Annotated in this window: 64 protein-coding genes and 9 pseudogenes (2 of these 73 only partly in view); 21 read left to right on the top strand and 52 right to left on the bottom strand. The window is 38.1% G+C overall.

Translation table 11 applies throughout. The features are described from left to right. Positions 1-103, bottom strand: a pseudogene (locus tag M1D94_RS08395) (phage holin family protein) (its annotated part extends 134 nt beyond the left edge of the window); the annotation flags it as partial. On the opposite strand from M1D94_RS08395, the gene M1D94_RS08390 reads away from it, so the two are divergent. Further along, positions 57-419: a hypothetical protein gene (locus M1D94_RS08390; RefSeq protein WP_185183706.1), complete on the top strand. Its 363-nt coding sequence runs from the start codon at positions 57-59 to the stop codon at positions 417-419. The pseudogene M1D94_RS08395 and the gene M1D94_RS08390 overlap by 47 nt on opposite strands. Before the next feature lie 45 nt (positions 420-464). Here the strand turns inward: M1D94_RS08390 and M1D94_RS08385 are convergent, their stop codons facing one another. Next, positions 465-953, bottom strand: coding sequence for a GNAT family N-acetyltransferase (locus tag M1D94_RS08385; RefSeq protein WP_185183884.1), 489 nt, complete (start codon positions 951-953; stop codon positions 465-467). A gap of 170 nt (positions 954-1,123) precedes the next feature. On the opposite strand from M1D94_RS08385, the gene M1D94_RS08380 reads away from it, so the two are divergent. From M1D94_RS08380 to M1D94_RS08370, 3 genes and pseudogenes are all read left to right on the top strand, one after another. Next, positions 1,124-1,642, top strand: coding sequence for an ImmA/IrrE family metallo-endopeptidase (locus M1D94_RS08380; protein ID WP_015714342.1), 519 nt, complete (start codon positions 1,124-1,126; stop codon positions 1,640-1,642). Beyond that, positions 1,642-2,040, top strand: a pseudogene (locus tag M1D94_RS08375) (sigma-70 family RNA polymerase sigma factor); the annotation flags it as partial. The gene M1D94_RS08380 and the pseudogene M1D94_RS08375, both read left to right, overlap by 1 nt. Then, positions 2,040-2,156, top strand: a complete 117-nt coding sequence (locus M1D94_RS08370) for a hypothetical protein (protein WP_041850087.1) — start codon at positions 2,040-2,042, stop codon at positions 2,154-2,156. The pseudogene M1D94_RS08375 and the gene M1D94_RS08370, both read left to right, overlap by 1 nt. Here M1D94_RS08370 and M1D94_RS08365 read toward each other — a convergent pair. The 5 genes and pseudogenes from M1D94_RS08365 to yrkP all read right to left on the bottom strand — a co-directional run. Then, positions 2,122-2,319: pseudogene (locus M1D94_RS08365) on the bottom strand (recombinase family protein); the annotation flags it as partial. The gene M1D94_RS08370 and the pseudogene M1D94_RS08365 sit on opposite strands and share 35 nt — an antisense overlap. Next, positions 2,277-2,455: pseudogene (locus tag M1D94_RS08360) on the bottom strand (hypothetical protein). The pseudogenes M1D94_RS08360 and M1D94_RS08365, both read right to left, overlap by 43 nt. Before the next feature lie 544 nt (positions 2,456-2,999). Further along, complete coding sequence (gene psiE, locus M1D94_RS08355) at positions 3,000-3,416, bottom strand: phosphate-starvation-inducible protein PsiE (protein ID WP_003246154.1); 417 nt, start codon at positions 3,414-3,416, stop codon at positions 3,000-3,002. Positions 3,417-3,461: 45 nt separating this feature from the next. Further along, on the bottom strand, positions 3,462-4,760 hold the full coding sequence (gene yrkQ, locus M1D94_RS08350) for a two-component system sensor histidine kinase YrkQ (protein ID WP_019712554.1): 1,299 nt from the start codon (positions 4,758-4,760) through the stop codon (positions 3,462-3,464). After that, the gene (gene yrkP / locus M1D94_RS08345) at positions 4,747-5,442 is read right to left on the bottom strand and encodes a two-component response regulator YrkP (RefSeq protein WP_021480140.1); all 696 of its coding nucleotides are present in this window, start codon (positions 5,440-5,442) and stop codon (positions 4,747-4,749) included. The genes yrkQ and yrkP overlap by 14 nt, the downstream gene beginning before the upstream one ends. 267 nt (positions 5,443-5,709) lie before the next feature. Here yrkP and M1D94_RS08340 point away from each other — a divergent pair, with 267 nt between their 5' ends. The 3 genes from M1D94_RS08340 to M1D94_RS08330 all read left to right on the top strand — a co-directional run bounded on the left by M1D94_RS08340 (position 5,710) and on the right by M1D94_RS08330 (position 7,996). Then, positions 5,710-6,927 (top strand): DUF418 domain-containing protein, encoded by a 1,218-nt coding sequence (locus M1D94_RS08340; RefSeq protein WP_326353631.1) that lies wholly within the window; start codon positions 5,710-5,712, stop codon positions 6,925-6,927. Beyond that, entirely contained in the window at positions 6,846-7,094 is a 249-nt protein-coding gene (locus M1D94_RS08335) for a hypothetical protein (protein WP_119123070.1), read from the top strand. The genes M1D94_RS08340 and M1D94_RS08335 overlap by 82 nt, the downstream gene beginning before the upstream one ends. 344 nt (positions 7,095-7,438) lie before the next feature. Next, positions 7,439-7,996: a GNAT family N-acetyltransferase gene (locus tag M1D94_RS08330; RefSeq protein ID WP_456270504.1), complete on the top strand. Its 558-nt coding sequence runs from the start codon at positions 7,439-7,441 to the stop codon at positions 7,994-7,996. 489 nt (positions 7,997-8,485) lie between these two features. Here the strand turns inward: M1D94_RS08330 and M1D94_RS08325 are convergent, their stop codons facing one another. The 14 genes and pseudogenes from M1D94_RS08325 to bltR form a co-directional block, all read right to left on the bottom strand. After that, positions 8,486-9,010 (bottom strand): NAD(P)H-dependent oxidoreductase, encoded by a 525-nt coding sequence (locus tag M1D94_RS08325; protein WP_456270503.1) that lies wholly within the window; start codon positions 9,008-9,010, stop codon positions 8,486-8,488. 246 nt (positions 9,011-9,256) lie between these two features. Next, positions 9,257-9,733, bottom strand: coding sequence for an HXXEE domain-containing protein (locus M1D94_RS08320; protein WP_213419128.1), 477 nt, complete (start codon positions 9,731-9,733; stop codon positions 9,257-9,259). 582 nt (positions 9,734-10,315) lie between these two features. Then, positions 10,316-11,101: a sulfite exporter TauE/SafE family protein gene (locus M1D94_RS08315; protein WP_456270502.1), complete on the bottom strand. Its 786-nt coding sequence runs from the start codon at positions 11,099-11,101 to the stop codon at positions 10,316-10,318. Between the two features lie 59 nt (positions 11,102-11,160). Then, positions 11,161-11,388 carry a sulfurtransferase TusA family protein gene (locus M1D94_RS08310; RefSeq protein ID WP_003156135.1) on the bottom strand — a complete coding sequence of 76 codons (228 nt, stop codon included), beginning with the start codon at positions 11,386-11,388 and terminating at the stop codon, positions 11,161-11,163. Between the two features lie 33 nt (positions 11,389-11,421). Further along, positions 11,422-12,556: pseudogene (locus tag M1D94_RS08305) on the bottom strand (MBL fold metallo-hydrolase). 29 nt (positions 12,557-12,585) lie between these two features. After that, positions 12,586-12,871, bottom strand: a pseudogene (locus M1D94_RS08300) (DsrE/DsrF/DrsH-like family protein). A 20-nt stretch (positions 12,872-12,891) separates the two neighbouring features. Continuing rightward, the gene (locus M1D94_RS08295) at positions 12,892-13,449 is read right to left on the bottom strand and encodes a sulfurtransferase TusA family protein (protein WP_077671568.1); all 558 of its coding nucleotides are present in this window, start codon (positions 13,447-13,449) and stop codon (positions 12,892-12,894) included. A gap of 184 nt (positions 13,450-13,633) precedes the next feature. Then, the gene (locus M1D94_RS08290; RefSeq protein ID WP_120028414.1) at positions 13,634-14,116 is read right to left on the bottom strand and encodes a DsrE/DsrF/DrsH-like family protein; all 483 of its coding nucleotides are present in this window, start codon (positions 14,114-14,116) and stop codon (positions 13,634-13,636) included. Positions 14,117-14,262: 146 nt separating this feature from the next. Then, a complete protein-coding gene (locus M1D94_RS08285; RefSeq protein ID WP_003237170.1) occupies positions 14,263-14,523 on the bottom strand; it encodes a metal-sensitive transcriptional regulator in 261 nt (86 codons plus the stop codon). A gap of 21 nt (positions 14,524-14,544) precedes the next feature. Next, the gene (locus M1D94_RS08280) at positions 14,545-14,862 is read right to left on the bottom strand and encodes a sulfurtransferase (protein WP_080286220.1); all 318 of its coding nucleotides are present in this window, start codon (positions 14,860-14,862) and stop codon (positions 14,545-14,547) included. Positions 14,863-15,259: 397 nt separating this feature from the next. Next, positions 15,260-15,820, bottom strand: coding sequence for a cupin domain-containing protein (locus tag M1D94_RS08275; protein WP_456270501.1), 561 nt, complete (start codon positions 15,818-15,820; stop codon positions 15,260-15,262). Positions 15,821-16,045: 225 nt separating this feature from the next. Beyond that, positions 16,046-16,192, bottom strand: coding sequence for a hypothetical protein (locus M1D94_RS08270; protein WP_032726231.1), 147 nt, complete (start codon positions 16,190-16,192; stop codon positions 16,046-16,048). Further along, positions 16,170-16,280 (bottom strand): annotated as a pseudogene (locus tag M1D94_RS08265) (N-acetylmuramoyl-L-alanine amidase); the annotation flags it as partial. The pseudogene M1D94_RS08265 and the gene M1D94_RS08270, both read right to left, overlap by 23 nt. A 62-nt stretch (positions 16,281-16,342) precedes the next feature. Beyond that, positions 16,343-17,164, bottom strand: a complete 822-nt coding sequence (gene bltR, locus M1D94_RS08260; RefSeq protein WP_014480349.1) for a multidrug efflux transcriptional regulator BltR — start codon at positions 17,162-17,164, stop codon at positions 16,343-16,345. A gap of 117 nt (positions 17,165-17,281) precedes the next feature. Here bltR and blt point away from each other — a divergent pair, with 117 nt between their 5' ends. Continuing rightward, positions 17,282-18,484 (top strand): multidrug efflux MFS transporter Blt, encoded by a 1,203-nt coding sequence (gene blt / locus M1D94_RS08255; RefSeq protein ID WP_253136811.1) that lies wholly within the window; start codon positions 17,282-17,284, stop codon positions 18,482-18,484. 199 nt (positions 18,485-18,683) lie between these two features. Next, positions 18,684-19,142, top strand: coding sequence for a spermine/spermidine acetyltransferase (gene bltD / locus M1D94_RS08250; protein WP_041850101.1), 459 nt, complete (start codon positions 18,684-18,686; stop codon positions 19,140-19,142). A gap of 156 nt (positions 19,143-19,298) precedes the next feature. On the opposite strand, the gene M1D94_RS08245 is transcribed toward bltD, so the two are convergent. The 3 genes from M1D94_RS08245 to M1D94_RS08235 form a co-directional block, all read right to left on the bottom strand. Beyond that, positions 19,299-20,603 (bottom strand): hemolysin family protein, encoded by a 1,305-nt coding sequence (locus tag M1D94_RS08245; RefSeq protein WP_249850927.1) that lies wholly within the window; start codon positions 20,601-20,603, stop codon positions 19,299-19,301. A 281-nt stretch (positions 20,604-20,884) separates the two neighbouring features. Further along, positions 20,885-21,028, bottom strand: coding sequence for a YrzO family protein (locus M1D94_RS08240; RefSeq protein WP_014477437.1), 144 nt, complete (start codon positions 21,026-21,028; stop codon positions 20,885-20,887). 17 nt (positions 21,029-21,045) lie between these two features. Beyond that, complete coding sequence (locus tag M1D94_RS08235; RefSeq protein ID WP_038829688.1) at positions 21,046-22,011, bottom strand: DMT family transporter; 966 nt, start codon at positions 22,009-22,011, stop codon at positions 21,046-21,048. A 125-nt stretch (positions 22,012-22,136) separates the two neighbouring features. Between M1D94_RS08235 and czcR the strand changes: the two genes are divergently transcribed. Then, positions 22,137-23,003 carry a LysR family transcriptional regulator CzcR gene (gene czcR, locus M1D94_RS08230; protein WP_014480355.1) on the top strand — a complete coding sequence of 289 codons (867 nt, stop codon included), beginning with the start codon at positions 22,137-22,139 and terminating at the stop codon, positions 23,001-23,003. A gap of 119 nt (positions 23,004-23,122) precedes the next feature. Here czcR and M1D94_RS08225 read toward each other — a convergent pair whose 3' ends face one another. The 12 genes and pseudogenes from M1D94_RS08225 to M1D94_RS08170 all read right to left on the bottom strand — a co-directional run bounded on the left by M1D94_RS08225 (position 23,123) and on the right by M1D94_RS08170 (position 32,865). Then, positions 23,123-24,160, bottom strand: a complete 1,038-nt coding sequence (locus tag M1D94_RS08225; protein ID WP_029318140.1) for a flavin-containing monooxygenase — start codon at positions 24,158-24,160, stop codon at positions 23,123-23,125. Between the two features lie 87 nt (positions 24,161-24,247). After that, a complete protein-coding gene (gene czcD, locus M1D94_RS08220; protein ID WP_021480165.1) occupies positions 24,248-25,195 on the bottom strand; it encodes a CDF family zinc transporter CzcD in 948 nt (315 codons plus the stop codon). Between the two features lie 275 nt (positions 25,196-25,470). Beyond that, positions 25,471-25,665 (bottom strand): annotated as a pseudogene (locus M1D94_RS08215) (tautomerase family protein); the annotation flags it as partial. 196 nt (positions 25,666-25,861) lie between these two features. Beyond that, entirely contained in the window at positions 25,862-27,184 is a 1,323-nt protein-coding gene (gene brnQ, locus M1D94_RS08210) for a branched-chain amino acid transport system II carrier protein (RefSeq protein WP_077671561.1), read from the bottom strand. Positions 27,185-27,348: 164 nt separating this feature from the next. Next, complete coding sequence (gene azlD / locus M1D94_RS08205) at positions 27,349-27,681, bottom strand: branched-chain amino acid transporter AzlD (RefSeq protein WP_003245988.1); 333 nt, start codon at positions 27,679-27,681, stop codon at positions 27,349-27,351. After that, positions 27,678-28,442 (bottom strand): azaleucine resistance protein AzlC, encoded by a 765-nt coding sequence (azlC, locus tag M1D94_RS08200; RefSeq protein WP_456270500.1) that lies wholly within the window; start codon positions 28,440-28,442, stop codon positions 27,678-27,680. Before azlC ends, azlD begins: the two co-directional genes overlap by 4 nt. Positions 28,443-28,454: 12 nt before the next feature. Then, positions 28,455-28,928 carry an azlBCD operon transcriptional regulator AzlB gene (azlB, locus tag M1D94_RS08195; RefSeq protein ID WP_021480168.1) on the bottom strand — a complete coding sequence of 158 codons (474 nt, stop codon included), beginning with the start codon at positions 28,926-28,928 and terminating at the stop codon, positions 28,455-28,457. A gap of 323 nt (positions 28,929-29,251) precedes the next feature. After that, the gene (locus M1D94_RS08190) at positions 29,252-29,527 is read right to left on the bottom strand and encodes a barstar family protein (protein ID WP_017697606.1); all 276 of its coding nucleotides are present in this window, start codon (positions 29,525-29,527) and stop codon (positions 29,252-29,254) included. 269 nt (positions 29,528-29,796) lie between these two features. Next, entirely contained in the window at positions 29,797-31,029 is a 1,233-nt protein-coding gene (locus M1D94_RS08185) for a cytochrome P450 family protein (RefSeq protein WP_456270499.1), read from the bottom strand. A 255-nt stretch (positions 31,030-31,284) separates the two neighbouring features. After that, the gene (locus tag M1D94_RS08180) at positions 31,285-31,566 is read right to left on the bottom strand and encodes a hypothetical protein (RefSeq protein WP_214284199.1); all 282 of its coding nucleotides are present in this window, start codon (positions 31,564-31,566) and stop codon (positions 31,285-31,287) included. Positions 31,567-31,696: 130 nt separating this feature from the next. Beyond that, positions 31,697-32,263 carry a cysteine hydrolase family protein gene (locus M1D94_RS08175; RefSeq protein ID WP_019712537.1) on the bottom strand — a complete coding sequence of 189 codons (567 nt, stop codon included), beginning with the start codon at positions 32,261-32,263 and terminating at the stop codon, positions 31,697-31,699. Between the two features lie 230 nt (positions 32,264-32,493). Further along, positions 32,494-32,865, bottom strand: a complete 372-nt coding sequence (locus tag M1D94_RS08170) for a YrdB family protein (protein ID WP_072174161.1) — start codon at positions 32,863-32,865, stop codon at positions 32,494-32,496. A 475-nt stretch (positions 32,866-33,340) separates the two neighbouring features. On the opposite strand from M1D94_RS08170, the pseudogene M1D94_RS08165 reads away from it, so the two are divergent. Beyond that, positions 33,341-33,466 (top strand): annotated as a pseudogene (locus M1D94_RS08165) (TetR-like C-terminal domain-containing protein); the annotation flags it as partial. A 232-nt stretch (positions 33,467-33,698) separates the two neighbouring features. Here the strand turns inward: M1D94_RS08165 and M1D94_RS08160 are convergent. Next, a complete protein-coding gene (locus M1D94_RS08160; protein ID WP_153256939.1) occupies positions 33,699-34,202 on the bottom strand; it encodes a DinB family protein in 504 nt (167 codons plus the stop codon). A gap of 227 nt (positions 34,203-34,429) precedes the next feature. Next, entirely contained in the window at positions 34,430-35,284 is an 855-nt protein-coding gene (aadK, locus tag M1D94_RS08155; protein WP_046381214.1) for an aminoglycoside 6-adenylyltransferase AadK, read from the bottom strand. A 395-nt stretch (positions 35,285-35,679) separates the two neighbouring features. Here aadK and M1D94_RS08150 point away from each other — a divergent pair, with 395 nt between their 5' ends. From M1D94_RS08150 to M1D94_RS08135, 4 genes are all read left to right on the top strand, one after another. Further along, positions 35,680-36,723: a nitronate monooxygenase gene (locus M1D94_RS08150; RefSeq protein WP_277708848.1), complete on the top strand. Its 1,044-nt coding sequence runs from the start codon at positions 35,680-35,682 to the stop codon at positions 36,721-36,723. Positions 36,724-37,072: 349 nt separating this feature from the next. Continuing rightward, on the top strand, positions 37,073-37,870 hold the full coding sequence (gene murI / locus M1D94_RS08145; RefSeq protein WP_277715454.1) for a glutamate racemase: 798 nt from the start codon (positions 37,073-37,075) through the stop codon (positions 37,868-37,870). A gap of 380 nt (positions 37,871-38,250) precedes the next feature. After that, positions 38,251-38,958 (top strand): YrpD family protein, encoded by a 708-nt coding sequence (locus M1D94_RS08140; RefSeq protein WP_032726255.1) that lies wholly within the window; start codon positions 38,251-38,253, stop codon positions 38,956-38,958. A gap of 512 nt (positions 38,959-39,470) precedes the next feature. Then, complete coding sequence (locus M1D94_RS08135) at positions 39,471-40,172, top strand: FadR/GntR family transcriptional regulator (protein WP_038829685.1); 702 nt, start codon at positions 39,471-39,473, stop codon at positions 40,170-40,172. Between the two features lie 86 nt (positions 40,173-40,258). Here M1D94_RS08135 and M1D94_RS08130 read toward each other — a convergent pair whose 3' ends face one another. The 9 genes from M1D94_RS08130 to sigZ all read right to left on the bottom strand — a co-directional run bounded on the left by M1D94_RS08130 (position 40,259) and on the right by sigZ (position 49,013). Continuing rightward, entirely contained in the window at positions 40,259-40,408 is a 150-nt protein-coding gene (locus M1D94_RS08130) for a GapA-binding peptide SR1P (protein ID WP_106610757.1), read from the bottom strand. A 239-nt stretch (positions 40,409-40,647) separates the two neighbouring features. Further along, the gene (locus M1D94_RS08125) at positions 40,648-41,988 is read right to left on the bottom strand and encodes an MFS transporter (RefSeq protein ID WP_277708849.1); all 1,341 of its coding nucleotides are present in this window, start codon (positions 41,986-41,988) and stop codon (positions 40,648-40,650) included. 172 nt (positions 41,989-42,160) lie between these two features. After that, a complete protein-coding gene (locus tag M1D94_RS08120; RefSeq protein WP_277708850.1) occupies positions 42,161-42,919 on the bottom strand; it encodes an SDR family NAD(P)-dependent oxidoreductase in 759 nt (252 codons plus the stop codon). 22 nt (positions 42,920-42,941) lie between these two features. Beyond that, positions 42,942-43,895: a transketolase family protein gene (locus M1D94_RS08115; RefSeq protein WP_038829676.1), complete on the bottom strand. Its 954-nt coding sequence runs from the start codon at positions 43,893-43,895 to the stop codon at positions 42,942-42,944. Next, on the bottom strand, positions 43,892-44,728 hold the full coding sequence (locus M1D94_RS08110) for a transketolase (protein ID WP_014664745.1): 837 nt from the start codon (positions 44,726-44,728) through the stop codon (positions 43,892-43,894). Before M1D94_RS08110 ends, M1D94_RS08115 begins: the two co-directional genes overlap by 4 nt. Before the next feature lie 521 nt (positions 44,729-45,249). After that, positions 45,250-46,659 (bottom strand): MDR family MFS transporter, encoded by a 1,410-nt coding sequence (locus tag M1D94_RS08105; protein WP_049141101.1) that lies wholly within the window; start codon positions 46,657-46,659, stop codon positions 45,250-45,252. Positions 46,660-46,810: 151 nt separating this feature from the next. Continuing rightward, entirely contained in the window at positions 46,811-47,278 is a 468-nt protein-coding gene (locus tag M1D94_RS08100; protein ID WP_038829673.1) for a MarR family winged helix-turn-helix transcriptional regulator, read from the bottom strand. 315 nt (positions 47,279-47,593) lie between these two features. Next, a complete protein-coding gene (locus M1D94_RS08095) occupies positions 47,594-48,349 on the bottom strand; it encodes a metal-binding protein ZinT (protein WP_041850114.1) in 756 nt (251 codons plus the stop codon). A gap of 133 nt (positions 48,350-48,482) precedes the next feature. Beyond that, the gene (gene sigZ / locus M1D94_RS08090) at positions 48,483-49,013 is read right to left on the bottom strand and encodes an RNA polymerase sigma factor SigZ (protein ID WP_041850115.1); all 531 of its coding nucleotides are present in this window, start codon (positions 49,011-49,013) and stop codon (positions 48,483-48,485) included. A 135-nt stretch (positions 49,014-49,148) separates the two neighbouring features. On the opposite strand from sigZ, the gene M1D94_RS08085 reads away from it, so the two are divergent. Beyond that, positions 49,149-50,129, top strand: a complete 981-nt coding sequence (locus M1D94_RS08085) for an aldo/keto reductase (protein ID WP_041850116.1) — start codon at positions 49,149-49,151, stop codon at positions 50,127-50,129. A gap of 158 nt (positions 50,130-50,287) precedes the next feature. On the opposite strand, the gene csn is transcribed toward M1D94_RS08085, so the two are convergent. Continuing rightward, positions 50,288-51,103, bottom strand: coding sequence for a chitosanase (csn, locus tag M1D94_RS08080; RefSeq protein WP_282627270.1), 816 nt, complete (start codon positions 51,101-51,103; stop codon positions 50,288-50,290). A gap of 442 nt (positions 51,104-51,545) precedes the next feature. Between csn and M1D94_RS08075 the strand changes: the two genes are divergently transcribed. Both M1D94_RS08075 and M1D94_RS08070 read left to right on the top strand, forming a co-directional pair. Continuing rightward, entirely contained in the window at positions 51,546-51,809 is a 264-nt protein-coding gene (locus M1D94_RS08075) for a CD3324 family protein (RefSeq protein WP_021480187.1), read from the top strand. A 136-nt stretch (positions 51,810-51,945) separates the two neighbouring features. Continuing rightward, the gene (locus M1D94_RS08070; RefSeq protein WP_282627271.1) at positions 51,946-52,761 is read left to right on the top strand and encodes an alpha/beta hydrolase; all 816 of its coding nucleotides are present in this window, start codon (positions 51,946-51,948) and stop codon (positions 52,759-52,761) included. Between the two features lie 406 nt (positions 52,762-53,167). Here the strand turns inward: M1D94_RS08070 and M1D94_RS08065 are convergent, their stop codons facing one another. The 4 genes from M1D94_RS08065 to M1D94_RS08050 form a co-directional block, all read right to left on the bottom strand. Next, a complete protein-coding gene (locus M1D94_RS08065; RefSeq protein ID WP_004398671.1) occupies positions 53,168-53,524 on the bottom strand; it encodes an SH3 domain-containing protein in 357 nt (118 codons plus the stop codon). A 52-nt stretch (positions 53,525-53,576) separates the two neighbouring features. Further along, positions 53,577-53,936 carry an SH3 domain-containing protein gene (locus M1D94_RS08060; protein WP_004399021.1) on the bottom strand — a complete coding sequence of 120 codons (360 nt, stop codon included), beginning with the start codon at positions 53,934-53,936 and terminating at the stop codon, positions 53,577-53,579. A gap of 271 nt (positions 53,937-54,207) precedes the next feature. Further along, entirely contained in the window at positions 54,208-54,309 is a 102-nt protein-coding gene (locus tag M1D94_RS08055) for a hypothetical protein (RefSeq protein ID WP_119123071.1), read from the bottom strand. A 142-nt stretch (positions 54,310-54,451) separates the two neighbouring features. After that, the gene (locus tag M1D94_RS08050) at positions 54,452-54,838 is read right to left on the bottom strand and encodes a VOC family protein (RefSeq protein WP_004398984.1); all 387 of its coding nucleotides are present in this window, start codon (positions 54,836-54,838) and stop codon (positions 54,452-54,454) included. 262 nt (positions 54,839-55,100) lie between these two features. Here M1D94_RS08050 and M1D94_RS08045 point away from each other — a divergent pair, with 262 nt between their 5' ends. The 3 genes in view from M1D94_RS08045 to M1D94_RS08035 are tightly spaced (at most 18 nt apart) and all read left to right on the top strand, a layout consistent with a single transcriptional unit that may run on beyond the window. Next, positions 55,101-55,346 (top strand): spore coat protein F-like protein YraG, encoded by a 246-nt coding sequence (locus M1D94_RS08045; RefSeq protein WP_003229845.1) that lies wholly within the window; start codon positions 55,101-55,103, stop codon positions 55,344-55,346. Positions 55,347-55,363: 17 nt separating this feature from the next. Then, a complete protein-coding gene (locus tag M1D94_RS08040) occupies positions 55,364-55,732 on the top strand; it encodes a spore coat protein (protein ID WP_009967868.1) in 369 nt (122 codons plus the stop codon). 18 nt (positions 55,733-55,750) lie between these two features. Further along, a protein-coding gene (locus M1D94_RS08035; protein ID WP_014477471.1) for a zinc-dependent alcohol dehydrogenase crosses the window boundary here: on the top strand, positions 55,751-56,453 show its 5' portion. Its footprint extends 434 nt past the window's final position; the window shows 703 of its 1,137 coding nt (coding positions 1-703); its start codon is at positions 55,751-55,753; its stop codon lies off the right edge, out of view.

The following is a 56,453-nucleotide window of genomic DNA, read 5'->3' as shown; positions in this document are numbered from 1 at the left end:
TATCGATATAAAAAAGAACGGTATGAAGTGGCCTGATTACATAAGGAGCGTTTATTGTGAAGAGAACCATTGAGTTTGTTTTAAGTATAGTAGGGAGCCTATTGGGTGTTGTAGCATCTATTCTAGCTCTAGGTATCGCCTATTTAGATTTATTTTTTCATTTGATCAGATACTTTGATATGACAAGCGACCTTCTTGTTGGAGCATGGGGGTCTTTGATCTTTTCATGTATTGGGTTTACCGCTTCAATTGTTGTCTTATTCAAACCAAAGTTGAGCAGTGTTCTACTTTTTGTCTCAGGGATTGGAGGACTTATATGTATTGATTGGTTCTTCTTAATACCAGCAATACTTATGATCATTCCTGGAATCATGGTGTTCATTAGAAAAGATAAAATAAATTCAAGAAGAGCCTTCTAAGGGACTCTTCTTTTTATAATTTTATGAGGCTTCAATTGACTTCGTTTATATTTGCCTTTTATACCTTAAAGAGATATATCCATCTGCATTCTCCTCATATTGTAACGTGAAACCTTTTGCTTCATAAAAAGGTATCCCTTTTTGATTTCCTTTCTGTACAGAAATCCATTGTTCAGTAGCATGAAATTCTTTTTGCTGTTTGGTTATCGCATCGAGCAATAGACTGCCAATTCCCTCATTCCTCCTGTCGGGACTTAAATATAAAACATATATTTCTCCGGATGTATCACTAATCATTCCACCCGCTCCTGCTCCAATAACTGTGTCATTTTCCAAAGCAACAAAATAACCGCCCCATCCTTTGGTTGAACTCGACACTTCTTTTAATATTCTATCTGGATTATAAAACTCTCTTATAATTGATTCTAAGTAATCTTTTGGATAGATATCTCGATATGTTGCCCAATTGGCATCCGAGCAAACTTTTGAAATCCCTTGCACATGAGTGAAATTCGCCTTGCAAATATGTATCATCATAAGCCCTCCTTACAAGTATTAAATACAATCTCGTTCATAAACATTCCTTTTTCCTTGTAAAGTCAATTCCGTTTAGATGCATTTTCCTATGAAAAAAATCTTAGTTTCCCCTATAATATTTAACGAATCCAATTTTTAGATTGTCGTCTTTAAGGAGGTTTTTCATCTTGAGGTATACAAACAGTCATTTAGAGGATTGGATTGAAAACTTATACAAGAAGATTGATATTACAGAGCCTGAACAAATTAATTTTGAAAGGATTGCCGAGGCTTTAGATATCAGGCTTTCATTTAAACCTGTTACAAGCTTCGCACTTAAACACAGCGGAATTTATAATATATGCTTGGATAGCCGAAAGAGCCGAACTGAACAATGGTATGATTTCGCTCATGAATTTTGCCATATATATAGACATGAAGGTGATAAAAAAACAATGCCTGCAACTTGGACAGATTATTTAGAGTGGCAGTCCAATTATTTTACATACCACTTTTGCATTCCAACTTTCATGTTACGTAATATTAATCTTTCGTACATACAATCACATGCAATTGAAAATATAGCTTGGTTATTTAAGGTATCCCCTTCGTTTGCGAAGAAACGTTTGAGCATTTATTACAGGAAGCTGACTCAACCTTTATTTAATCAAACTGTTACGGGAAATCTGTGCACCCCCCTTTTGTAATTAATAATGAAATCCTCATGCATTTGCGCGCATTGAAAAAAACAAAAAAAGACGTCTCCCTTCACGATCCGATCGGGCAGGATAAGGAAGGGAATGAAATAAGCCTGATTGACGTTTTGAAATCAGAAAACGAAGACGTGATAGATACGATCCAGCTCAATATGGAGCTTGAAAAAGTGAAACAATACATTGACATTTTAGATGACCGTGAGAAGGAAGTGATTGTCGGTCGGTTTGGACTTGATTTGAAGAAGGAAAAAACGCAGCGAGAGATTGCCAAAGAACTGGGTATCTCACGCAGCTATGTATCGCGGATTGAAAAGCGGGCGTTGATGAAGATGTTTCATGAGTTTTATCGGGCAGAGAAGGAAAAGCGGAAGAAGGCGAAGGGGAAATAATGCAGAAGAGGCCGGATCTCATATTCCGGCTTTCTCTATTTGAAAGAGTTATGAAAATCATTTTTTTCATAGCTGATAAGCTCTCCGAGAAAGACGGTCAGGATCATAACAAATAACTTGACTTATAAGTCCTTTGCTTGCGTCCTCCCTCAAGCGATTCAAAGTCGGACGTTCTAAAAGCTCCCCAGAAAATCCTTCATCATCATACTTCAGCACATCCTTAGTCCCTGCTTTCTTTATAGAGGCCTCGATCTGGCTGTCGCTGCTCGATCCCTTGATCGCTTGTTCCTCGGTCGATACCCTTACATATATTGCTATGACCCTGGATCTCCTTCCTATAAAGTTTTATTAAATAATGATAGCAATCGTTCATGCATTTGTCAGCTTGCGGTCCCTCGATGATTATCACCTTCATAAAATGCATCACCTCTTGGGTAATGCTATGTAATACCTGTTTGTCCTAATGAGGTGATTTTCAATGAGTATGAAAACAAATAAAAAAACCGATGGTTTGAACCATCGATCTGTTTTCTATATCACTGGGCCCTCAATATAGTAAATCTAGCTCATTGGTTATGAAAGCTTATTTTCATTACACACTCTATATTCATTTGTTATCATTTCTATACGTTTATATCAATTATGGTAAAAAATGGTGACAAAAAAACCAATAAACGTCCATCCTAACTTTTTCATCTTATTTATTAAGAATTTTAACCTCTTCCTTGTAAAATAAAGAGCGATTTTCATCTCCAGACAGTTAATGCTATTTCATCGGGACATGTCTGTTAAAGTAGCCAATAAATACATTCAGATATCCACTTACAACCACGATTCAATTTGATCCACTACAGATTTCTGAGCTGACATTAAACAGATAGACTTATAAAAATCTGTACCAGTTCCCTTTCACAATTAGGACATTTCGGCGGCGTATCGGCATAATGCGAACTAATTTATTAATGTTCAACAACAGAATTTCGTCTATTGGCAATAAAGAATCCACAAATCATTGCAAGAATGGCCATCGCCCACCAGAACGTTGAGATCGCCTGATCATGATCGATGATAATCAAACGAATGACAGCTGTGATGCCAATATAAATGAAGTAGCGAAGCGGAAAATGAAAGTCTGATTTGAAGTATTTGATAATCAAAGCAATGAACTCAAAGTACATGAAGAAGATAAGCAGTTCTCCAAGCATCTCATAATAGCTGTCCACTTTGTTGAACAGTGACTTGTATACGAATAGCACAATGTACCAAGTCTCGCTGATCAGAAGTGCGCTTAAGGCTAACGCCAGAAAGAACAGACAGACGTTGAGAAGCGCTTGTAACAGGTAAGGCACCTTTTTGAATTTGTTAGAAAATCTCATCATGTTGTCTCCTATTTCAATATATTCGTGGTTTTTTATCTCAGCCTACATCTTGGTGTTCCAAAATCGTAGCACAATGTAGTACTTAGAATTCTTTTGTATACTGTGAAACTGTCCCTGCATGCGGGACATCATTCGCGCAATGCTTCTTTCACCGAGTCCGTTGCTTTCCGGTGTTATATCTGCAAGTTTAATCGTATTGCTAACATGGATCTCAAATATCTCTTGATCCGATACAAACGTGATGCTGATTTTTTCTTCCGGATCTGCGTATTTCAATAAGTTTGACATCACATTATCAAATACACGACCAAGCTCCTCCAAATTCACGTTAATATAGGTTTCCGGCAGCTCGCCTGAAATATGGACCCGAAAATGCTCCTGATGAAGGATAGCAATCTGATCTGATATTAGATCGTAGATCACTTCTTTCACTGCAACGGTCTCCAGATCGGCCTCATATTCCTTGTCCAGCAGGAAATACGCAAACAGATTGTCAGACAAGCTTTTTAATTGCAGTGCTTTACCATAAGCATTGGCTACATACCGATCTTTGCTGGCACCCGCTTCGCCTCCCTCTTTTTTGGCAAACTCCAGATTCATGATCAGCGACGTCAGCGGTGTGCGCATATCGTGCGACATTTCGGTAACCAGGCTGCGGCTCTCAGCTTGCAATTCCTCGATAGCTTTAAGTTTATCCAGGAAAGCTTTCCGCAGATCCTCAATGCTCTTTGCAATCATCGCTAATTCATCATGCCCTTTTATCGTCATCTCGTAGTCCAGTTCGCCCCCTTCAAGAATATGAATCTCTTGATGAATCGTTTTAAGGTAGCGAAGACTTTGGCGAATTCCGAAGAGAACAATGATTAAAAAGATGAGGGTTGCCCCGAGCAAATCCAATGCAAAGGCCAGATCATAATATCGGGAAGAGTAGAAACCGTCGATAATGACTCGTCCTTCACCATCGCTAAACTTGACAGGATGTGAATGATTTTGAGCGTACTGAGTCAGCTTTTCCTTTCCATAATCCGATTCGGAATAAATAGAATCATATTGCAGCTCCTGATCCTTGAATATGGTGAGGTTAATGTAATTTTCTTTTTTGACCCACTCGCCAAACGCTTTTCTATCTGATGTAGACAACTCATTTTCTGAAACGTACTTGCTGAATTTTTGAATGTATCTTGCTGACTCCTCGTGATAATACTCTTCCGAACTCAGATATCCCTCGATCAGATCATCTGTGATCTTTTGCAACGTCAGAAAGATCACACCACTCACAATCGCAGCAACCATTATCAGCAAAGCCAGTTTTTTGGTTAGCGTAAATTTAAGATGCGCCAAATCGATATCCTCTTCCCCATTCAGTTTTTATATAAACCGGACGTGCCGGATCATCCTCAATTTTGGAGCGCAGCTTCCGTATATGCACCATCACCGTATTGTTGGAACAGTAAAAGTAAGGCTGTCCCCACACACTCTCATATATATTTTGGGCAGAAAATATTTTGTTGCGTTTGCTCATCAGAAGTTTCAGGATACGATACTCCAGATCTGACAACTTGATTTGCTTCTCCTCTTTCCACACCTCATTAAATTCTTCGCTCACTCTTAGTTTGCCCCCGATAAGAAATGTTTCTTCCTGTTCCTTCTTTTCCTGATAGATAGTATATCTGCGTAATTGAGCAATCACTCTAGCGTGAAGTTCCTCTTCCGAGAATGGTTTAGTCATATAATCATCGCCGCCGGCGAGTAATCCCTCAGTTTTATCGAGTGTACTCGATCTGGCCGTCAGAAACAGAATCGGGACGTTAGAGGATTTCCTGATGTGCTGACATGTTTCAATTCCCGAAATGCCTGGCATCATAATATCCAAAATAACCAAATCAAGCGAGTCATTCACAAGTTGCAATGCTCGCTTTCCATCCTTGGCTCTTAGCACCTCGTAACCTGCACGTGTAAGGGATTCCTCCAAAAGATCACCAATATCCTCATCATCCTCTACGACTAATATTCGATAGGCCATGTCTCTCTCACCTCATGATTCTTGTTGTTATTTCTCGTGTGTCCTTACTATATATCGTTCATAGTAATAAGTACGTTATAAGATACTACGTAAATCTTAACAATTTATGAAAGCTGATGCTCGCCACAAATTTGTCACATTTTCTAAAAAAAATGATGACTCTTCATAAATTGTTAAGATTCGGTCTTTATATTTATCCATTGTAAGGCTCAAGTTTTTCAGATCCGCACTACACATTGCCGTGATAAATGGGAAAGGAGTATTGATATGATTGTACAAAAAGAAGGACGCGGGCAACCGGTGAGTCTGCGGGAACGGGTTCATTTTCTGGACATCGTACGAGGATTTGCCTTGCTTGGCATTATTATTGTCAATTATTTTCTGATCGTAGATTCAGTAAAGGGATTCGAAATGGCCTCCGATGACGTACTGCATAAGCTGGTTTCCTGGTTTGCCGAAGGGAAATTCGTTACGTTATTCTCCTTCCTGTTCGGAGTCGGGTTTATGATCTTTATGGATCGAGCCGCGCAGAAGGTAGAGAGTCCCAACAAGCTGTTTGCCCGCAGGTTATCTATCCTGTTGGGATTTGGCATTTTGCACATCACATTTGTTTGGGTCGGTGACATATTGGCCTTTTACGCCGTAAGTGGCTTCCTGTTACTCGCCTTCTATAAACGCACGGCCAAAACGGTGCTTAGATGGATTATCGCACTTATCGTGTTTCAATTCCTGACTCCTGTTTTCACAATGTTGTACAATGTCATCAATACTGCAGGGTCAAAAAACCTAAATTTTTCAGAGTTTACTTTGTTTAGCCACAGCAGCCTTACCTACATGGAATCCATCAGCACTCGGTGGACAGATATGGTCACGATGGCTGCCGGCTCTTTCTCTATGATCTATTCCATGTTTCTCATGTTTCTGCTGGGCGTGTACTTTGTTAAGATGGAATTTTTCAAAGACATGGAAGCGAAAAAGCCTATATGGAAGCGTATCTGGATCATTAGCACAATCGCTTTTCTAATAACACAAAGCAGTATATTACTAGACATGTTTAATCTTTCTGAGAATATGCTGTGGAAGGACATTTCCTCTGTCTTGGGTCAAAATGGCGGCATAACCGGAAGTATGTTTTATATGAGCACTTTTGCAATGCTGTTTCTATACGTTCCTCAGCTGCGAGGCCCTATGATGATATTCACCAAAGTCGGACGGATGTCATTGACCTGTTATCTGCTTCACTCTATCATTGGAACAGTTCTGTTCCTCAGGTACGGATTCGGGCTTGCGGATCATATTCAATCCGCCGGCACGTTCATGTTCAGTTTGGCCGTGTACTTCGTTCTTATGAGCTTTAGTACATTGTGGTTGAAACGGTTTAGGTACGGTCCGATGGAATTAGTATGGCGCAAGCTGACGTACGGCAAAGTAAACGGGAGTCCCAAAGCAACTCCGCTGCATTCGGAAAAATCTATTCAGAAATAACCCCCTTGCACAGATTGCATGACTTCAAATTAGTGTTGTTGAATGAAGCGGGCATTAAACGGACAGATTTGATATATGGACTAGTTATTTTTATATCATTTAGGCTTCTTTGGGCTAATAAATCCACCAGAGTTTACTCAATGTGCATTGCTCATGATCGAATCTAAATTGAATCTTTTACGCATGTTCATAGTCAAAGGCGCCTCATTCGACTATTTTTGTAACTTTTCGCAGGAAAAATTCGAGAATGATGACAAATCCCGCATACGACACTTAATACGGTAGTGAACAATAGTAAATTAGGGTTACATGCAGCTTGTTTTCCAATGAAACAAAGAAAAAGAATCATACAAAAAGACAGGAGAAAGCTTTTGAAGTATTTTAACGCCAAATTTACCGCGGAAGAAAGAGCGATGGAATCACTTTTTTGTGAAAAGGCCTCGCAGAGCAGCTCGAATGTTTTACTGAACGACTGAACTCTATATTTTAGCAACTGAGGGAGTGAACAATCATGAAAACTAAAAATGAACCAAAAGTTATTCTGGAACTAGCAAAGGAATCTGATCTGCCAGAATTCCAAAAAAAATTACAAGAAGCCTTTGCGATCGCCGTGATTGAAACGTTCGGTGATTGCGAAGATGGGCCGATTCCATCGGACAATGATGTTCAGGAGTCTTTCAATGCTCCCGGAGCAGTGGTATATCATATTCTTCAGGATGGTAAGAATGTCGGTGGTGCAGTAGTACATATCAACAGCCAAACAAATCATAATTCGCTAGATTTATTCTATGTATCTCCAGAATATCACAGCCAAGGGATTGGTCTTTCTGCTTGGAAAGCCATTGAAGCACAGTATCCGGATACTGTGCTTTGGGAAACCGTGACACCTTATTTCGAAAAGCGAAATATCAACTTCTATGTGAATAAGTGTGGATTTCATATCGTAGAGTTCTACAATGAACATCACTCTGATCCGCATATGCATCGCAATGGACGCGAAGATGACAAGCCCCTGCCGGATGATGATGACTTTTTCAGATTTGTAAAGATTATGAAAAAAAAGGACTAAACAATTGAACACGGCGAGATGCCGCAGAGAGTTGCTGGTAACTTTTTTATATTTCATTATCAGAGGAAGGTAATAATGATGTTTAAAAGGTGTTTTGATCCCTGTCTCATAAACAGGGGTCAAAACACCTTTGAATCATCGGTTTCTTTTCTGACATATACCACGCCCACTAGTCCCTCAACATAGTAAAAACATATCATGAGTTACAAAAGCTTTTATTCAAAGCATATGTTTACTTTATTTATACTTATTTTCATCATTTTTCAGAATTCTGGACACTAATCGGGTACCTATTAGAGACCAAGGAACTCTACATTTCATTAAGAAATACGTACTCATTGCCCTGCTTTAATTAATTTTAAGCCCTCGCACTATGCCCCCCTGAATTAAGTATTCGATGTAACTTTGAAATTAAGTTTATGAAAATCTGTCACAAACCCTTATTTTCATAACACATCATTTGTTTCAGCTTCCCTCGCGAATACCGGATTAATGCTCGGCTTTAAGATAGTCAACCAATCTCTCCGCACTGTTCTTAACATCTTCTTTTGAAAGATGAAGTGTCCCATATTGTGTAAACGCAGGAAGAAAACGCATTCCTATATAGTTAGCAGTGACTTGAAACGGTCTGATAAGCTCGCTGATCGTGATATTATATTCTCCGCCTGCTTGATAATCAGATTCCTGTGCGCCTAAGGAGATAGCTAAGAGTAGTTCTTTTCCATGCAATTTAGTTCCTTCAGTTCCATAAGCCCAGCCATGTGTTAACACATCATCTTCCCATTGTTTGAGTAACGCGGGACTGCTGTACCAATACATTGGGAACTGAAAAACGATACGCTCATGATCTAACAGGAGCTGCTGCTCTTTTTCTACATCAATGATAAAATTAGGGTATTCACCGTACAGGTCATGAACCGTAATGTCTTTCTCTTGCTTTAAACGATTCATCCAGGTTTTGTTGACAACAGACGTTTCCAAATTAGGATGTATAACGATAACTAATGTTTTCATTAGACCGATTATCCTTTCTTTTCCAATTAGTTATTATTGCTTTTACGATAATGAATTGATTCTAATTTTAAAATAGCAACTTTATTTACACCTATTTTATCCTTTTTCATGAATTCAGGGCAACTAATTGGGCACCAAAATCAATGATGAATTAAGACATTGTTTTGTATAAATCCGATATAACAGAATAATCCCTTATTTAGAAAATTTCCACCTTTCCCCTCAATCCTTACCAATTCAAACTCATTAAGGAGATACTTTATCACCAACTTTAAATAATAATGGAATAAGTGCTAATAAAATAATTCCTACAACCAACGTAGATATTATTAACTCCTTCCATACAATCAAATTCTTTAAAAACATTTGATAAATAACTAATGAGTTTACTGGAATGTTAAGCAATAAGCTCGTAAGAAGTCCAGGTGCATACTTTTTCATTACAACAGTTGCGATAAGATGTGGAAAAATAGCGTTGATAACCATAGAACCTAGAAAGCCAATGAAAATCCATTTTGCAATATCTGATTCTGGCATATATAAAAAACCAAATGCAGATAAATAAGCCAACATAGTTATAACAATGACAGCAAAATGAAATTCATTTGAAGTTACTGGCTTTTGAAACTTTGAAGATTGTTGTGACCACTCAGGTAACCAAATAGCTTCCTCAATATTATGAAGTGTAATAGCAAAACAAAAAAATGCTACGAAATAAACCACCTATCATTTCCTCCTCGGTGCCACAACCAATATGGTTTGGCAACATTATATTACATTTGAGGCTGATTGGATATGGTGTTAAAAGAGAGAAGAATCTGCCTTAGTAGTTGCTTCTTAATTATATGTGCAATAACGTGTTGTTACGTGGCATGTCATATTCAAATATAATAACTCTAAAGCAAACAAAGATACCTATATAGTTTGGCATCCTCTTTTTTAGTTCGAGTCCCTCTATTTATTTTGGGCACAAAATAGACCTAATTTATATTGACTCATTACACCCATCACCTACCATACCTATAAAACCAATCAGGATTAAAATGTTTTAAAAAAGGTAATCAAAGGTGACGTTATGGTCTTTTTTATTTTCTTAACGCTGCCCTAATGCAAAACAACACTGGACACCACTAAGTCAAATGCATTTCATGGTACTATAGTCAAGACTTGTCCAAGTCACCATTATCAAAATGAATTTCATCAAACACTTGAAACATTTATTGAACGCGGCCAAGTGTCATAACATTAATAAGAAACCAACGAGTGATGAATCTTTTAATCTTTCATTTTACCCGCTGACTCATATCAAAGGAGCTCTAACCAAATTTTAATAGCTGTCGCACTTATTAATAGCGCTAAAATCCATTGCAGGAATTTTGTATTTACTTTTTGCCCAACTGATGCGCCAATAGGAGAAGCTATTAAACTAGTAATCATAAGAACCAGAGCTGGTACAAAAAGAACCTGGCCCGTGATTACTTTTCCAACTGTTGCGCCAATGGATGAAAGAAATGTAATCGCAAGAGATGAAGCGACTGTGACTCTAACAGGAATATTTAAAATCGATAACATAATGGGGACTAGGATAAAGGCGCCGCCAGCTCCTAAAATACCTGATACGCCACCAATGATAAACGCTAAGGAAGAAGCCAACCATTTATTAAATATCACTTCCTTATCTTCGCTATGTTCTTGTCCTTTTTTTCCTTTTTTAGGTATAAACATTAAAATAACTGCTATAATAGCCAGAATTCCGTATATAAAGTTAATTCCTTTTTCAGATATATAATGAGAAAAGTAACTCCCCAATACACTCCCTAAAAGGATGCTGCTTCCCATGTAAATAATTAATGCTTTATTTAGAAGACCACTCTTACGATAAGCCCAAACACCGCCGAGTGTCGCAAAAAAAACTTGAATAGCCCCTATCCCTGAAACTTCATGGGCAGTTAATGACATCACTCCCACTAAAGAAGGAATGTACAATAGCATTGGATAATTAATAACTGCTCCGCCAATACCAATCATTCCGGAAATAAAGGCACCAATAAACCCTATAATGAAAAGAGTTGTGATAAAGGCAATATCCACTTTGGTTTCCTCCTTTCAAAGGAAAAGGGTATCTTTTTATTCGATACCCTTTCACATTATTAGCCTTTTTTAATCCAGAATTTCAATACATCACCTTCATCAGTTTGCTCTAAAAGGTCATGTCCGCCTGATTTAGACCAGGCTGCAAGATCATTTTTAGCTCCCTTATCTGTTGCATGCACTTCTAATATTTGACCTGATTCCAGTTCATTCATCGCTTTCTTTGTTCTGACAATTGGCATTGGGCATGCCAAGCCTTTTGCGTCTAATACTTTATCTGATTTCATGTTCTTCTCTCCTCTTTTTAGCAGAAACTTGTGTTACCGTATTGCACAGCGGTTTGGGCCAATCTCCATTTCACGCTGTTTTTCTTCATCTGGGCTGATTTTCCCCATGTTTGTTTCTCGAATCTCTTGGTATGCATTTGGTTGCGGAGGCAAATGATCTGTTACTAGGTGTCTAAATTCTGTTTCATCCGCAATGTTCAAACCATGGTTCTCGCTAAATAATGTACTTAGTTTTTTACCAACACTTCCATTCTCATTTAGCTCGTCAATGATCATAAAGTGTGCCGGTAATACAATTAAATCCTTTGATAACGCTTTGTAACGGCTATAAAGCGTTTTTCTTAAATCTCCTACCCAATCTTCTGCCATACCGGCTAAGTCTGGTCTGCCGATTGAATCAATAAACAAAATATCACCTGAAAGAAGATACAGATCATCGACAATGAAAGAAGTGGAGCCAATCGTGTGCCCCGGAGAATAAATCGGTTGAATTTTAATCGTTGTATTTCCAATAATAATGTCATTTCCTTCTTCCAACGGCTGATAATCGAATTCCACTTCTTCAGCATCTTTAGGCGGTAACCAGTAGGTTGCTTTTGTTTTTTCAGCAATGACTCTGCCGCCTGAAATATGGTCCGCGTGAAGATGTGTATCAAATACGTGAGTAATCGTTGCACCCTTCCCCTTCGCAAAATCTATAAAGAAATTCACCATACGTGTCGCATCAATAATTGCTGCTTCACCATTGGAAATGACCATGTATGACAAGCAGCCTTTACCGATTCGAACAAACTGATACATCTCACCTCCATCTTTTAAATCCCCGACTTTTACCGGCTCTAAATGTTCGCTCCATGCTTTCATTCCACCCTTAAGGTAGGATACAGAATGACCTGCTTCAGAAAGCATTTCGGATACCATGACGGATGAACCTTCTTTTGCGCAAACGACCAGCACTTCTTTATCAGAAGGAATTTTCTCCAAGATATCTTCTACGCCATCTAAAAGATCAAAATAAGGAACATTCAAATGGTCAAAGTCATGCCCTTCTATCTTCCAATCGTTAAAATCATTTTCATTACGCACATCCAAAATAAATAAAGGTTCTTTGTTAAAGATTTTTTTTGTCGCTTCTTTTGGGGTCATTGCCTTTACGGTCATGTTTCAATACCTCCTATATCAAATCTTTTAGCGGGACTAAAACGTTAAGGATACATCAGCATCTTTCGCAAAACCAAAAAAGGTAACAGCCCCGCCTACTTCGATTCCTTCCATAAAATCATCTTTTGTTAAACCCATAACGTCCATCGTTATTTGACAACCAAATCATGCAACTCCCATTTCAATCAGTTTAGGAATAGAAGGCACATTTGCGTTCCTACAACCTTCTGCGACATGCTCTTTTCCTTGTCGCAATATTACAGACTTTATAAGCATCAAACAGACCGCCATTTGCCGCAATAATCGCTACTCTTGTACTCATCTGTTCATCATGCTTTTTATTTATTCGGTTTTACCTGTCCAATCCCGCATACCGGGGACAACATTAATAACCTTTTTAAAACCTTGTTTCTTCATGGTGCGGGCCGCCATTTCACTCCTTCTTCCCGAATGGCAGATAATATAAATTTCATCATTTTTGTTTAATTCGTCAGAGCGCTTTTCCACTTCACCAAGAGGGATATGCACAACTCCAGGGATATGAGCTTTTTCATATTCCTCTATCTCTCGAACATCTAAAATGTTAAGAGACTCGTCACTATCTACTTTCTGTTTGAAAGCTTCTAATGAAATCTCAGGAATTGAAGATGCATTTTCTGATGAATGCTCTCCTCCTTTTCGAAGAAAATGACGAAGTATTTCTCCCTCTGCTTCAGTACCTAGATATTCATGGCCTGTACTTTTTGCCCATGCTTCCAGATCTGCTGTAGAACCTTTATCTGTCGCATGAATTTCCAATACTTCACCAGCTTTTAAATCCTTCATTCTCTTCTTCGTTTTTACGATAGGCATTGGACACGCCAAACCTTTAGCGTCTAGTACAATATTTGCTTTCATCATTTTTTCCTCCTTTTCTCATATAGGGGTGGGGGTATATAAATATACAAAAAGTTTCTCCCTAGAAGTTAATACCATGTATTCATGCCCCTTTTATATTTGTGATCTTTTTAAATCCTTGTTTCTTCAATATTTTTACTTCCCTTTAAACTTCTCCTTCCGCTTAGCAATGAGTAAATGAGTAACATTAGATAAATAAGTTGACACTGCCTTCCTCAGCATCTGCCAAATAAGCTGCTACACCAGCATAGTCAATATCATCTAATAGTTCTTTTTCCTGTAAACCAAGAAGATCCATTGTCATCGTACAAGCTACGAGCTTTACCCCCTGTTCTTGAGCCATCTCAATCAACTGAGGCAAAGGAAGTGCATTATGCTTTTTCATCACATTTTTAATCATTTTAGGGCCCATACCTGCAAAGTTCATTTTAGATAAACCCATCTTATCAGCACCACGAGGCATCATCTTTCCAAACATTTTTTCAAGAAATCCTTTTTTCACTGGAATCAGCTCTTCTTTACGTAAAGCGTTTAATCCCCAAAAAGTATGGAAGATCGTCACTTCATGATCGTAGGCAGCTGCACCATTTGCAATAATATAGGCTGCCATTGCTTTATCATAATCCCCGCTAAATAAAACAATTGTTGTAAGTTTTGTTTGTTCTGTCATGTTTATTCTCCTAACTAATTACCCCCGCGGGTATATTAAAGTCAAAAAATTTTTTCGAAAGATCTGCTATTATTCAACTCTTTAAATACCGGTAGGGGTATAATATGACGCATATAAAAATTCGTCAACCTTAGGTTGATGAATTTTTATCGGCTCTTTACCAATAAGTCAACTGCTTCTTTTACTAAATTTTGTGTGTCTTCGCCTTTTTCTAAACTTTCACGAACACAATGTTCAAGGTTTGTGCTCACAATTAAACCCATCGCTCGATCGATCGCATTACGGGAAGCTGCTAATTGGGTCACAACCTCTCTACAATCTTTTCCTTGTTCCATCATAGTCAATACACCTTTAATTTGTCCTTCAATCCGTCGTAAGCGGTTTTTAATCTTTTGATCATACTCCATATATCAATGAAATCCTTTCTTTCATTTATTTTTACATTTACATGTTGCCAGTTCATAACTGTTTACATGGATACCTTTGCGCTTTAGAAAACGCACTCCTAAATTTAATTCCACCCGATCACGAGCTATTATGTGTATTTTATCACGTGGAATCTCTAAATAAAAACGTTTTAGATACGCATATGGGATGTTTAAAATAATATTATCCGAAAAATTGGGTACATCGTTATAATGGCGAATATCTAATATTGTCATGTCTATAGCCTTTAATTTATCTTTATGGATACAAGAGATTCCGGTTATAGGATAATAACGTCTATACGTTGCAATGATAATCACAAAAATAAGCAGGAATGCAATAACTAAATAATTGATACTACTTACACCACCTTATTAACTCTTTGTTATTCACAAAACTATAATATACCCCCTCAGGTATATAGTCAAGTGTGAAAGTTACTTACTTTGAGCTGATAGATTCATTCCAATATCCGCGGATTGAAAAAATACTTACATTTCGATAATGCCAATTCTGCTAAAAAAGTAACTCGAATAAAGAAATAAGCCGATTTTATTTTAAATCGACTTTATTTTATCAATTACTTTTTAAATTAGCACAAGACTGCTTGGATATTACATTGGGTTTCATTTGCATAAAAACAATTCTTAGGTACTGGTTCCCCATGTTTCATGCTGGATGTGACTCCAATTACTCAGAAATCTGCGAATAACTATGCTAATCTTCCGCAGCCACTGCATCTGCTTTGGTTTTATGAACTGTACCAAATGGATGGTTAGGAGGAGCATAAATGGAGTAAAGTTTTAATGGCGTATTACCTGTATTAATCACGTTATGCCAAGTGCTGGCAGGTACAACAATGGCAGAATCATCATAAACATTTCTTTGAAAGTTCAAATGACCTTTGCTCTTTCCCATTTTGACGATCCCACGCCCCTGCTCAATCCGTAAGAACTGGTCAACGTTAGGATGGATTTCCAAACCAATGTTTTCTCCAATACCAAGACTCATCAAAGTAACTTGAAAATGCTTTCCTGTCCATAAAGCAGTACGGAACGTATTGTTTTGTTTTGTGGCTCTATTGATATTTACAACAAATGGTTTTGGTCCATAATCCTTCAAAAGAAGGTTTCTATCTTCATATGAAGAGCGCAAATCGGCACCTCTGTGTACGTTCCCCATCTCATTTGGAATAGTCCAATAAACAGATCTTCCATCATTATACATCGGTACAGTCACATAATAATAACATTGAGGCGAAAAAGGGTTATAGTACATTTTTTGATCCCCACAATTATAAATTTTTGTGATAGTATCCTATGCATTTATTAAGGGAGTGTGCTAAATCAAGAAAACTCATATTAAACACAAAAATGAATCTTCGATCACCGTTTGATTCACGGATGAATAATTTATCACCGACCTTGTAATCGTTTTCTGGATATTGAATTTCACTAGCCTTTGTTAACAAGACATCGAATGACACTTTTATATGATGGATTATCAAAAGTCGACGATCCTAAATGGCTTTTGAACATTTACATAGCACAACAACAGAGTATACGGAATTATGTTGTTTGTCCCCCCTATCCCAGCTCTTTTAGATTTATCCCTTTGGATGCGCCTTGATGGCCAGCTTTTCAGCAGCATAGTATTTAGCGCCTCCTGAAGCGTTATAGCATATTTCAACGCCGATAGACTTGCGGTTCCCAGTGCCGTTTGTACCGTCACCTGTATGTGGGCTCGTTTTTAGTTGGGCACACAATAGAAGCAATTTTTCCATATGAAAATCTCGTAATCTTACACCTCCTTAACTTGAAGGAGGATTTTGGCATATGTATTTTCATACCCGTCAACTACCATCTCATCTAGCATATATTCCTCATATGCATTTTCCCCTATTTGCATTCCATTTCTTTCAATGAACTCAATGATTCTCCGGTACGCCTCTTCAGTATTTCCGCCTATTTCATATCCAACTGCATACAGGCCTTTTGGCCGTACATGATAATTTATATTCTCTGCCCCATCTTTTACTTTTATATAAAAGTAACTGTAATTGTAGAAGTCTTTTTCTAAGATTTGTTCCCGTGCAAAGATTCCGCCTATCGGATATCCTTCATCTAATTCATATTGCTGAACTTCATGAATGAGTTCTGAAATGGCTGCCACATATTTTCGTTCCGGTAAGTTTAATGTTTTTCGGCTTAACATGAATGTTTCTTCATTTAAATATTCAAAAGAAATTGAGGAAAAGTCAGTCTCAAGTGCTTGTTCTGTAAGCGTCACTTTTGTTTGTAAGATCGTTTGCAACTGCTTAAGCTCATTTATTTTTTTATCAATCTCAATAGACTTTTCTTTTAGAACATGCAGGATCTTGTCTGGTGTTTTTCCTTTTATTAGACACTTTATTTCTTTTAATGGAACCCCAAGCTCTTTAAATAGACTGATGACTTGAAAAATCTCAAATTGATGATAGGAATAATATCTATACCCATTTTCTTTTTTTATTTCCGGCGAGAAAAGACCAATCTCATCATAATGAAATAAGGTTTGTTTTTTTACACGGCAGAGCTTCGAAAACTCCCCTGTTGTGAAATACTTCTTAACATCTTCGCTCATAAAAACCTCCTTGACTATACGGTAACCATATACCTTATGATTATTGTACTTGAAAAGAGCTTCATTCTACAAAGAATAGTAGTAAAAAAGGCTTCAATTTAGTAAAGGGGAATTCAGATGAAAAAATCAATAAATGAGCAAAAAACCATATTCATTATACTATTAAGCAACATCTTCGTAGCATTTCTTGGTATCGGTTTAATCATTCCAGTTATGCCTTCTTTTATGAAAATCATGCATTTATCCGGCAGCACAATGGGTTATCTTGTTGCGGCTTTTGCCATTTCTCAGTTAATTACTTCACCTTTTGCAGGTAGGTGGGTTGACCGTTTTGGGAGAAAAAAAATGATTATTCTCGGGTTGCTTATATTCAGTTTATCTGAGTTGATTTTCGGATTAGGGACCCATGTTTCAATATTTTATTTCTCGAGGATATTGGGTGGTATAAGTGCGGCTTTTATCATGCCCGCGGTAACAGCATATGTAGCTGATATGACAACCCTAAAGGAAAGGTCAAAGGCTATGGGGTATGTTTCTGCTGCAATTAGCACCGGCTTTATTATTGGGCCTGGTGCGGGAGGATTTATTGCCGGCTTTGGTATCCGCATGCCGTTTTTCTTCGCCTCCGCCATCGCGTTAATAGCAGCTGTCACTTCCGTTTTTATACTAAAAGAGTCATTGTCGACAGAAGAACGCCATCAACTCTCATCTCATACAAAGGAATCAAATTTTATTAAAGACTTGAAGAGATCCATTCATCCTGTCTATTTCATTGCATTTATTATCGTCTTTGTAATGGCTTTTGGTTTATCAGCTTATGAAACTGTATTCAGCTTGTTTTCTGATCATAAATTTGGCTTCACACCAAAAGATATTGCAGCCATTATTACGATTAGTTCCATTGTTGCGGTAGTTATTCAAGTTTTACTATTCGGGAAATTGGTCAACAAACTTGGAGAGAAAAGAATGATTCAGCTGTGCTTAATAACCGGTGCGATCTTGGCTTTCGTGTCTACTGTTATGTCAGGATTTTTAACTGTTTTGCTTGTAACTTGTTTTATTTTTCTAGCGTTCGATTTGCTACGTCCCGCCTTAACCGCTCATTTATCCAATATGGCCGGTAACCAGCAGGGTTTCGTAGCAGGCATGAACTCCACATACACCAGCCTGGGAAATATATTTGGACCTGCTTTAGGCGGTATACTATTTGATCTTAACATTCATTATCCTTTCCTTTTTGCAGGTTTCGTTATGATTGTCGGCCTTGGTCTTACAATGGTTTGGAAAGAAAAAAAGAATGATGCTGCAGCTTTGAATTAATTCATTTTCTATAAAGTCAAGTCATTTGGATGCAGGGAATGCCCCTGGTTAGGCACAATAAGAAAAGGTACTTAATATGATAGGCTACATGTTGCTTGACGTGAAAATAGTTTATGCTGAGTTTTAGCAATATCAGGATTTCATCTGCCATCACCTTAAGCCGCAGCCTAACCGGGATAAGAAAAAAGGAGAATGTAGTATGAGTATAAACATAAAAGCAGTAACTGATGATAATCGTGCTGCAATTCTTGATCTGCATGTCAGCCAGAATCAATTATCATATATTGAATCTACAAAAGTATGTTTAGAGGATGCAAAAGAATGTCACTATTATAAACCTGTCGGGCTTTACTATGATGGAGATCTAGTCGGTTTTGCAATGTATGGATTGTTTCCCGAGTATGATGAAGATAATAAAAACGGACGAGTCTGGCTTGACCGATTTTTTATTGACGAACGCTATCAGGGAAAAGGATTAGGGAAGAAAATGCTTAAAGCCCTCATTCAGCACCTTGCTGAGCTATATAAATGCAAGAGAATTTATTTAAGTATATTTGAAAATAATATTCATGCTATACGCCTTTATCAAAGGTTTGGTTTTCGATTTAATGGTGAACTCGACTTTAATGGTGAGAAGGTAATGGTAAAAGAGCTATAGATATCCAAGCCTCCTTGTTTGCTGAGAAACGTTTGAACTTCGATATTGATTACCTACTTAAACTGCAAGATCATTGTTTAAAAAAGCCTGGATGAAAATTTCATCTCAGGCTTTAAGCATCTTATTAGTCAAAATCTCATGTGCTTTATCTAGATGTTATTCTTTTTTCCGGACAATTTCTAAATAATTAATATGCCGGCCAACTGTTTTGTGCACTTTAAAAATATACCCATCGGCTTCTATAACGGATCCAACTGCAGCGTCTATTTGTTGAGTCATAAACCAGCCGCCTATCGTATCCACTTCGTCACTTGCTAACGTCGTTCCCAATAAATCATTTACATCCTCAATGAGCACTTTCGAATCTAAGATAAAGTGATTATCATTTACTTTTCTAATATCAGGCACTTCATCTTCATCAAATTCATCTCTGATTTCCCCAACAATTTCTTCAAGAATATCTTCAACAGTGACTAAACCTGAAGTGCCGCCATATTCATCCACAAGAATAGCGATATGTGTTCGCTCTTTTTGCATTTTTACCAATAAATCATGAATTGGAACGGATTCAATAACATGGATAACAGGGTTGATATGATTTTCTAACTTGAAATCCTCTTTTATCTTCTGGTCTGTGTCAATATAAGCTGACAAGAATTCTTTAGCATTGATAAAACCAATGATTGAATCTTTATCTCCATTTAGGACTGGGTACCTTGTATAACTCTCTGTCTTAATGGTCTTAACAATAGTTTCATAAGAATCCTCACTAGAAATCGCTACGATCTCTCTTCTCGGAATCATAATTTCTTTGGCAATTCTTTCATCAAATTCAAAAATATTATTTACATATTTCAACTCATTTTTATTGATTTCACCGCTCTTATAGCTTTCAGACAGTAAGATGCGCAGTTCTTCTTCAGAATGAGCAAGTTCATGTTCTGATGCAGGTTTCAAACCGAAGAGTCCTACTATAAACCGGGCTGAACCATTTAAAAACCATATAAAAGGGAACAGGATGCGGTAAAACCAAATAATTGGCTTTGCAGTCAAAAGAGTGATGGTTTCCGCTTTTTGGATAGCGAGTGTTTTAGGAGCAAGTTCTCCAACTACAACGTGCAAAAAAGTCGCCATCACAAAAGCAATCACTAAGATCAATACATGTGAGACTGTTTCACTTACATGAAAATGAGCAAATAAGGGGTGCAAAATCACTTCAAAAGTCGATTCTCCAACCCAGCCAATTCCCAACGCTGTAACCGTGATCCCTAATTGACAAGCTGACAAATACTCGTCCAAATGAGTAATGACCTTTTTGGCTGATACGGCACCTTTTTTTCCCTCTAATATGAGTTGGTCAATTTTTGATGACCTGATCTTTACTATCGCAAATTCAGTCGCAACAAAAAATGCTGTTAAGACAATTAAAATAGTAAAGATTATAAGGTTAATGGTTGTCAATGATTTGCCTTACTTAGTAAGGCGTACACCTCCGATATAAATATTTATTTTTCTAACCCGTTTTTTCTGAATAAACAAAAAACAGTATATATAACATTATAAGTTCAAAAGAACCTAAAATCAACTCTGAATGATGTAAATAATCATCTTTTTCCGTATGAAGAATGGTTCCCATAGTATTTAACTAGCGATTGGTGACGTTTTAAGACTTAAAATAGAAAGCAAAATAAAAACACACCTGAATTTTCTGGTGTGTTTCAATAATATCCAACCGTCTTGATTTATTTAATGTCTTTATTAAGGTTTTCTTTTAAAATTTGAATCAATTCCGCCTGTTGCTTTATATTTTTGCGGCCATTTCTATTAATTGCAGCAAGTTCACAGACAATTCCAGCTGAAATGAAAAACAATAAACCTTCAAACATTTTAAATCCCCCACCGTCTAAGTGATAGTCAAATGTGTTTTTTCTTTTTGCAATACCTGCTTATAATCTTCCTTACGCTGATATATGTTATTTAAAATGAGTCCAATAATGACAAACAGTGTTCCTACTATATCAAAAGCAGTTATGTTATATCCTTTGATCACCATGATTAACAATGTAGTGATGGGGACAAAGTTAATAAATAAAATCCCGTTAATGGATGATAGGATTTTAATGCCATAGTTCCAACTAAGGAGGGCTATGATACCTGGTAAAGTAATCATAAATAAAAAATCATACTTAATTGCTGCAACTACTTTAATACTCGGTACCGACACGTAACCTTGCGCGGTAAGTATAGCTGTCATGATTCCTGTTATAGCTGTGCCGAATAAACATGTCAATGTTGAATAACGAAGTGTGGACCACTCTTGGAATAACTGTCCCCCCATTGTGTAGACAACCCATCCTAAAACACCAATGAATATAAAGAGTAGCGAGAATAGATGATCCCCTAATGAAAAAAAGAAACTTATATTACCTTTGGTTATGACCATCGAAGCCCCCAAAAAGGCAATCAATATACTGATCATTGTGTATTTTTTAGGTTTCACATGTTTATATCCCCATAAAATAACAATTGAAAGCATCGGCATGAGTGCCTCGGCAATGGACGCTGTCATAATTCCAGACTTCCCCATCAACCTTTGACCTAAAAAAATAAGAACATTGTATACAGTAAACGCCATCACCCCAAATAAAATGATCCATTTTGCTTTACCCTCTAAATGAAATGATTTTTTTCCTTCTCTCACTAATAATAAAATCACTAACATAATTGTTACCACACCGTAGCGAATAAATGAAAAATAAAACGGATCAATAAATTCTAATGCATGATCTGCAACTGGAAACATCGCGCCCCAAGACATACTTGCCACTAAACATGTAAGGGCACCAATGAATAATTGACTTTTTTTCATTGAATTCCCCTCCTTTTCTTTAAAATTACAATGAGAATTATAAAAAGAAGTAAGCATCAAGTAAAATGAACAAAAGTGATGAAAAACATCATTGATAATGATACTTTAATGAAGGGGGGATCTTCATGGAACTGCGAGACTTACAAATTTTCAAATGCGTAGCCCATCACAAGAGTATTACCGGTGCTGCAAAAGAGTTAAATTATGTACAATCTAATGTAACTGCGCGGATTAAGCAATTAGAGAATGAGCTCAAAACACCTCTTTTCAATCGCCATAAAAAAGGGGTTTCACTAAGCCCAGAGGGCCGAAAAATGATTGAATACGTTAACAAAATTTTGAAAGATGTTGAAGAACTGGAGCAGGTCTTTCTAGATACTGAAATACCATCTGGAATATTAAAAATCGGTACAGTGGAAACAGTGAGGATACTACCGACCATCATAGCTTCCTATTATAAAAAGTATCCTAATGTGGATTTATCATTGCAGGCTGGTCTAACAGAGGAACTTATTAAAAAGGTCATGAATCACGAATTAGACGGAGCTTTTATTTCAGGCCCTTTGAAACATTCTATTCTGGAACAGTATGATGTTTATACTGAAAAACTTACTCTAGTAACCAGTAACAAAACGTTTAATATAGAGGATTTTTCAACGACTCCGATTCTTGTTTTTAATCAGGGGTGCGGGTATCGGTCTAGGCTTGAACAATGGCTCAAAGATGAAGGTGTGCTCCCAAACAGAATGATGGAATTTAATATCCTAGAGACAATCTTAAATAGTGTTGCACTTGGACTCGGTATAACAGTGGTACCGGAATCTGCAGTTATGCATCTAGCTGCACAAGGTAAGGTTTATTGCCACCCATTGCCTGAGAAAGATAGCTGTATCTCAACAATCTTTATACGCCATAAAGATGCGTACCTGACAAATTCAATGCGCAGCCTCCTTAAGACCATTGTTGAACATAAAAATATGAGTATGTCTTAAAGTGCTTTTTCTCTTTCTATGTTAACTTCTTAAATAAAAGAGAAGGCGCATCTCCACTTCGCTACCCTTATTCACAATAAAATAGAGCAGTAAACATGTGAGTTACTGCTCTGCTTCGTTTATCCACCGTTCATTTGTTTTACAATGTATTCAGCATCATTTCCTACGCCTTGAAGCAACGCTGAACCTCGCTTATGCTGCCAAGGCAACCCTATAAAGTACAATCCTTCTACAGGTGAAACACCTCTATGATGTATGATTCGACCTTCTTGATCCAAAACACCTTTTATATTTATCCAACATAAGGGATTCCTGAAACCAGTAGCCCAAATAATATTGTTTACTTCTAATGTAGATGAATCTTTAAAAATGATTTCATTTTGCTTTGCGGCAATGACTCTTTTTTTTAAGATGATCTCCTTCTGTTTTATTGCATGTTTTAATTCATGCCCAAATACTGGATCACCTTTCTTTTGAATGAATTTGCCTACTATTGATGTATGACTTGCATGTAAAACTCCTAATTTATCAAACCACCAAAAGATGCTTCTTTTTCCGATCATTAAAGGGAAATAAACTAGTTTATTACTACAGGCTAAATATGTAACTCTTTCTTTGGATAATTCAACAGCTATCTGAGCACCACTATTCCCACCACCAACTACTAGTACATTTCCATATGCCAATTGTTTTGAATTCTTATATTGTGATGAGTGTAGTTGATTAATATGATCAGCTAAATCCTTTGATATTGATGGAATACTAGGGGTATGAAAAGGCCCTGTAGCAATGACAAGATTCTTCGTTTGATATTCTTCCCGATTTGTTTTTATTAAGAAATAATTCTTTATTTTTAGGACACTTATTACTTCTGTCCGTAATTGAATTGGAATTTCAAATTTTTTAACATACTTCTTTAGATAAGCAACAATTTCATTTTTTGTAGGAAATCCATGTTTTTCTCCTTCAAGATGCATTCCAGGCAAAGAGCTATACATTCGAGAAGTAAATAAAACTAATGAGTCATACCGATCTTTCCAGCTCTCCCCCACCTCATGACTTTTATCCAAAATGATAAACTTTTGATCGGACTGCTTAAGATAATATCCTATCGAGATCCCTGCTTGACCAGCCCCGATTACGATAGTGTCGTACACGTTATCACCCCGCCAATTTCAAATTGTCAGTAGACAGAATCTGCAAAATGCTAGTTGATCTCCTCACTATAAAGTTAGATAAAAAATTTAATGGTGATGGTGGTCACGCGGCTTCTCCATTTTGGGCTGACAAAGGATCGCATTGTCGTGATTATGCGCTTCGGTTTCCATTTGAATGGTTACGTGCGTAATGCCTTTATGCTCAAGTTCATGTTCAATTTTGCGTAAAATATTTTCACTTTCTGAAATGGTCAGTTGATCGTCCACAACTGCATGGCAAGAAAGAGCATTCAATCCGCTTGTGATAGACCATATGTGTAAATCATGAATGTTTTGAATTCCCTCTGTCCCTTCAATTGTACGAATGATATCAGAGACATCGATATTTTCTGGAGTTCCTTCCATTAAGATGTGAATGGAATCTTTAGTCACATTGTAACCGCTTCTTAGAACAAGAATAGCCACAATGATACTAGCCAATGGATCTGCCCAGCCCCATCCAAAGAAGATGATAAGTATGGCAGCTAAAATGGCACCTACAGAGCCGAGCATATCGCTTATTACATGTAAATAAGCTCCTCTTATATTCAGATTATTCTTTGTATCTCCGCCACTCATCATAATCCAAGCGACCAATAGATTCACAACTAACCCGATGATACTAATTGTAAGCATGCCGGTTGTTGCTACTTCTGGTGGATTAGAGAAGCGTTCGATTGCTTCATAAATGATATAAAGAGAAATAAGAATTAAGGCAGCACCGTTTATCACAGCTGCAAGAATCTCAAATCGTTTATAGCCGAATGTCTTATTGTGATTTGCCTTTTTTTCAGCTAATGTAAAAGCAATCAGGGCAACCATTAATGAAATTGAATCACTCAGCATATGGCCTGCATCAGATAAAAGCGCCAGACTATTTGTTAAAAATCCACCTATAGCTTCTATAATCATATAACCTGTAATCATGATAAAAGAGATCAATAAAACCTTTTTATTTGCTCCTTCATTATGATTGTGACTATGATTGTGACCCATAAAAACTCCTCCTTAACTAAAGTTTTTAATACATATGTATTTATTATTTCAAATCTGTTATGAAGCATTCTAACATGATGTAAATAATATTTATATATGAGCATGTGTTCATATATAAATATATCTGCTCTTTACTGAAATGTCAAAATATTTTTATAGAAATCCACAATACCTCCTTAATTAAACATAAAAAAGCGGAGCAAACCCATGGTTTGCTCCACTAACCTAGTTTCTCTATCCTTTTCTTCAATCAAGCATTTGAGGGTAGTATTCAACTACAATTTACCTGTTAAAAATTGGGCCTCCCCAAGTCCAAAACTCCAGTCAGCATTATCATTTTCAACAATAGATACAATTAAATCAGTTGATGCGATACCACACTCAGATTCCAGTCTTTCGGCTAACAGCCTGTAAAATTTTTGTTTCTTCTCTTCCGGTCGGGATTTACTTGTAACTGAAAGTGAACTTAAGCCGGCAAATTTAGAAAATTTCGTGCAGAATGAAGGAACTCTTGATCAATTACCGGATGTTCTTCCTACCTTACGAAGAGGCGAAGCAAGAGGAAGGATGATTGTAAATTTGGTTGAACACATTTAATTAGCAATGCAACCGGCGAACAAGCACTTTGTCCTTCCTGCAGATCTGAGTGATATTGCTGTTGATTGATCAACTTGTTTTTGTTCGGAATATACTCAGTATATAGCCGCATATTCCCCCTGCAATAGCTGGAATGAGCCACCCCAGCCCTATGTTATACATAGGGAGAATCTGAGAGAAAATATGATTCACAACTTCAATTTTTATTCCCGCCTCCTTCAAACCGTCAAATAAGCTGATGATGAATGCGAATAATAAACTGCCTTGATACACTTCTGTCTTCCCTTTAAATACAGAATGCAAAAACGTTAAAAATATTAAGGAAATCGCGATAGGATACATCGTCAGTAAGACAGGCATTGACACCTTAATGAGCTGGGTTAATCCTATATTTGCGACAAGTGTACTAAACACTGATAAAACGACAGCAATTTTTTTATAAGAAATGTTCGGAAATAATTCATGAAAAAATGAAGAACACGCTGTGATCAGTCCGACACTTGTCGTCAGACACGCCACTGTAATCATTAAGCCCAATAAGATCGAACCATAAGATCCAAAATAATAGGATGAAACCTTAGCCAAGACCTCTGCTCCATTTTCTAAAATCCCCAGTTCTTCAACGCTGGAAGCCCCCATATAGGAAAGGGCTGTATACATAACTGCTAAGAGTACAGCTGCAATCGCGGCTGCTTTTGCACAAACACCCATCAGCTGTTTTTTGGTAGAAGCTCCTTGTTCTTTCAATGCATTCACGATGATAATTCCAAAAACAAATGCTACAAGAGCATCCAGAGTAAGGTATCCTTCCTGAAATCCTTTAAAAAACGCTTGTGATGTGTACCCTTTTGATGGTGCTTGAATGGTTCCAATTGGGCGAATAAGAGCTACCACTACAAGCAATCCGATAAATGTCAGCTTAATTGGCGTCAAAAATTTTCCAACTATATCAATGATTTTTGAAGGATTAAGTGATAACAAGCATGCCAATCCGAAAAATAATATTGTAAATATGATCAATGAGACAGGGCCTGCATCATTTGATAAAAAAGGTTTTACCCCAATTTCAAACGATACGTTTCCTGATCTCGGGATAGCGAAAAAAGGCCCGATTGCCAAATAGAGAATCGTCGTAAATACAATGCCAAACACCGGGTGAACACGGCTGGCTAACGACTGTAAGTTTTGTTTACCCGAAAAAACAAATGCTGTTATAGCCAGTAATGGCAATCCAACTCCGGTCACTAAGAAACCTGCATTAGCGATCCATACATTTTTTCCAGCCATTTGACCAAGCATAGGCGGAAAAATGAGATTTCCTGCTCCAAAAAACAATGCAAATAGCATTAATCCTATAATGATGATATAGGAAGCAGACACTTTTTTTGACATTATATATCCTCCGATTAAAGTAGACACTTCTTGAATAGCCAGGAAACATTACAGATGCTATTTGCACTGGCGCAGTGTTGATTCCAAAATAAGTTTGTGTCAGTTTTATATATTTTTATCAAGTTCAATAAAAGCATGATCATTTTGATAGTTTCCGATATCGGTTAAAAAACCAATTGCACCAAAACCATATAAACAACGGTTCCCCCCGCTATGGAAAGAAGCATATTTTTCTTCCACAAGTGAAGCAGTACAACTGCAGCTGCCCCAACCAATTCAGGAATGCCATGACTTCCAGAAAGCAGACTCACATCTTTTAAACAATAAATGACCAAAAGCCCGATTACCGCTGATGGCAGCACTTTACCAAGATACTGTACATATTTCGGTGTCGGTTTGCCAGACGGGAAAATCATGAATGGAAGGAACCGTGTCAGCATTGTTCCAAGCACGACCATTGCAATGGTGATCATTTGCTGCGTCATCGTCATCGTCATACGGAAACCTCAGCTTTCTCCAATGGTTTTCTCATAACAGTCAGTACCCCTAAAATGGCGAGCATAGCAGGAATAATAAATTGGTTTCCGCCAAAAATGATAAGACAGGCTACTGAAAGTCCAAGTCCTGTGAGAGCACTGTAATGCTTTTTTTCTTTCATCCATTGTTCTATGAATATCACAATAAACAGAGCAGTCATCACAAAATCAAGCCCTTCGGTATTAAATTTCACGTACGACCCAAAAATACCTCCTATCGCTGCCCCCGCGACCCAATATAAATGATTAAGCAGTGTCACAAAAAACATAAACCAGCCCTTGTCAACATTCGCCGGAACATTAGCGGTATAATTGATAGAAAATGATTCATCGCACATTCCGAAAATCAGATAGAGCTTTTTCTTTCCAGTCCCTCTGTACTTATCCAACATGGAAATTCCATAAAACAAATGCCGGGCATTGACCATTAACGTCAAAAAAAGAGCATTCATAGGGTTGAACGCACCAAGTAAAAAATTCGCTGCAACAAACTCCATTGAGCCCGCAAATATCATAAAACTCATGATGATTGGATAGATTGCGCTAAATCCCAAAGAATGCATAAAGATTCCATAAGCTATCCCCAAAAATAAAAACCCCGCAAAAATCGGAATTGTATATGGGAATGCAGAACGAAATGCAGCCCATATTTGACCTCTCTTATTCAGATGAGTGTTTATAGCAGGAGAGCTTAAATGTAACGATTCTTTATTTTTATTCAAATCAACAACCTCCTACATTTCATCAATTGGCACACTGACAGTTCTTTTTTCTGTACTCATGACTATGCTTGTGTCAACTCCACTAATAGCAGGGTTCTGCATTAATGAATCAATGATAAAATTCCGATAACTCTCCATGTCCTTCGCCACAATCTTAAGCATATAGTCATGGCTTCCTGTAAGTGTGTAGCATTCTTGAACCTGTGGGAATTTGTTTATATCCTCTAAAAATGAATGAATTGTCTCCCTATTTAAGGGTGATAAGTTGATGAGAGCTAGTGCTGTGACTTCGATTCCAAGTTTTTTCTCATCAACAATAGTCGTAAACTTTTTAATTATACCTGCTTCTACTAGGTTCTTTGTTCTTGCAAGGCAAGCTGATGGTGAAAGCCCAATTTTCTTAGATAAATTTAAATTTGATATTGAAGCATCTTCCTGCAATTCTCTTAAAATGGCCTTATCAGTTTCATCAAGCATAATACTCATTTGATAACCCCCAATACAACTTAACAGAATTATATTTCATCCAATTTAAATAATAACGAATTTTTATTCGTTAATCAAATATTATTTAAATTTAAATCCTTTTAAAATGTTATTCACAGAATAAAATTATCCTCGCGATTAACTCATAATGAAATTAACTTACATTAGAAAGAAGTCATGGGACTTGTGTGACTTGATACCAACATCATAAGAAACTTATCAGAAGCCAAAAAGTTATTGCGGTCTCACCGAAATTTTAATTTGTGGTGCCCTATTGCCTTTTTCTGCGAACGAAAACTGTTAAAATTCACAAAACAGAAAGTCTACTCTATTATTATTTTAAACTCGTCCTCTAATTCCTCTTGAGCCTCTAGTAAAACTTCTAATACATCATCAGCGTATGAACCTAAAAACTTTTTACTAAACTCAAAATTTATCAAGACTAAAGTGAGCGGCAAATCCACCCACCCTGTCAGGCAATCCCATAAAGCGTCTAAATTTCTCCCATAGTAGTTTGGGAAGTCTAATTTATCTTTTAAAACATCATGTAAAACTTCTATATTTTCAAAGTCTCTTCCATCTATCATTATTTTTCTCATTAGAAACAATGCCCTCCATTATTTTATCTTAACAAACGTTTACTATGTAACAGCTGTTTGTCCAAATGAGGCTGAAAACAAATAAAAAACACCGATAGGGGGAAACTATTGGTGTTTGCAAGACATTTTCATGCCCGGTAGGCATAAATAATGCTAAACTTTGTTTTTGAAAAGCTATCATATCAAATTTTTATGTTACAGCTTTACTATCGTTTAATCTAATTGAGGAGTAAAACGAGTATGTTTGAAAATCACATATCCCCAAAAAATTAAAAACTAAGCGGCAATTCTTCGAGTGCTCTCATCAGAAAATTCCCTTTCCATTTCATTTGTTCCTTTTCGCCTTTTAACTGTATATTTGGACAGCGGCGTAATAAGGTGGAAATCGCAATCTTGGCTTCTAAGCGGGCTAACTGTGCACCAAGGTAAAAATGATTGCCATGGCCAAAAGCAATATGGCGGTTGTTCTTTCTTTCAATATCAAATATGTCGGCATTTGGAAATATCTTCTCATCACGGTTTGCTGATGCTAAAGAAATGATGATCACATCTTTCCGTTTAATCTCCTGTCCATGCAGTATAAACGGTTCAGCCGTCCAGCGAATTGTCGTTAGCTCAACAGGGCTGTGAAACCGCAATGCTTCTTCTATGGCTGAATTCATCAAGTCTGGCTGCTGGCGGAGCTTTTCAAATTGATCACCGTGACACATCAGAGCATATGTCATATTGGTGATTAAGTTTACGGTTGTTTCATGACCTGCAACGATAAGCAGCATAATCATCGAGTACAATTCTTCTGTACTTAATTGTGTGCCTTCACTTTCCGCTTGAATTAATGCACTGATTAAATCTCCTGCAGGTTCTCTCCTTTTTTTGCGAACTAAGGATTCCAGATATTCAACAAACTCCCCTAACAAGTGGTCATTCTCCTGAAGTCTTTCAGGGGCATCTGAAAAATCAATAATTGCTTGCGACCACACTCTGAATTTTTGACGATCTTCCAAGGGAATGCCGAGCATTTCACTTATCACGATAATCGGCAATGGAAACGCATAATCGTCTACTAGGTTCATGAATTTGTTGGGCTGCACTTTATCCAATAAAGAATCTGCGATATGCTGGATTTTGTCTTCCAACTGCAAAATCATCCGATGCGTAAATGCTTTTTGAACAAGAGTTCGCAAGCGGTTGTGATCAGGGGGATCTGAATTAAGCATATGTTTTGTTAAAGACTCTTCATTCTTCAATAGAGCAGGACGTTTTTCTTTTGCGGTAAATACATTTTCATAGTTTTTCTTTAATTTTTCATTCTTTAATAAATATATTGCATCATCATATCTCGATATGAGCCAGCCTTTCCCCAGAGCTCCTAAAGATAATGGGTAGAGAGGCTGTGATTTTCGCACTTCTTTATAAAATTCATACGCTTCATCTTTAAATGCTCTCGAAGACAATTGACTTTCCGTCAAAATGGTTACACTTTTTTTTTCTTTTGAAGACATTCATTCGACCTCCATCTTTATGAAAGGTTAAGATAATCTTTAAATATAAAATCAATACGATTTGTAAAATGATCTATTGAGATCAGCATTCGTGATAAGGGCCAAGATGCCGCCCCGCATTTTGAAATAAAAGATATGAGACAGTCATTAATCATTTTGCTGCCCAAACTCTTTCCCTGATAAGATGGCGAAACTCCTAATACTTCTAAATACCATGCCGGCTCTTATAAGGATTTGGAAGATTTTTCAGCCTCATTAGTCACCGTCAACATGTTCAATACTGAGGATCCCCCATTTTGTTATCCCCCCTGCTGCTATATAATCGATCAAGTTAATGTCTGGTTTATCACAATGTTTTAATAGAGCAGCAACAACCATTTCACCATTCTGAATGTCAACAAAAAAGAAATGCTTTTTAAAATATGCTCTTGTCAGTACTTTATGCATTTCAAAAATAAATGAATGATCTTTTTTTCTCGTTTTACGAGTAAATCCATAAAAGAATATTAATTGAAAAGCTTTGCCACTTTGCTTCATTCATCTGCCCTTGCTTGTCGATAAAGAAACATTGATACATCTCCTCTGAGCAGTAAAGCAGGAAATCGAATTAAAGCGCCCTTCCTATTGGAAAGGCGCCTGCCGTTTTACTGTGCCAAAATGTTTTTCATCAGTGAGTTTTTATAAAATCATTTATTAATTGATCAGTTGTCAATATTGTGGCAAATTCATCATGCAATGTAGCTAGAGATATATTATGAATAGTCGCCGCATCATAATATGTATCATTTTGGTCTCTCATTCCGAAGGCTGCTGTTGCATCTGAAATCAGGTATGTATCAAACCCTAAATTACCACTCATTCTTGTGGTGGTTGATACACAGTGAGGCGTGGTTAAACCAGTTATGACTACAGTGTTTATTTCATTTAATTTTAAGAATTCTTCTAAATTCGTACCAATAAAGCTGCTATTTACTGTCTTGGTTATAATGACTTCTTCATCCATAGGCTTAACTATTTCCTTTATCGCAAACCCTTCATTCTTTGGATGGAATAAAGAATGAGGTTTATCAGAAGTGTGTTGTATGTATATGACTGTCCATCCTTTTTCTCTCCATAATTTTAGTATTTTACTAATGTTTTCTTCCGCCTTTACGTTATTCCGTTCCCCCCATTTTTTATCATCGAAGGCTTTTTGTACATCCACAATGATTAAAGCTTTTTTCTTTTCTTCCACAAGATACCCTCCTATGTAGAATTTCTATTTATTACTACATTCTAAATACAAATTTTACTTTTGTACAATTGTTTAATGATGAATTTCAAATGAGCGCCTTCTTTATTGGAAAATGCGTTCTAAACTGCAACTGTGCCCAAGCCGTTAACCTTCAATAATCTAATCTGAGAATCACTGGCTCTACAGAGAATGATAAAAAGCACTCTAATAACGAGTGCCGAAATGAAAAACTATTGATTTAGAAGCCATTTGATACGCTCAGCTGAAAAGATGTAGTGGAGTATTATTAGACATAAAAAGACGATACCAACTGGTTTTAAATGACTAAAATAAAGCGCTGCAACAGCCATTGCAAAGATCAATAATTCAATAACTAACCTTGTTACCCCGTTTACAGCTATTACAGTTTGTCCACTTCGACTAGGATCATTAGGTACTGCAAATACAGACCAGACAATCATAACTGCAATAGGTAAAACCCAAGTTAAAACATATTTAAAATAACCATTAAAGCTTATCCAAGCAAACACCCCTAAGGAGATTAGTGCAGCGATTTCAAGGGTGAATCTTAAAAGTAAATTAGTCTGATTCAGTTTTTCCAACTCCTCTATAAAAAACACCCCCGTAGGAGATGCTCTTTCTCTGCTTTATTTCAGCGTATAAAAACTTTTCTGTTCTTCCTCTTTAGATTCTATTGTAGTTTTCGGCGAGATTACCTCTACTTTTGAAGAGATGATACCGACTGCTGCTGTTACCAATGCTCCGATAATAGAACGATGATAAGTATAATGAAATATGACAACTTTTTCCCTCCTATCCAGTTAATTATCCAAATAATCAGGAAGTTGTCTACAATTTGCAGAATTTGTCGAACGAAGTAAAGATTATACCTGGGAGGCTTTACTCATTGTATGAATTACAGTAATACACTACCTTCCCTTTTGAGAAGACGTTCCCCTCTTGTATCCATTTGTTGCAACTTAGCTAGACTCTTCCAATAGGCTTCCTTTTGGCGCAGCTGCTTCTAGTCGAAATTGAGCAACACCTGAATGTTTCATTGGAATTTCTGAACCATAGATCGTTGCTGAATTTGTTGCAAATGCATACGTAGGAGTAGTCGAATGGTGGTTGAAAAATGAAATGCCTTACCCACCTCGAGTGATGGCAGAAAAAGTGGGGGTTTTGTTAGAAAGGAATCTATAGATATGTGTTCCTAGAAGATTTGACAGCATTAAAAATTATACTTACATCGTTGGGAATAGGCCAACAATAAAGCGGAAGAACGTTGTCATTTGAAATGATTTGGAATAAAAATGATTCGAATATGTTCTTATCATTGGTAAACGAACAAAAAAAAGAACATGTTTTGAAAAAAGATAGATCAAAACATCTTCTTATATGTTGTCATAGCGTAACTTTTTTATAAAAAGGTTGATTACATTTTCGGGGCTTCCAAACCAAATTTTGCCCATTCTTCTTTTGCTGGACCATAAATACCTGGAACAGTTAAACCTGCTTGTCTCATAAGAACAGTCATTTGTCCCCGATGGTGATTTTGATGTTGAATTAAAAACATCAAAAGTGAACCGTTAGGCAATTGTTGTCCGATAAAGTTGATACGTTCTTGAAGTGTATGGTCAGTCCATTGGGTTTTTAATGCCTGTACAAATGCATTACTGGCTTGATAATAGCTGTCAGCTATAAACTGAGCCGAAGTTGGAACAGGATAATCTTCAGCTGGGGCATGGAACGTTAAGTCTGTGTTTGAGGTAATGATGCGAATGGCAGCAACAGTGTGCCAGGCAATACGGCCTAGAGTCCAATTTTGTGAAGTTATTTCTTGTTTAAGTGATTCATCAGTTAGACTATTTAATAGTTTCTGTGTAGCATCTGCTTCGAACTCCCAAGATTTCAAAAAATGGTCTAAGGTTTGAAACACAAAAATCCTCCTTTTTATTCTTTTGTTTTTTCAATGTGCCTATAGGTTAATTATAATGCCTCGTTTCGTTAAAAAGAACAAAAAATTTTGGACAAGAATAATTATAGTAAAATGCGTAGACATTCTTAAACATAACGATTTACGCATCTTTTTACAAACATGGTGACTCCTTGGTCTCCATTGTCAGCGAGAATCAAATATCATATGAAGACAATCCTATATTCTTATCACTTTACTGAGCAATAAATACCTTCCGTATACTTAGTGATGCCTTCATCGTAATCAGGATACTTATATGCAAGACTTTCTGATACAGCTTTTGAATACTTTCTAAATAATGCATAGCAAGTAAATAAAGACTTCCACATTTCCTGATACCCATTCACAGAATATGTAGACATGAGTTCCTCCCATTCTTTATTTGAAAGGTACCGCTTCATAAATTTATAGTTCTTCCCCATACTAAATGAATACCCTTTCTGAGATGCGATATGCCAGGCCATCATTCTCAATAAATTAGGACGTACAATTTCATTTAAATGGTCAATGGCAAAAAGGATTTCATTTCTTGCTAGTCCTTTTACTACGTAAGTCGAAACCATCCAGAACTCATTACAGCAATCATCAAATTCCCTTGCAGTCGGCTTTTTCATCCAGTATTGGCGATCATTTGGGGTCACTTTATAGTTGATGAACGAATCCTTATCGAGCAATACCTTAACCAAACCATCGTTATTAGCAAAATAATCTTCTGCTTCACGAATTGGAATAAGAGTTAGATCTAATTTGTTGCCATCCTCAAAAAGAATGATGTATGAAAACCAATTACCTAATTCGGGAGGAAAAAGCTCCATATCTTCTGGTTTTTGCATCATAATGCGCTTCCCAAAGATTTCGAGCCACTGATCATTTTCTTTAAAAGATTCTACATCAGTTACAAAATACGAGATGTCATAATCTTGGAAGTTGTCAGGAGGGATATTTCTGTTTGTACGTGACCCTTCCAAAGTGACCAATCGGATTCTCTCATCGTTCAAAGCAAAGTCCAAGAAAATGTCCATCATTTCCTGCTCACTTCGCATCGCATGTTCCTCCGTTTCAGCCTTAATATCTAACTGTAAAACCGAATATTGATCTGTACGTCTTATAGATTTTTTTACTCTTGAATGTGATGTATTCTTCTAAGCTTTATTTTACATGAAGTCCTTCTATATATCATTCAAAATTAAGATGCAAGACATCTCAAAATCAGATATCAACTATGAAGGACTACATGAATATTCAGTTTTTTGTAGAGCCGCCATGGGACGACACTATCTTTGACACACTTTAATCTCCCCTGCTTTATCGACATGTTAACTGGTATGAGAGATTGACAAAAAGAAGGAAAACGATATATTTAAGCGAATACGAGTTTTTGAGCAAATTTTAAAATGACACTTTTTTCAAAAATCATGTCTTAACGGGGGGATTCGGTATGAATGAATTTATGAAGAAGTTTTCCTTAACAAAACCGATTATTCAAGCTCCAATGGCTGGCGGTATTACAAAGCCCCGACTTGCATCTGCAGTTTCGAATCAAGGTGCTCTTGGCAGCTTAGCATCGGGGTATCTTACGCCAGACCTCCTAGAACAACAAATAAAAGAAATGTTTGAGCTGACAGACGCTCCTTTTCAAATTAATGTGTTTGTTCCGCTAGGTCTAGAGATGCCACCAAAAGATCAGATTAAAAAGTGGAAAGAAAACATACCGTTAGCTAATCAAGTAAATCAATTCACATCTGTACAAGAAGAGTGGGATGACTTCTATCAAAAAATTGATCTAATTTTAAAATACAAGGTTAAGGCTTGCTCATTCACTTTTGATCTGCCGCCTGAAGACGCAGTAAAGGAGCTAAAAACCGCTGGATGCTGTTTAATAGGAACCGCTTCAACAGTAGAAGAAGCATTGTTAATGGAAGAACGGGGAATGGATATAGTAGTCCTTCAAGGAAGTGAAGCCGGTGGACATCGCGGAGCATTCTTACCTTCCAAAGGTGAATCTGCCGTAGGTTTAATGGCTCTGATTCCACAAGCAGCAGATGCACTGAGCGTACCTGTCATAGCTGCTGGGGGAATGATAGACCACAGAGGAGTAAAAGCAGCTTTAACCCTTGGAGCCCAAGGCGTTCAAATCGGTTCTGCCTTTTTAATTTGTCACGAGAGTAACGCACATCCAGTACATAAACAGAAAATACTAGAGGCAAACGAAGCAGATACAAAGCTTACAACATTATTTTCAGGTAAAGAGGCCAGAGGAATCGTAAATAAATGGATGGAAGAAAAAGAACAGTTTGAGACACAAACCCTTCCGTACCCTTATCAAAATACACTAACGAAGGCAATGAGACAGAAGGCTTCACTTCAAAATAACCATGATCAGATGTCTTTATGGGCAGGTCAAGGGATACGGTCATTGACTGAGGAAATTTCGGTTAAGCAGCTTTTAAATCAGCTTTGCCAAGAGGATATAAAAATATAGGCGCACCTCATTGATAGAGCAAAAAGCAAACTTCGACAGGCAGTTTGCTTTTTTTTCGTTTAATTTCATCCTCTGACTCTGGAAATCTAAATACTCCTACATTTTCAAAGCTAATTGAATCGGGTTACCAATCATCCCATTGATACGATGCGATCTTAATGATTTCACCACAACCACAATACATCACCAACATTTCGATCTCATCTCCCCTTCTCAAATTTTGCTATCTATTCGAAAAATCGATAACTCCCATATTAAATTCGAATAGTAAAATGGTTGTTTTTCGTTTGATTCAGATGATATAAAGTCATATGATAAAAAAAGAATGAGACAGAAAGCGTGAGAAGTGATGAAAATAGGATTTTTTGATTCTGGAATCGGTGGCTTGACTGTATTGTATGAGGCCCTAAAAGTTCTTCCTTATGAAGATTACATTTTTTATGCAGATACGTTAAACGTTCCATACGGTGAAAAATCAAAGGGTAAAGTTAAAGAATATATTTTCAATGCAGCTGAATTTCTGGCCAGTCAAAATATCAAAGCTCTTGTTATTGCGTGTAATACAGCTACTAGCATTGCGATAGAGGATCTTCGGAGAAATTTCGACTTTCCGATAATCGGAATCGAACCCGCTGTAAAGCCTGCTATAAATAAATGTACAGAGGAAAGAAAAAAGATTCTGGTAGTTGCTACTAATTTGACCCTTAAAGAAGAGAAATTTCATAATCTAGTTAAAGAAATTGATCACCATGACCTTGTTGATTGCTTAGCTCTTCCAGGACTAGTTGAATTTGCTGAGAACTTTGATTTTGGTGAAGACAAGATCATTAAATATCTAGAGAACGAACTATCTTCTTTTGATCTGAAACAATATGGAACGATTGTGTTAGGATGCACTCATTTTCCGTTTTTCAAAAACAGTTTTGAAAAACTGTTTGGGATAAAAGTTGATATTATTTCAGGCAGTGTCGGTACTGCAAAACAGTTGAAAAAAGTTCTTGCAGATCGTAACCAGCTTGGTAAAGGATCGGGCTCAATCACCTTTTTCAATTCTGGCCATAAAATTGTGGACCAAGTAGTCATATCAAAGTACAAAAGATTGTTTGAAATATTAGATGAAACTCAAAGGAGTCATGTTGGACATTGAATGTAAATGAAAAAGACAATCTCCTGAAGAGAAACATGAACTAAGAAGCGGGCTTAAAAAGCCCACTTTTTTTCTAACAAACAATTGAGTTATACACACATATCTGATTACAGTGTTTTCTCTCTTTCCCCTCTTATTTCTCCCCCCTCTCTATAGCTTTTCTATTTCAATAAAACACAAGTCTCGATTGAAAAGTTATCGTAACATTTACACTTCACAGGAGATTTTTCACGATTGCGAATCGACCGTTTGCCAGATGCACAAAGTCATAATGTGTAAATTCTGTATCTATGTGCATGTTTATTATGGAATTATTTTCATAATGTTTTATAATACAAGATGATAGCGTTTTCTAATTATAATGATAGGGGGAAATAATGATGATGAAAAAAGGTCTGCTTGCGGGTGCGCTTACGGCAACCGTGCTTTTTGGCACATGTGCAGTAGATGTGCCGGGTATTATTAGTCCAAAAACCGCAGAAGCTGCATCACAGCTAACTGATGGAATCGGCGGGAGGGCTTACTTGAACAGTAATGGTGCCATTCTTGTTACGAAAATCCAGCTTCCTAGCTCCACTCAGGTTTCAAATGGGACAGCCTACATCTACTCTGGTTTTAGCGGAGGCACAGAATCCGATATTGGGCTTCAGTACAGTGATAAATATAATGTATGGAAACCATATATGAAAGTTGGTTCAAAAGGACAGGATCAGGTTCAGTACCTCGAAGGAGGAAGCCAATTCACGAATACGAAAGGCTTCCGTCCCGGCAGCACCGTACAACTTACCATCTACAAAAACCTTAACGGCAATACCCGCGCTACATACTGGGGCACGAACAATGCCGGATACAACGGCCGTCTCATCTCAGAAATCAGCAAAACAAATGTCGGCTCCATCTCAAAATGGAAAGCGCTCGCTACAGTTGCAACAACAGGGTCACGCCAATCTATCAAATCAAATTTTTCAACATCTTTTACAAACATCACCATCGACAACAAAGCAATAACACCTGTAATTGATACACAAGACTTCGCTAAAGTAACAGTCTCAGGCAACAGTGTCAGTTTGTCCGTTGTGAAAAATTAAAACATGTTGAGCAACCAGTGCGGCAATTGGCTTAAAAGGGGCTTTAAAAGGCCCTTTTTTCATTTCGATTTAACAGTTAGCTTTGGTTCATGCCGTCTAAGAAGCAGCCTGCCGGCAGCTAGACAGCCAGCTGATTGTACGGGAAACCCGCTAACACTTATTATGGTCGAAGGCGGTTCTTTTTAAAACGAATCACTTGTCTGTGTTCACCTTCTTTTCAGCTACATACTACGTGATAAGCGCGGAAAAAATTAAGGTTCCCCTTTACATTCTCTTCATTTGTTTTTTACAGTTGTCTACTATGCATACCGCTCTCTTAAGGGATAAAAGTCATTGGACGGGCATCTCTTCTAATCAATCTTCTTTTGCTTTCATTCCCCTCTGATTTCCGTAGGATTAGTAAGCACAGAGGCTTTTAGTTCCCGATTACAGGAACATTTTGAGGAATAATTATTTTGCCCTTCAAATCTGAAAGGTATATAATAAATATACTTGTATGACAATTGAAAGGAATGATTTTTATTAAATTCAATCCTGTTTCCAATAAAAAATTATACATACAAATTTATAATCAGATCCTTTCGGAAATTCAGTTAGGTTCTTTTAAAGTAGGTGATAAACTGCCTTCAGAAAGGGAATTATGTGAGCAGTTTGGTGTCAGCCGCGCGCCGGTTAGGCAGGCTTTGAGTGCCTTGGAAATGAATGGGGTCATTTATTCTCGCCAGGGAGAAGGTGTGTTTGTTAAGAATACCACAATAACCAATGGGATTTCTGCTTCCATGGAGTCAGCATCTCCGGAAGATATTGTGGAGGCAAGAATGCACATTGAGCCTTTAATTATAAAATTTGCGGCTTTGAGAGCGACTGACGATGATATTCAGGAGCTTAGGAAGACAATAAAAAAAATGGAAGAAGAAACGATGTCTGGTGTGTACGTTCCTGAAACTGACGAACAATTGCATATGGGGATTGCGAAAGCATCACATAATGATTTATTTATTACCTTCATGTCCGCTATCACAAATGCTATGAAGCAGCAGGAAATGTGGCGGTTTATTCGTGACCGAACCGTTACTCGTTCAGAATACCGCGAAGTGAATTTTCAGGAACATAAACTGATTATTAAAGCAATTGAGGACCGTAACGAAAAAGAAGCTGTTGAGCGAATGACTGCCCACATGCAGAACTTATATGAACGATATTGGAAAAGCTAAACTCTGTTAGAACAAGCCCTTTATTTAAAAAAATCTGGCGTATAGTGGCTATAATATGACCTCCATTTCTATACGCCTTTACCTACCTATTCTCCTTTTTGGTCTTCTGATCCTAAACATCTTTGACAAATACCATATAACACTTTAACACCTTCAGAACTATAAACTGTATCGATCACTTTTTCACACACCTGGCATACAATCGTATCTTGTTGCACTTTTGATTTCTGTACCATGGTTTTATTGCCTCCAATCATTTTTATTTCACAAATGCCCTCATCAAATCAAGGCTTGATGGCCGCTTCCCCACAACGTCTGTGACCACAGCCCGAATGACAGTATTCATTCCTGGATCACCCTTTCGCTGATTAGCCCTAAATTTTTATGGACACTTTGCAAGATTTTGAGTTTTCTATATTCAAAAAATGACTGTCGTTCTGAACATCACCCATTGGCTCTTAATCACAAACCTTTTTCAACTAGACTTTTCAATGCTGGATTTATATGTGTCATTTTTTACTTTAAGCGCTTTTCCAGACTGTTTCACCAGAATTACAAGAATTAGAGAAGCTAGGATCATGCTTAAGCCTAAGAAAATCATACTTATATTAAAAGAACCTGTCATATCCTTAATATAACCGACAATGTATGGACCGAAAAATCCGCCAAGATTTCCGATACTATTGATTAATGCTATCGCACCACCCGCTGCAGCTCCTGTTAAGAAAGAAGGCGGAATTGCCCAAAAAGGAGAATAGGCACCAAAAGCGCCGCATAACGCAATTGTTAAAAATACAAATGCTAATATAACACTTGAATTTGCTACATAGCTGCTAATGACCATTGCAACAGCACTGACAGTTAAACAAGCAGCTACGTGCCAGAGTCTTTCGTTTTTCTTGTCAGAATGATTTCCAACGAAAATCATAACCACCATAGCGCAGAAATACATAACACCTAACAGCCAGCCCATCCCCTGTGTGCTTAGAGAAATCGTTTCAGATAATCCTTGTGAGATCGTCGGCAAGAACATATTAATGCCGTAATATCCAATCATCCAGCAAAAATAGCCGATCGATAGAATTAACACATCCCGATCTTTTAAGGCTTGAGCAAATGTATAGTGCTTTACCTGTTCTTTTTCCATCCTTTCTTTTGTTGTTACGTTAATAAGCCACCGCTTTTCATCTTTATTCAGCCAATTCACATCTTCGATTTTGTCATCTAGGTAAAAAAATGCAATTACACCAAGTATAAGCGCAGGAATCGCTTCTAAAATAAACAGCCACTGCCATCCAGATATATCAAGCCATTCAATTCCTAAGAGAAATGTAGAAAGCGGAGAACCCAATGCATTCGCCCCAGGGATGGCCAGCATAAATCCAGCAATTGCTTTAGCATGATGTTTCGTTTGATAAAATCCACTCAAATAAAAGACCATACATGGATAAAAACTAGCTTCTGCTGCACCTAATAAAAAACGTGCAGTATAAAACTGCCATGGTTCTTGTACAAAAGCCATTAATATCGCGATGATGGCCCAAGTGATCATAATCCGACTGATCCATTTTCTGGCTCCGATTTTTGTCATGATAGCACTACCCGGAACTTCTAATATGAAATAACCAAGGAAGAAGATCCCGGCTCCCAGTCCAAATACAGCATTTGAAAACCCTAGATCTTCATTCATCTGGAGAGCTGCAAAGCCGATATTAACTCGGTCTAAAATTGCGATAATAAAACATAAGAATAAAAATGGAATTAACCGGATTGTTACTTTACGAGTTGTTGAACGCTCTAATGCTAATTGGTCCAAGAAGATTCCCCCTTAACCCTAGTGTTGTCCTCCAAAGATAAAAGAATCATATTTTCTTCAGAAACAAAAGCCCCCCCCTTTTTGTTAAACGCTTACATTTTTTCTTTCGTTTTGTTTGGTCTTTAATAGAGAGGGTCAGGCATGTTAAACATACCTGCTCTACATAGATCCATTAGTCCATATGTGAACCGCCATTAATATCAATTTCTTCCCCTGTGATGTAGGCTGCTTCTTTAGCAGCCAAAAACGTAATTGCGGCGGCAATTTCTTTTGTTTCACCCGGGCGACCCACGGGGATATTATCAATGACTTTTTTCGCATCTTCTTCAGAAAGTGATTTCCAAATGTCGGTATTGACAAGGCCTGGCGCTATGCAATTCACAGTTATACCATCCATCCCTACTTCACGGGCAAGGTTTTTAGAAAAGCCCAATACGGCTGCTTTGGAAGCGGAGTAATGGGCACCGCCAAAAACGCCGCCGCCCCTTTTTGCAGATACAGAAGAAAGATTGATAATACGGCCATATTGCTGCTTTTTCATTGTTTCTAAAACGGCTTGTGTGCACAAGAACAGCCCAAACATATTGACGTTGAATACTCTTGTCATATCTTCCAATGTCATATCCTGTACCGTTACTTTTTGAGAAATTCCTGCGTTATTCACTAAAATATCAATGCGCCCAAACTCTTCAAGTGTTTTGGCTATCATATGGTCAACTGATTCTTTATTCGTTACATTAACTTCTACACCAACCGCTCTCCCTCCGCTTTCTGTGATAGCTTCTACTGTTTTTAGAATACCTGTCTGATTCATATCTGCTACTACAATTGAAGCTCCCTGTTTGGCAAGAGTTAATGCAATGGTTCTGCCGATTCCTTTTTCAGACCCACTTCCTGTCACGATAGCTACCTGATCATTTAATGTAAACATGGCGTTCTCCCACTTTCATATTTTATCTTCTAAGCATATCCTTAGCCGTTTTTATAATGTTTTCGATGGTAATGCCGTTGATTTCCAGCAGCTTCTCATAAGGAGCTGATTCTCCAAACCGGTCCTGCACTCCGATTCGTTTGACTCGGCCCCTCCCTTCTTCCGCTGCTACTTCACATATAGCACTTCCCAGTCCATTCAGGATGTTGTGATCCTCTACAGTCACGATATTGCCGATATCCAGACACTCTACCACGGCTTCTATATCCAAAGGCTTGATTGTATGCATGTCTAAAAGTGTTGCATAAATCCCTTGCTCTTCCAGCTGTTTGACCGCTTCTAAGGCAAGATATACTGTATCGCCATTCGCAATGATTGCGATATCTTTTCCGTGCTTTAATTGTTTGGCTTTTCCAATGATAAATTCTTCATTTTCGTCGTAAATAACCGGCACTGCGTCTCGGGTAAAACGCAGATACATTGGGCCGTACGTATTCGCTGCCTGCCTGATCAGTTTTCTAGTTGAGTGGTAGTCAGCACCCATGATCACAGTCATATTTGGGAATGATCTTAAAACGCCCATATCCTCAATCGCCTGGTGGCTCCCGCCATCGTTTCCCGGCGTTAGTCCGCCGTGTGAGCAGGCGATTTTTACATTCAAATTTGGATAGCAAACTTCTTGGCGAATTTGTTCCGCCATGCGCAGCGAACCGAAGACGGCATAAGTGCTTACAAATGGGATTTTACCTGTTGTCGCCAAACCTGCTGCCAGGCCGGCGCCGTTCTGTTCCGCAATCCCGACGTTCACATGCTGATGGGGGAGCTGTTTTATGAATTCTCCTGTTTTGCATGACTTGCCGATATCGATATCGATTACGTAAATATTTTTATTTTCTTTTCCCAATTGAACGATTTCATCACCGAAAGCTTCCCGCGTCGCTTTTTTCGTGATTAATGCTTTTTCGGTTTGGCTCATGATCTTAAACCTCCTGCCAGTTCCTCTAATGCTTGTTCGTATTCTTTCTCCTTTGGCGCTACTCCGTGCCATGAGCAGATATTTTCCATGTAAGACACGCCTTTGCCTTTAATCGTGTCTGCTACAATGCATTTCGGCTTTCCATTTTTCGTTTTTGTTACGATGTCTAAAGTCTCTACAATCTCTTCCATCGAGTGTCCATCAATTCGCTTTGTTTCAAAACCAAATACTTCGAACTTTTTCTCGATGTCTTGAAGTGGCATTACTTCATCACAGAATCCATCAATTTGCAGACGGTTATTGTCGACAAAAACAATTAAGTTATCAAGGCTGTATTTCACTGCTGTTTGAACCGCTTCCCAAATTTGTCCTTCTTGGCATTCTCCGTCACCTACCATAGCGAACACCCGGTAATCTTTGTCGTCCCGTTTTCCTGCAAGCGCCATACCGACACCGCAGGAAAGCCCTTGGCCTAGTGAGCCAGTTGAAATATCGATCCCTGGACATTTCTTCATATCAGGATGCCCTTGAAAAGGCGAGCCGTACTGCCTTAATTTGTATACGCTTTCATAAGGGACAAAGCCTCGCAGCGCTAAAGCAGCGTATTGAATAGGCGCCACATGGCCTTTCGATAAGACAAAACGGTCCCGGTCTTCCCACTTGGGATTTTTGGGATCTATTTTCATTTCTTTAAAATAAAGGGCTGTGATGATATCAGCAGCAGATAATGAACCTCCTGGATGCCCGGACTGCGCTTCGTAAATCATTGTTACCGCTGTTTTCCTAAGCTCAATGGCTTTCTCTTGGAGTTCCGCAATACTTATTTCTTTCACTCCGATCACCTCAGTCATTATTAAGATAGAAACACGAATACTCAGTTACTTGTTCACTTGTATTACAAGTAACTTATGAGAACACTATACAACTCCTGAAAGCGTTTGTCTACCGTTTTTTGAAAATTTAAAATTAAATGGATTAAAGCTCAAATACTTAACATCTAGCTTGGTTCCATTTCAGATTGTCATAAGCACACTACGCCAGTGTCAACTGGTTATTACCCTTAAGATCTTTTTTTGAGCAAATCCACTCAATTAATAGAAAGAACCACACCCTCATATCAAAATAGCTAGATCAATGTACTAAATCGGAAAAGATGAGATGTTACATGTGAAGGGAGTAAAAGTATGAAGAGGCTTGGAATGTCTATAACCAGGCCTCTTTTTTCTTTGTATCTTGGGCTGGGTAACGGCGCTGCTTCTGCTAACCTCTTACCGCGAAAGATTATTCAGTCTCATAAACGCTTCCAGCACATTAAATATGATACAAACACACCAATCCAACAATTTCCATTTCTCTATTTAGCTTTTTTATGTGTGAGGAATAGACTTGGAATGAAGATGGTGGCAAGGATAACTGCAGAAACTAAGAACCCGGCATGGTAACCTTTTAAGTCATTCGCAATCGTTGGTTGTAACCCTTGCATGACAGTTGCGACTACAGTGGCGATAACAGCCGTACCAAAGCTCGAACCGAGATTTTCAATAATATGAATACCAACACCTGCTTCTGGAAGTTGTTTGCTGCCAAGTCCTGTATAAGCATCACTCGTCAATGGAAGCATAATTCCTCCAAAACTGGTCCCACGGATGAATAATATGATGGAAATCCAAATCATACTCGTTTTATCGGTGATAAAGATAAGTGGAATAGACCCGATAAGCGAAAGAACAAGACTGGCCATAACGACGTATTTCGCACCGATCCGATCAATCATTTTTCCAATCATTGGCCGAGTAACAAGCATCCCGACTCCTTGGGGGATTAATGCTAGCGCGGCTTCGATTGCCGTGAAATGACGGAAGTTTTGAAAGAACAATGGAAGTATTAACATGGGTCCCATGACGGCAATATTCGCTAATAATAACCCGACGCTGGATGCTAAGAAGTTTTTGTGTGCAAACAAATTTATGGGGAGTACGGTTTGATTTTTTCTGATTCGGTTATATACGATGTAAATTACAGCTAAAGCGAGGCCGATGCCCGCCCATAGGATTGTTTCGCTATTGTTAAATGATGCATGGTCCGCTGCTTTCGTAATTCCGTATATCATTGCTGCACTCATTAAGGATAAATTGATAATTCCAAAAATATCAAGTTTGCTATTTTTGTTGAATGGCTCAAAGTCTGGAAGAGTTTTCATCATCAGTGGTGCAGCAATCAAAACGATGAACACGTTGATGAAGAAAATCCAATGCCATGATGTAGCTTGGACGATGAAGCCCCCGATTACAGGTCCTAAGATTGGGCCCAAAATCATTGGTGTGCTGACAATAGCCATCACCTTTCCTATATGTTCTCGGCCTGCTGTTTTAACCAATAGCGTTGACATAAGCGGGGTAATAATTCCAGCGCTAAACCCTTGAAGTAAACGGAATAAGATAAAGCTAGAAATATTCCAACTAACCCCAGCGAAAACAGAAGTTACACCAAAGGCGATGACTGCACCGATTAAGATTTTCTTTCCGTTAAATTTGTTCATAAGCCATCCGGATACAGGAACTGCAATAGCAAGGGCTAAAACATAACCTGTAATGGACCATTGAATGGTATCCAACGTCGTGCTGAAATCTTTATTTAATTTGTCAATGGCGATGTTTACCATAGTTGAATCAAGCATTGGGGCAATTGCTCCAAGTGCAATTGCCCAGGCAGCCGAGAGAATTTCTTTCGATAAGCCTGATTTCTTTATTTGATCTTTTGACATATTATTCTCCTCTCAGAAACCATTTAGTTTCCTTGTCAACAAAAAGATATCATCATATTGTTTCCTTGTCAACAAAAATAAGAATAAAAAAAGACAGCCCATTCACAATAGAGTTGGGCTGACTATGGTTTCTTTATTCTATTTATCCGATTTAATTAACAGCTATTCCCTGTTTCTTTATTTCAGTATCCAAATGCCTGCTGTACTTTTCCACGAAGCTGAGCATACTGTCAAATTGTTCTTCGGTAACTTGTTCAAAAACGACTTTGTCCCGTTCTCGAAACTCTTTATGGAGTTCCTCATGGATGTTATAAATTACTTTTCCTTGCGCAGTAAGCCTAAAATAAATTTCTTTTTTATTATCCGGCTTCTGGTAGCTTTCAATAAGGTCTTTTTTTATCAGTTTCTTAGTTAATTTACTTATGGCACCTCTCGTCATATAAAGGGACTCCGCAAGTTTTCTCACATTGCTATCAGCATTTTTCCCAATGGATTCAATACAATGTACTTCAGAAGGCTTGTACCCCTTCAAACTGTCTTCCATCTTAGACTTATTAAGCAACACCATCTTGTTAAATAAGTCTCTGAAATTCAATATGAGCTGTTCTTCTTTATTCATGGCCTGCCCTCCCACCAGTTGGTGCACTAGCCATATTATATTCATTTTTTGTTTCTATTTCAACAAAATGAGAAAATGATAACTAGTAAGATTAGGGCAGCACACTATTTCCCTTGACTTTTAATTGGATGCTGTCGGGCTTATAGACCACCTTTATTTTGTTAGAACTCACCGTCGGCGGAGAGAAGAAACGCAAAAAACTAAAGAGGACAAAAAGCTGCTGGCGAAGGGTCAGCAGCTAATACAGGGGCGTATAAACATTTCATTCCATACTTTATGATAAAAAAGCACCATACTTCATAGAATAATCCTCATTTAATGAGCCATCATCTCATGGGCAATATCGTGTCCATCCATTTTTGACGGGTAGTAGGTAGGCCAGTTTTTGACTTCATCAAGTAAAGCTTCACGGTCGTCCCCCCAATAGAGATGGTAATGACTAGCTTTAGTCGGGTAAATACTATGATCACTAAACTGAATATACTGAGGCAGCCCTTCTGCTTTTTTAGCTAGTTTGAATATGTATCTTACCCCTCTATTGCCCGCATCATAGGTTAGAATTTCGTATCCGTCATACGTATACTTACCAGAATATTCTTTTCCATTTTTGAAGAACGTTACAGTATCTTTCTGGATTACAATACGGTCAACATCTGTTTGATAGCCCTTTTTATAATACTCTTTATATTCTTCAGCTGTCTTGCCGCCTTCGTGTTCTGATTTATATGAAAACACTTCGTCAAGAGTACCATCTTGCAGGTATGGATATACAGATTGCCAATCTCCTTCCCAATCAGAAAGTAAGCGATCCTTTACTTGGCTGTTTTTAAAATAGCCTTCATATATTTTTTCTGTTTCTTCATCATGCGCATGACTATGATCGTGAGAATGTTCGTGTATATGCCTGTCAGATGTTTGCTCTTGCATTTTGGAAGAGTCTTCTTCAACTGCTGAGGATGATGTTGTTTGATTAGACTCACCTGCAGAAGAACCGGAAGTCTGACATCCTGCCAAAACTAGTAATGAACCAATCGTTAATATGCCTAGCGGCTTTGAAAATAAAATGTTCATTCCAACACTCCTTTTTTATTAAATCGAAAACGTTACGATTTATATTATACATACATCTTTTGCAAACATCAAAGGGAAAATGCTCTTCATGCGGATGGCCTATTTTAAAGGAATAACTGACTTTGTTCATCAGTTATTCCTTTAAAATACGAAAGTCTACGATATTTCCATATCGATCCGCTTCAATATGACAGCACCCCTCAAGCAGCTGTTTTAATTTTCTCCGTCCGCGTTGTACCCTTGATTTTGCTCCCGAGTAAGAAATGCCGAGCTTTTCACTCAACTCTTTTTGTGATAACCCCTGAAATTCAGTTAACTCGAGAGCCTCTCGATACTTTTCAGGCAACCGTTTGATGGTCGATCGAATACACACAGTTGCTTCCTTGGTGAAATTTTCTTCCTCTGCACTGTCATTAAAATGTAGAACATCAGGCAATATTTCGCTCGTTTTTTTTGTACGGTAAAAATCAATAATCGTATTTCTAGTGATCCGATAAATCCAGCTGTCGATCTTTCGTTCATCGATCAGATTTGGGAGATGCACTTGTATTTTCATAAATACGATTTGCAAGAGGTCATCAACGATAGATTGATCGTTAACCCTATGTGAAATATATGTTTTTAACGGCTGATGAAATTGATCCCATAGATCCTCTATATTCATTTGAAAAAACCTCCTATAATTTTGCGTCTGCTTTACATTTGCTTCGTCTTTTTAATCGTAACAAAGAGCGAAACAATTGTTGAATCAATTGTATTGCAGCTGTTGCAAAAAATAATGATAAAGGAGAGGTTTGTTGTGGAGTATACCTATTTAGGGAGAACAGGATTGCGGGTGAGCCGTTTATGTTTAGGCACGATGAATTTTGGAGTTGATACAGACGAAAAGACTGCGTTCCGTATCATGGATGAAGCGCTTGATAACGGCATTCAATTTTTTGATACTGCCAATATTTACGGCTGGGGCAAAAACGCAGGATTGACAGAGAGCATCATTGGAAAATGGTTTGCACAAGGAGGACAGCGCCGCGAGAAAGTTGTTCTGGCGACAAAAGTATATGAACCGATTTCTGATTCGAATGACGGACCAAATGATATGAGGGGCTTGTCTCTATACAAAATCAGACGTCATCTGGAAGGATCACTGAAGCGGCTTCAGACAGATCATATCGAATTGTACCAAATGCATCATATCGATAGGCGGACACCGTGGGATGAGATATGGGAAGCTTTTGAGACTCAGGTTCGCTCCGGCAAAGTAGACTATATTGGATCCAGTAATTTTGCAGGCTGGCATTTAGTTAAAGCGCAAGCTGAAGCTGAAAAACGGCGATTCATGGGACTCGTCACTGAACAGCATAAGTATAGTTTATTAGAACGAACAGCTGAGATGGAAGTGCTGCCGGCTGCACGGGATCTTGGTTTAGGAGTAGTGGCGTGGAGTCCCCTTGCAGGAGGGCTTCTTGGCGGGAAGGCATTGAAAAGCAATGCCGGAATTCGTACAGCAAAAAGAGCAGATTTAATTGAAAAACATCGTTTGCAACTCGAGAAATTTTCAGATTTATGCAAAGAACTAGGAGAAAAAGAAGCAAATGTGGCTTTGGCATGGGTGCTGGCGAATCCAGTTTTAACTGCGCCGATCATTGGACCACGAACGGTTGAGCAGCTGCGTGATACGATAAAAGCCGTTGAAATCAGTCTGGATAAGGAGATTCTCCGCATGTTAAATGATATCTTTCCCGGACCTGGAGGAGAGACACCTGAGGCATACGCCTGGTGATACATTCATTACTCAATACTAACATTTTTCTTATATATTTATACTGAACTATCATATTAGGAAAGACAAGAGCTTGTTTGTCTCTTGTCTTTTCCACATCATGCTGAAAATGCTGGCTAAACATCGACAAAAACGCTGCCGTTTTATTCATTTAATGCTTATTTGATTACGAAATTACCGTACTCGTTTGAACGAACATGAATCGGTCCGTTTAAATTGTAGTTGTTCTCCTTGGCGATAGATCGAAGCACGTCCACACGGGCAACTGATTCTCTCCATTCGTCACGGGTGTCATGATTGGCCGGATTCATCAGATCGTCATAGCGTACGTCCAAGAATTTATTTAACCACTTCTTCTCGTCTATTCCTTCTTTAGGTGATCCGCCCGCTTTTTTGTTCGTACGTTTAATCAAGGCATAAAAAGAGTCAGGGTCATCACCATCGCCATGTTGAATAACCGTATCGTACATCACAGCTCTAGCCAATGCTGTTTTTAGTCCGGCATTGTCCGATCGTTTCATAGCAGGCTGATAATACAAATGGTCATTTACTTTGTCTTGAGCGGCGCGAAATTCCTTATCATTTGCAAGCGACTTCCAGGCAGAAGCGAATCCCTTGAGATTGCTTGTATCATCGCTTTCTTCCTTGGCCAGACGGCGCAATTCAGGCAGATACTTTTTCAGTTTATTATTCGGAACTGCCTTTGTGTATACTTCCACTACTTCCAATGCATCCCCGGTAGCCGTTGTAAAGCCTGCCCGTCCGCATGTATAACCTCGCCCGTCATCCAATTGCTCTACATATCCATATTGGATCTCCGTTGTGCCGTTTTCAAAGATACTTGTCAGCTGTTCCGCCCGGCGCTTTTGATCTTTATTCAGTCCCGCCGCAAAAACCGTTTCGCTCATCATCAGGGTAAAAAACATAGTGAAAACAAGTAATGAGATCGCTGCTTTTTGCATACTGATTTTCATTGCACTTCCCCTTTCTAAATATTGTAAATACAGACTCAGTATACATGAAGAGACTGCCCTATTGTTGAAAATACATCAATTTGTCAATATTTTGAAACTAAAGTAATATAGCTTGAATCTTACTCTTTTCATTGCCAATCAGCCTTAGCCCCTTTCACTGGGAAGGTCCCTTGATTTTCATACTGCTTCAACTTTCATTAACAAGATGCCATAAGGCTTTACTCTATTTTATAATGGAAGTGATCATCGAAAATCGTTAGGGAGGTGATGTAAATGGCAAGCAAGATGAGAATGCCAGATTCCGCAACGTCCCATGCAAAGCCTATTATTGGGAAGGCGATACTTTGTATGGGGTAGACTTTCTAAAAGATCGCCCTAGTAAGCTTTTCTGATATAGTGGCTTTGCACCTTATTTAACATAAAAAATAAGGAGCTGGCAGAAATGGCATATGTAAAAGCAACCGCTATTTTACCTGAAAAGCTGATATCGGAAATTCAAAAGTATGTTCAAGGAAAAACAATATATATCCCTAAACCTGAATCCTCTCATCAAAAATGGGGTGCGTGTTCAGGAACAAGAAAGCTGATCGATGACAGAAACGCTTCTATTAAAAAAGCATTTAAAAACGGCAAAACCATTCATAATTTATCTGATGAATATCACCTCTCTATTGAAACAATAAAAAAAATTGTCTACTCTAAATAAACAAAACGGAAGCACTGATGAAATATAATCAGTGCTTTTTTTATGGCGAGTTTGTTTCTTAGTTATTTCCTGCATATGAACATTTTGGCCAATTGTGTAAAGTTAAAGGAGATGAGAAGAAAGGAAGGTCCTACAAATGACGATAAACAATGGAACATTGCAAGTACCTGGAGCGAACATCCACTATAAAGTGCGTGGCTCAGGTCCCATCATTCTTTTGGTCCACGGCGGAGGCGGTGATGCCGACAAGTTCCATCATATTGCCAATCATCTGGCTAACAGGTACACGGTTGTTACTTATGATCGCCGCGGCCATTCCCGCAGCAATCTCGCCAATCAGATTGAGGATTACCGTGTGGAAACACACAGTGACGATGCTCACCGTCTTCTAGCCAAAATCACCAATAAGCCGGCATACGTATTTGGAAGCAGCTCCGGGGCTGTTATCGGGCTTGATCTGTGCATACGCCATCCCGAACAAGTACATGTCATGATCCCACACGAACCAATCTTATTGCAGCTTCTGCATGGAAATGAGCTGAAACAAGCCGAGCAATTTATGGAAGACCTTAAGAAAAATCATCGAAGTGAAGTCATTAAGTTAATGTCAAGATTAGAGACAGACGAACAATCAAAGGCTGTGCTGACAAAGCGGCTTCTCGGCAATTCAACGTATTTCACTGAGTATGAAATTCAAGGAATTCTCAACTATACATTAGATTTCGAAGCATTAAAAACTATGTTTACATCTTCACCGATGAAGGTACTCCCAGCTGGCGGAAGTACTTCTCGGGAGCTTTTTCCTTATCGTTGCGCGAACGCCCTAGCGGAACAATTGAAAACAGAATTGGTTGAATTCCCCGGAAATCATACGGGGTACACAATATACCATAAAGAATTTTCTGAGAGGTTACACGACATGTTAGAAAAAGAAAAGAAACATACGTGTTAAGGATTCATTAAAATTTTCATAATAGGACAGGTAAAACTAACTATGGAATTAGAGAAGATTTCACGAAGCGTAAAAAGAACTTTTCACTAACGAGAACGCAATGTGAGATGTTTAACCAAAGTGATATTAGGAATTTCATCGAAAAATAGGTTTGTACATTACGTTCTCCTATTGATTATTTCCTATCTTAATTCCGTATTTATACCATTAGATACAACTCTAAAGCGGCTCGTTATTTTGTCCTCAACAACAACCAGTGTCTAACATCATGAATCTCTTTTGAAAATCACCACAAATGCAGGTATGGAAGACTTCATCGCAACAAAAACCATACCAACAACAATAGTTGGTATGGTTCGTCCTAGATAGGCCCTTAAGAAGAGATTCTATTGTACGGAGTATTTAGCTAATTGCATTTGTAACCGACAGGGCCGTCTGATCCTGTGTACACATATGTGTCAGACACATATCCAATATTCACGACACCCCGGGAATCTTTCCACTGGATTTGGTCCCAGATATTACTCGTTCCATACTTCCCTGTAACAGTCGTTCCATAAGCATAACAATAATAAGGAACACGGGAGCCGCTCGGAATGGAAAGCATAATAGGATAATTTGTACCAGGACCGCTGCGCATATTGACAGGCGCACCGCTGCTTGTTGAGACAGTAAAGTACTGAACGGCAAGTGCCTGACTGGAAAAAATGAATAATGATGCAATCATAACGGTTAACATACTCAGCATTTTCAGTTTAGTCAATGTCATCCCTCTTTCTTCAATTCCTTCATTTTAAGAAACGATAGAACATAGGCTACCAGCTGCATTTAGGAACAACCGGACCGTCTGAGCCTGTATACATATATGTATCAGAGACAAATCCAGGAACGATCTCCCCGCTGGCAAGCGTCCGCTCTGTGTAATTCCAAATATTGCTCGTTCCATACTTTCCAGTTACAGTTGTACCGGTTTTGTAGCAATAGATCGGGATGCGGGTTCCGCTCGGAATGGTCGTTACAATTCCCCAACTTGTACCTGGGCCGCTGCGCATGTTGACAGGAGCACCGCTGCTTGTTGAAACCGTATAATACTGAGCCGCAAGTGCATGGCTAGAAAAAATGAACACAGATGCAATCATCACCGTTAGCATACTTAGCCTCTTTAACTTATTCACCTTATACCCTCCCCTTATAAATGCCGTACGTTTGACTTTCTTACATCCAGTTAAGGATTTACTTTCAGATACCATGCCCCCTCCCCTCCCATATATTTATCAATGTACCATAAACTAGATCTTTCAAAAGTGGAATTATTCCTATGTTTTCGACAATTAAGGATACAAAATAAATGGTAGTCAGGCTTGATATTGATGGTGTGTTACATTTGGCTCTTAATCATTTGTCCAGTCGGTAATCACGATTGACAATCAGGAAAAAGGACATGGATCAAGCGGCTTCGTTTCCACCAATTAACTCAATCAGTGTACTGCTTCCTTGTATCCACGCTTCTTCTCGATTCATAGATACTCCACCTTTTTCACCAATCAAAAACGGACACCATACAAATCAGCGTAAATGCTGCAAGTTCAGTGTCCGCAACCTATTATGACTTTGCTTTCTTTTACCAGGGCGTATAAAAATGATTAGGTACGTTATCAAACGTTATTCTATGATTTTGCGAGTCGAAAAATCATAACATTTTATATATTTCAATCAGATTATGATCTGGATCTCTGAAGTGAGCAACTCGGGCACTCCATTCCTTGCGATCATGCGGTTTATTCTCACATTTAACTCCTTTTTCGTGTAAATCGTCATACGTTTTATCAACATCTTCTACCTTAAACTGAAGCAAAAATTTTGATTGAGCTTCTCCTTCCAAGGACTTTTTTTCCTCTCCAACGATTTCAGCCATCGTTTCTCGAGATAAAAGCTCTATTTTCGTTTCCCCATTATCAAAGAGTGCATATTCCATTTCATTCTCTAACCAACTTATTGGAAGTCCTAATGAATCTTTATAAAACTCGACGCTTTTCTTAAAATCATTCACCAACAGTCTAATTTGTAACAGCTTCATATCGAGTGCCTCCTATAAAACCATACTTTTACTGGTCATCCAATTTAATGATACCAAAGAAACCTGACAGCCCTATGTCAAGTTTCCATAAATAAATTTCCACACTTCACCCTTATATCTGATTTAAGTGCAGTTTAGTCCATGTCATAAGAACGAGCAAAAACAGCGATTCTTAAAACAAAAAATGATACCGAGTGTATTTTCTGTATGCTTCAACTTCATTTCGGGAAATGTAACGTTGATAAAAGGAGGTTACATCAATATGGATCATCAAACATTGGCAGCTCATGAGGCTGTTGACTTACATGAAATCGTGAACTTTAAAACACTTTGTATAGCGAAATCAAAGTTAATGCAAGGGCTTGTGTTTGACCAAGAACTGAAGGACTTGATGGAAAAAGATGTACAGCAATCCATTCAAGACCTTACTGAATTACAAGCGGTTTATGAGCGTGCCTCATTTCAGGCCCCTGTCCCTCAAAGCCGCCCAACGCCAATCATCAATTGAAAGGAAGGTAAGCCTCTTTGAATAATGATCATTTAGACCCCATTAATTCGCTGAATGTGCCTGAACTAGCAGACACTACATTCGCGATGGATTTTCTTATACGAGCTAAGGAAGGCGTAAGGAATACTGCTGTAGCTTTGACAGAAACCGCTTCACCAGATGTAAGAGCACTGCTTCGGAAACAGCTGATGCAAGGAATTGCGATGCACCAAGAGATTACGGAACTGATGATCAGCAAAAAGTGGTTCCATCCATATGAGCTGAGCGAACAGTATAAGCTGGATCAGCTCTCTGCAAAAAACACGATCATGGTCGGCAATATGAACCTTTTTCCTGATGAAACAAATCGCAAAGGGATGTTTGACCGGACACCTGATGAACACTAACACTGGAGGTTTTACAGCATGAAGGCAGTAACGTATCAAGGCATTAAAAATGTTGTTGTCAAAGATGTCCCCGATCCAAAGATTGAAAAATCCGATGACATGATTATCAAAGTCACCAGTACAGCCATTTGCGGATCAGATTTACACTTAATCCATGGATTGATTCCTAATCTCCATGAAGACTATGTCATCGGCCATGAACCGATGGGAATTGTTGAAGAAGTTGGGCCAGGGGTTACAAAGGTCAAAAAAGGTGACCGCGTCATTATCCCTTTTACGATCGCCTGCGGTGAATGTTTTTTTTGTAAAAACCAACTGGAAAGCCAATGTGATCAGTCTAATGACAATGGGGAAATGGGTGCTTATTTCGGCTATTCAGGGCAAACTGGCGGTTATCCAGGCGGGCAAGCTGAATATTTAAGAGTGCCGTTTGCGAATTTTACCCATTTTAAAATCCCTGAATCTTGTGAGGAACCCGATGAGAAATTAAGCGTGATTGCCGATGCCATGACCACCGGCTTTTGGAGTGTGGATAATGCCGGCGTAAAAAAAGGCGATACAGTTATCGTTCTCGGCTGCGGACCAGTCGGCCTGTTTGCTCAAAAGTTTTGTTGGCTAAAAGGCGCAAAACGCGTCATAGCAGTTGACTATGTAAACTATCGCTTACAGCATGCGAAACGTACAAACAAAGTAGAAATCGTTAATTTTGAAGACCATGAGA

This window comes from Bacillus sp. JZ109, from assembly GCF_053903135.1.
The sequence above is the reverse complement of the archived record's forward strand: the minus strand, read 5'-3'. Positions and strand labels throughout refer to the sequence as shown.

What these genes read in the sequence shown, in the direction of transcription:
- M1D94_RS08385 (WP_185183884.1), bottom strand. Translation starts at nt 953, where the DNA reads ATGATACATATTTGCAAGGCGAATTTCACTCATGTGCAAGGGATTTCA.
- M1D94_RS08370 (WP_041850087.1), top strand. Translation starts at nt 2,040, where the DNA reads ATGCAGAAGAGGCCGGATCTCATATTCCGGCTTTCTCTATTTGAAAGA.
- psiE (WP_003246154.1), bottom strand. Translation starts at nt 3,416, where the DNA reads ATGAGATTTTCTAACAAATTCAAAAAGGTGCCTTACCTGTTACAAGCG.
- yrkP (WP_021480140.1), bottom strand. Translation starts at nt 5,442, where the DNA reads ATGGCCTATCGAATATTAGTCGTAGAGGATGATGAGGATATTGGTGAT.
- M1D94_RS08340 (WP_326353631.1), top strand. Translation starts at nt 5,710, where the DNA reads ATGATTGTACAAAAAGAAGGACGCGGGCAACCGGTGAGTCTGCGGGAA.
- M1D94_RS08335 (WP_119123070.1), top strand. Translation starts at nt 6,846, where the DNA reads ATGGCGCAAGCTGACGTACGGCAAAGTAAACGGGAGTCCCAAAGCAAC.
- M1D94_RS08330 (WP_456270504.1), top strand. Translation starts at nt 7,439, where the DNA reads ATGAAAACTAAAAATGAACCAAAAGTTATTCTGGAACTAGCAAAGGAA.
- M1D94_RS08325 (WP_456270503.1), bottom strand. Translation starts at nt 9,010, where the DNA reads ATGAAAACATTAGTTATCGTTATACATCCTAATTTGGAAACGTCTGTT.
- M1D94_RS08310 (WP_003156135.1), bottom strand. Translation starts at nt 11,388, where the DNA reads ATGAAATCAGATAAAGTATTAGACGCAAAAGGCTTGGCATGCCCAATG.
- M1D94_RS08295 (WP_077671568.1), bottom strand. Translation starts at nt 13,449, where the DNA reads ATGATGAAAGCAAATATTGTACTAGACGCTAAAGGTTTGGCGTGTCCA.
- M1D94_RS08290 (WP_120028414.1), bottom strand. Translation starts at nt 14,116, where the DNA reads ATGACAGAACAAACAAAACTTACAACAATTGTTTTATTTAGCGGGGAT.
- M1D94_RS08285 (WP_003237170.1), bottom strand. Translation starts at nt 14,523, where the DNA reads ATGGAGTATGATCAAAAGATTAAAAACCGCTTACGACGGATTGAAGGA.
- M1D94_RS08275 (WP_456270501.1), bottom strand. Translation starts at nt 15,820, where the DNA reads ATGTACTATAACCCTTTTTCGCCTCAATGTTATTATTATGTGACTGTA.
- M1D94_RS08270 (WP_032726231.1), bottom strand. Translation starts at nt 16,192, where the DNA reads ATGCTGCTGAAAAGCTGGCCATCAAGGCGCATCCAAAGGGATAAATCT.
- bltR (WP_014480349.1), bottom strand. Translation starts at nt 17,164, where the DNA reads ATGAGCGAAGATGTTAAGAAGTATTTCACAACAGGGGAGTTTTCGAAG.
- blt (WP_253136811.1), top strand. Translation starts at nt 17,282, where the DNA reads ATGAAAAAATCAATAAATGAGCAAAAAACCATATTCATTATACTATTA.
- bltD (WP_041850101.1), top strand. Translation starts at nt 18,684, where the DNA reads ATGAGTATAAACATAAAAGCAGTAACTGATGATAATCGTGCTGCAATT.
- M1D94_RS08240 (WP_014477437.1), bottom strand. Translation starts at nt 21,028, where the DNA reads ATGTTTGAAGGTTTATTGTTTTTCATTTCAGCTGGAATTGTCTGTGAA.
- M1D94_RS08235 (WP_038829688.1), bottom strand. Translation starts at nt 22,011, where the DNA reads ATGAAAAAAAGTCAATTATTCATTGGTGCCCTTACATGTTTAGTGGCA.
- czcR (WP_014480355.1), top strand. Translation starts at nt 22,137, where the DNA reads ATGGAACTGCGAGACTTACAAATTTTCAAATGCGTAGCCCATCACAAG.
- czcD (WP_021480165.1), bottom strand. Translation starts at nt 25,195, where the DNA reads ATGGGTCACAATCATAGTCACAATCATAATGAAGGAGCAAATAAAAAG.
- brnQ (WP_077671561.1), bottom strand. Translation starts at nt 27,184, where the DNA reads ATGTCAAAAAAAGTGTCTGCTTCCTATATCATCATTATAGGATTAATG.
- azlD (WP_003245988.1), bottom strand. Translation starts at nt 27,681, where the DNA reads ATGACGATGACGATGACGCAGCAAATGATCACCATTGCAATGGTCGTG.
- azlB (WP_021480168.1), bottom strand. Translation starts at nt 28,928, where the DNA reads ATGAGTATTATGCTTGATGAAACTGATAAGGCCATTTTAAGAGAATTG.
- M1D94_RS08190 (WP_017697606.1), bottom strand. Translation starts at nt 29,527, where the DNA reads ATGAGAAAAATAATGATAGATGGAAGAGACTTTGAAAATATAGAAGTT.
- M1D94_RS08185 (WP_456270499.1), bottom strand. Translation starts at nt 31,029, where the DNA reads ATGTCTTCAAAAGAAAAAAAAAGTGTAACCATTTTGACGGAAAGTCAA.
- M1D94_RS08180 (WP_214284199.1), bottom strand. Translation starts at nt 31,566, where the DNA reads ATGAAGCAAAGTGGCAAAGCTTTTCAATTAATATTCTTTTATGGATTT.
- aadK (WP_046381214.1), bottom strand. Translation starts at nt 35,284, where the DNA reads ATGCGAAGTGAGCAGGAAATGATGGACATTTTCTTGGACTTTGCTTTG.
- M1D94_RS08150 (WP_277708848.1), top strand. Translation starts at nt 35,680, where the DNA reads ATGAATGAATTTATGAAGAAGTTTTCCTTAACAAAACCGATTATTCAA.
- murI (WP_277715454.1), top strand. Translation starts at nt 37,073, where the DNA reads ATGAAAATAGGATTTTTTGATTCTGGAATCGGTGGCTTGACTGTATTG.
- M1D94_RS08140 (WP_032726255.1), top strand. Translation starts at nt 38,251, where the DNA reads ATGATGAAAAAAGGTCTGCTTGCGGGTGCGCTTACGGCAACCGTGCTT.
- M1D94_RS08135 (WP_038829685.1), top strand. Translation starts at nt 39,471, where the DNA reads ATGATTTTTATTAAATTCAATCCTGTTTCCAATAAAAAATTATACATA.
- M1D94_RS08130 (WP_106610757.1), bottom strand. Translation starts at nt 40,408, where the DNA reads ATGGTACAGAAATCAAAAGTGCAACAAGATACGATTGTATGCCAGGTG.
- M1D94_RS08120 (WP_277708850.1), bottom strand. Translation starts at nt 42,919, where the DNA reads ATGTTTACATTAAATGATCAGGTAGCTATCGTGACAGGAAGTGGGTCT.
- M1D94_RS08115 (WP_038829676.1), bottom strand. Translation starts at nt 43,895, where the DNA reads ATGAGCCAAACCGAAAAAGCATTAATCACGAAAAAAGCGACGCGGGAA.
- M1D94_RS08105 (WP_049141101.1), bottom strand. Translation starts at nt 46,659, where the DNA reads ATGTCAAAAGATCAAATAAAGAAATCAGGCTTATCGAAAGAAATTCTC.
- M1D94_RS08100 (WP_038829673.1), bottom strand. Translation starts at nt 47,278, where the DNA reads ATGAATAAAGAAGAACAGCTCATATTGAATTTCAGAGACTTATTTAAC.
- M1D94_RS08095 (WP_041850114.1), bottom strand. Translation starts at nt 48,349, where the DNA reads ATGAACATTTTATTTTCAAAGCCGCTAGGCATATTAACGATTGGTTCA.
- sigZ (WP_041850115.1), bottom strand. Translation starts at nt 49,013, where the DNA reads ATGAATATAGAGGATCTATGGGATCAATTTCATCAGCCGTTAAAAACA.
- csn (WP_282627270.1), bottom strand. Translation starts at nt 51,103, where the DNA reads ATGAAAATCAGTATGCAAAAAGCAGCGATCTCATTACTTGTTTTCACT.
- M1D94_RS08075 (WP_021480187.1), top strand. Translation starts at nt 51,546, where the DNA reads ATGGCATATGTAAAAGCAACCGCTATTTTACCTGAAAAGCTGATATCG.
- M1D94_RS08070 (WP_282627271.1), top strand. Translation starts at nt 51,946, where the DNA reads ATGACGATAAACAATGGAACATTGCAAGTACCTGGAGCGAACATCCAC.
- M1D94_RS08050 (WP_004398984.1), bottom strand. Translation starts at nt 54,838, where the DNA reads ATGAAGCTGTTACAAATTAGACTGTTGGTGAATGATTTTAAGAAAAGC.
- M1D94_RS08045 (WP_003229845.1), top strand. Translation starts at nt 55,101, where the DNA reads ATGGATCATCAAACATTGGCAGCTCATGAGGCTGTTGACTTACATGAA.